The organism is Faecalibacterium prausnitzii (assembly GCF_003287405.1).
Lineage (GTDB): Bacteria > Bacillota > Clostridia > Oscillospirales > Ruminococcaceae > Faecalibacterium > Faecalibacterium intestinale.
The window spans coordinates 57,672-114,656 of sequence record NZ_PRLD01000010.1 but is presented as its reverse complement, the minus strand read 5'-3'; the positions used below and the strand labels follow the sequence as shown (position 1 = coordinate 114,656).

The following is a 56,985-nucleotide window of genomic DNA, read 5'->3' as shown; positions in this document are numbered from 1 at the left end:
GCAGGTACAGCACAGCCAGCCAGATGTAGTGACCGGCCATAACGATGACGATGATCTGCAGGAAGGCGGGCAGCTGATGGGTGATGGTGCCCTCGTAGCTCAGGCCGCAGAAGGTGGCGGCAATGTAGAAGGGCAGCACGGGGATGATGACCTTGCTCACGATGTCCAGCACGATGTTCTGGAACTCGGCCAAAAAGTCGCAGGTCAGCTTGCTGTTGGTCCAGGTGGCAGCCAGACCCACCAGAACGCTCAGCACCAGAGCGCTCATGACGCTCATGATCTGGGGAATGTTCAGTTCAAAGACGACGCCCGGCAGCTCGCGCAGACCGGCAACGTTGTTGTCGATGGACAGGTGGGGGATCAAACCGTAGCCTGCGCCCATGCTCATGAAGGCTGCGCAGACAGAGGACACATACGCGATGACGATGGCCACTGCCAGCAGACGGGAGGCGTTTTTGCCCAGCTTTGTAATGGACGGAGCAATGAAGCCGATGATGATCAGCGGCACACAGAAGGTGATGAGCTGACCCATGATGTACTGCAGGGTCACCACAACGCCCATGGTGCTCTCATTGAATATCTGACCAAGGATGATACCAACAAGAATGCCCAGCAGAAGCCGGAAGGGCAGACTATTGAATAGCTTTTTCATAACTTTAGTACCTCTTTCTTTTTCCCCCGGAAAGGGCCGGGTGGGGAGACTTATTCCGTCTCCGGGAGGTGTTTGTTCAGCATCAGATCAAGGATCACGCTGTCGCTGGTGCCGTGGGTGCTCAGGGTGGCAAAGTTGTCCAGCGTATATTCCACATTGTGCTCCACGATGCCGTCGGTGCTCTGCACCCGCACGCCGCGCACGCCCATGGCAGCTGCCTGACAGGCGGCGTTGACGCAGGTAGAGATCTTCAGTGCGCAGTCGGCCTTTGCACCATCGCAGACCATGCCGGTGATGTTGCCCACCATGTTCTGGATGGTGCAGCATACCTCGTGGTAGCCGCCGCCCAGCAGATAGGCAATGCCGCAGGCTGCGCCGGTGGCGGCTACGGTTGCACCACAAAGGTTGCTCAGGCGGCCAAACTTGGCCTTGATGCGGATCGCGATCAGGTTGGAAAGGGTCACGGCGCGGAGCATCTTCTCCTCGTCGATGTCCAGCCAGCGGGCAGTTGCCACCACAGGCATAGTAGCCGTGATGCCCTGATTGCCGCTGCCGGAGTTTGCCACCACCGACACCGGCGCGCCTGCCATACGGGCGTCCGCACCGGCAGAAGCAGCGACCATGGCGTTGGTGGTCAGATCGCGGGTCATCAGCCCCTTGCGGCAGTTCAGCTCCAGATTGCGGCCAATGGCAAGGCCGTATTCCTTGGCAAGACCCTCGTCGCTGATGGTCGTGTTCACCTGTACGGCGCTGCGGATGATGTCGATGGGGTCATGCAGGGGATCCAGTTCCTCGGTGCAGTAATCCCAGATGAAGCGGACGGTCAGAAATTCTGCGATCTGCTCCGGGGTCACCACATCGCTGTCCCCGGCGGCGGCAGAGTCGGTGTGCTGCTTGTCCAGCGTAGCCACGCCGTCCTGCTCCACCAGCACCACGTTGGTGTGCAGGTCCCGCACCACTGCGCGGCCGGTGTGGCCGTCAGAAGTGACAAGCACCTCAATGTAGAGCTTCTGCGGCACCTGTGCCACCTCTACCTTGACCTTGCCTGCCTTGACAAGGGCGGCGGCTTCTTCCATCTGCTCCCGGGGCACATAGTTCATGACCTCCAGCAGGTGGACGGGGTCGCCGCCTACGGCACCAATGGCGGCGGCGTAATCCATGCCCTGATACGAGGTGCCCGGAATGCCCGCCGACATGGCGTTTTTGATAATGTTGATGCTGGCGCGGACGGTCACGGCTTCTACCCGTGTGCCGCCTGCCTTGCGGAGTGCTGCGCCCGCCTCTGCGGCGGTGAGAGCGACTGCGCCGGGCTCCGTACAGCCGGTGGCCAGCTCCATCTCACTGTTCAGGATGCGAACGAACATCTGTTTATCCATTTGGTTCACCGTTTCTTTTCTTCCCGTGCGGGGGAACTCACTTTACAGCAATGCACTCGATCTCCAGCGGAGCGTCCTTGGGCAGCTTGCCCACCTGCACCGCGCTGCGCGCGGGGTAGGGCTGCGCAAAGTACTCGCCGTACACCTTGTTCATCTCTGCAAAATCGTTGATATCCGCCAGAAACACCGTGGTCTTGACCACATTGGCCAGCGTCATCTCCTGCTGTGCCAGAATGGCCTGGATGTTCTTGAGGGACTGTGCAGTCAGCGAGGTTGCCGCCCAGCTAGGCTCCTCGGAAGCCACCATTTACCGCTACCTGAGCAAACTGAAGTGACATTCCTCAACAGCGCAAGCCCGGAAGGTCTGCAACCTTCCGGGCTTGCGTTTATTTTTAGCAGCCTTCTTTTTCAGCCAGCTTGCGGCCCATGAGCACGCCCATGACCGAAGCCATCATCAGTCCGCGCGTCCAGCCGGAGGAGTCGCCCAGACAGTGCAGACCCTGAATGTTGGTGTCAAGGTTCTCGTCCATCTTCACCTTGTTGGAGTAGAACTTCAGCTCCGGGCTGTACAGCAGCGTCTCGTTGGCGGCAAAGCCGGGCACCACCATATCCAGCATCTTGATGAACTCGATGATGTTGGTCATGGCGCGGTAGGGCATGGCGGCGGTGATATCACCGGCTACGGCGTCCTTCAGCGTGGGCTTCACGTTGGACTGTGCCAGTTCCTTCTGCCAAGTGCGCTTGCCGTCCAGAATATCGCCGTAGCGCTGCACCATGATGTGGCCTGCGCCCAGCATATTGGTCAGCTCGCCCACCTTCTGTGCGTAGGCGATGGGCTGGTTGAAGGGCTCGGTAAAGTTGTGGGACACCAGAATGGCAAGGTTGGTGTTCGGGCTCTTCTTTTCCTTGAAGCTGTGGCCGTTGACCACCGCAAGGTCGTTGTCGTAGTTCTCCTGCGCCACAAAGCCGCCGGGGTTCTGGCAGAAGGTGCGCACCTTGTTCTTCCACGGCTTCGGGTAGCCGATGAGCTTGGACTCATACAGCACCTTGTTCACCTTTTCCATCACCTCGTTGCGGCACTCCACGCGTACGCCGATGTCCACGGTGCCGGGCTTGTGGGCGATGTGGTGCTCTGCGCAGAGCTTTTCCAACCAGTCTGCGCCGCGGCGTCCGGTGCCGATGACCACCTCGTCCGCGTACACGGGCAGCAGGCTGTCGCCGTCCTTCAGCAGAACGCCCTTGCAGCCTTCCTCTTCCAGAATGATGTTCTCGCACTCGGTATTGAAGCGCATCTCCACGCCGTTGTCTGCCAGATAGTTCTGGATGGCAAGATACAGCTCCTGCGCCTTCTCAGTGCCCAGATGACGGATGGGGCAATCCACCAGCTTCAGACCCGCGTGGATGGCGTTTTTGCGGATCTCCTTGATGTCCTCGCCGGTGTAGATGCCCTCCACATGGGGGTCTGCGCCGAACTCCAGATAGATCTTATCGGTGTAGTCGATGAGCTCCTGCGCAAATTCCTCTCCAATGAGGGTGGGCAGGTCGCCGCCCACCTCATAAGACAGGCTCAGCTTGCCGTCCGAGAACGCGCCCGCACCGGAAAAGCCGGTGGTGATGGCGCAGGTGGGGCGGCAGTTGACGCAGTGGCCTACCTCTGCCTTGGGGCAGTGGCGCTTTTCCACCGGCTTGCCCTTTTCCACCAGCAGCATCTTCTTTTTGCTGCCGTGGCGCAGCAGCTCCACAGCGGTAAAGATGCCGGCAGGGCCCGCACCCACGATAATCAGATCGTACTTTTCCATGATTTTGTTCCTTTTTCCTTTTCTTGATAATTGGTGTAGAACCCTCTCAGGCAACGCCGTCAGGCGTTGCCTGAGAGGGGTTATTCTTTACTCCCGCTCCTCCTGTTCCACGGTGGCGCTCTCGTCCACATGGTCCAGCTCCACGGCGGTGGCTTCTGCATCGGTGCGGGTCACATCCGGGGCGACAACGCCGTCGCCGTTCAGATCCTCGCCGGTGATGCTTTCCAGCACGGACTGGGTCTCCGGGTGCAGCTTGGCAAAGCGGCGCACTGCCAGCACGGTATACAGAGCGCTGAGCAGGTTGATGGCACCTTCCACGATCAGGATGACGCCGATGGCCATCACCAGCGTTTCCATGGCACCGAAGGGGTTTGCGATCAGGATGACGCCCAGCACCACGCTGAGCACCGGCAGCAGCAGAAAGCCCTTCCAGCTGTCGTAGCCGCAGCGGCGCAGGTCCAAAGCGTTCTGCACCCGGCCAATGGCGTCAAAGATGACGAACAGGCCGAACACGATGGGCAAAATGCTTACCACGATATCGCTGCGCAGCAGCAGAAAAACGCCCAGTGCAAGGCAGACAAGGCCGGAGATCAGGGTAAGCTGGCTCTGGAACACCCCGCGCTCCACCACAAAGTAGCGGATCAGCTGCACCGCTGCGCAGGCCAGCACCACGCCGCCCAGCGCGTAGCAGACGATGTTCAGCGCCGTGCCGGGCTTCATGACCAGAAAAATGCCCAGCCCGACATACAGCAGGCTCATGAGGATCAGATTCCACTTCAGCTTTTTTACCATAGAGATCACGTTCCTTTCGTTTGCAGAGCCATTGCCCGCACCCGGGTCAGTGGTACAAGGGTGCGATGGTGGTTTTGTTGATACGGGCATAGAAGGCCATACTCATCAGGATGCTGACGACTTCCGCAATGAGGAAGGCCCACCAGACATTGTTGACGCTGCCGGTCTGTGCCAGCAGCCACGCTGCCGGCAGCAGCACGAACAGCTGGCGGCAGACCGAAACGATGAGGCTGAAAACGCCGTTGCCCAGCGCCTGAAACACCGAGCTGAGCACGATGCTGACGCCCGCCAGCAAAAAGTGCAGGCAGATGATGCGCATGGCTGGGATGCCGATGGCCAGCATGGCGTCGCTGGCAGCAAAGATGCTCAGCACCAGCCCGGGCGCAAACTGGAAAATGCAGAAGCCTACCAGCATGATGCCTTCGGCGTAGCACACCGACAGCTTGATGGTCTTTTTCACGCGGTCCGGTCTGCGGGCACCGTAGTTGTAGCCGATGATGGGCACCATACCGTTATTCAGGCCGAAAATGGGCATAAACACGAAGCTTTGCAGCTTGAAGTAGACGCCGAACACCGCCACCGCCGTGGCAGAGAAGGCCATCAGGATCAGGTTCATGCCAAAGGTCATCAGGCTGCCCACGCACTGCATGGCGATGCTGGGCAGACCCACGGTATAGATGCGGCCGATGGCCTTGGCACTGGGGCGGAAGCCCTTGAAGCTGATCTGGATGTCCGGGTTTTTGCGGGTGTTGAAGTACAAGGTCATGCCTGCGCCGCAGAACTGGCCGATGACCGTAGCCACCGCCGCGCCGGTGGTGCCGGACAGCGCCTGCCCGCAGTAGCCGAAGATGAAGATGGGGTCCAGAATAATGTTGACCACTGCACCCACCAGCTGGCTGATCATGCTCAGCTGGGTGCGGCCGGTGGCAGCCAGCAGCTTTTCGCCCATGGTCTGGGTGAAAATGCCCAGACTGAAGATGCAGCACACCGAAAGATACTGGATGCCCTGCTGCGCGATCACAGCGTCACTGGTCTGGGCGTAGAAGTAGGGCTTCATGCAGGTAAGGCCGATGACAAAAAATACCGCAAAGCTGCACAGGGAAAGGAAGATGCCGTTTTCTGCGGTGGCGTTGGCACGGCTCTGGTTCTTTTCGCCAAGGCTCTTGCTCAGCAGGGCGTTCACGCCCACGCCGGTGCCCACGCCCACGGCGATCATGACGTTCTGCAATGAAAATGCCAGCGATACGGCGGTAAGGGCGCTCTCGCTGACATGGGACACGAACACCGAGTCCACCACGTTGTACAGCGCCTGCACCAGCATGGAGATCATCATCGGGATGCTGAGCTTGAGCAAAAGCGGGTTGATCTCCATGGTGCCCATGATGTTTTCCCGCACCTCGGCGGGTGCGGTCTGCGATTGATTTGTTTTCACGATTTCTCCTTGCCGGAAACATGGGCAGGGCGCAGAAGCGCCCTGCCCACGTTCTGTCGTTGTTTATTGGGTCTTGCCGGGGGTCACAGCGTCTTTTCCTTTGCGGCGGCTGCGTCCAGGATCATCTTCACGCAGGTCTCGCGGCCAAGGGCGGCGTTAATGGCCAGATCGTAGTTGTGGGCATCGCCCCAGCGGTTCTGGGTGTAGTAGTTGTAGTAGGCCGAGCGGTTGCGGTCGGTCTTTTCCACCTCGTCCTTGATGCCCTTCTCGTCCTTGGCCTTTACCAAGGGGTTGGTCTTGGCGTACTGCAGACGCCACTCCTTGGGTGCATACACGAACACCCGCAGCACATCCTTGCGCTCCCGCAGGACGTAGTCACCGCAGCGGCCAAGGATCACGCAGGGGCCTTCCTCAGCCAGCTGCTTGATGATACGGCTCTGCAGAATGAACACCTGATCGCCCAGCGGCAGCTCGTTGCCCATGGTGTACAGGCTGTACAGCAGGCTGTGGGTATGCCGTTTCTCGCTGGCGGCAACAGCCTCCTCCGACAAGCCGGAGTTCTTTGCTGCCATGGTGATCAGCTCCTTGTCGTAAAGCTTGATGCCCAGTGCATTTGCCACATCCTCTGCGATGAAGCGTCCGCCGGTGCAGTACTCACGGCCCAAAGTGATGATCGTCTTTGCCATAATGTGTTCCTCCTGTTTCATATATCGCCCTGAAAAAGCTTACGGCTGTGCCGGGGCGTCCCCGGTCTGGCCGCTGGCTTGGGGTTCTGTGCTCGCGGGCGCGGGCTTCGGCTTCGGCAGCCGTACCTCTGCTACCCGCATGGTGCCGGTCTGGTCCACTGCATACACGCTGCAGCGCCCGCCTGCGGCCAGCAGCTCCGGCGGGAACTGTACCCCGCCGTCCTCGGTGCGGGTACAGCGCAAAAAGGTGCGGTGGGCGGTGGTGGCGTGCGCTACGCCGTCGTGGGGCGCGCAGGCGATCCAACCGGAAAAATCCTCCGGCAGGTCTGCGGGCTCTCCCCGCCGCTCAAAGTAGTAAGTGCCCGGCTGGGTGCCGGCGCGCAGGTCGCAGCGCAGCCGCCGGGGACGGTCGGCCTCAGCCTCCCGCTGCTTTGGCCGCAGGGCAATGGCTTTGCCGGTAAAGTAACGCATAAAATCCACCAGCGCCATGGTGCAGTTCACTGCGCCGTCAGTATCGGCGGTGGGGTCGTTCAGCAGCACAAAATCTGCCATTACGGCGTCATCGTGGCCAAAGCCGCGCAGCCCCATCCACAGCCGCATCGGGTCTCGCTGACCGCGTACCCGCCGCTCCACCTGTACTGCCACCGAGCAGCCGTCGTGGATCTGCTCCCGCAGGTCGGCAAGATCCATCCATGCCTGCCAGCAGGGATAGCCGCAGCAGCCTGCGGCGGCCGCCGCAAAGGCGGTGTTGCCGGTGCTGCGGGTGCTGCCGTCCTCCATGGCGTAGGCCACTTCCTCCGGCAGGATATCCTCGCCCCAGCGGTTCATCAGCGCCGCCATGACCAGCGGCAGATCCATCTCCCGCCCAAAGCTGGGGTCGTGGGCAGAAAGGCAGTATTCCGGCAGATAGAGCCGCCGGTTCAGCGGGTGGCCGTTACGCTTTTCCCACGCAAGGGGGCGCACCGCCGCCGCCAGCAGACGCACCGCCGGGCTAACTTTATCGTTGTTGGTGGAAAGGTTCACCTGCAATTGCACGCCGGTGCCGCCGCCCGGGGCAGCTACCGTGACGGTATCGCCCATCAAAAAGATCATGCCGTCCTCGCTGTGGCTGGACACGCTGCATCGGGGATAATCCGGTGCCCACTTGCCAAAGCTCATCCAGCCCGTCCACGCCCCTGCCGCATATACCCGGCAGCGCACCTCCACCATGGTGTCCCGGGGTGCGTGGGCGTTCCAGCTGACGTTCAGGTTGCAGAAGGCCGGCATGGCAAACTCCGGGGTGGTGTAGCTGCCGTACAAAAGGCTGCGCCCTGCCACGCTGTCCAGCACCAGTGCGCCGTTTTCCAGCGCAACGTTGTCCAGCTGCCCGCGGGAAAAAGTCTCTGTCCCCTGCAGCACAAGATTATTCCGTTGTTCCATGGGACATCGCTCCTTTCCGCAGTGTCAGCGCTTATTCCTCCGGGGTGTCGTCGTCGGCGTAGTCCTCCTTGAGGGCGGCTTCCAGCTCGGCGTCCTTCATTTTGCGGATGTTCTCCTCGATGTGGAACACCCGGTCGATATCACCGTACACGATCTGGCAGGACACCTCGGTGACGAACCAGAAACCAAAGATCAGCATCAGGAAAAGCCCCAGCGGCATACACAGGATCACCACGCCCCAGAACAGCACCTGCACGATGGCGGCAGCCAGTGCGTGGGGCAGAAAGGCGATCATGCAGTTGATGCTGTTTTTCAAAGTCAGGCTCAAAGGCTGGTCCAGCAGCACCACCTGCGGCCACATATAGGCAAACAGCATCTGGAACAGCACCAGATTGAGCACCGTAGCCACCCACAGCGGGATGCCCACGTTGGTACCGTGGTACAGCATATTGAAGCAGAAATAGACGAGGAAGATCTGCAGCGTGACCACTACGGTGTACAGCACGCCCGGCGCAAGGCTGGCTTTAAAGTTGCGCTTGAAGGCCTTGCGGTAGGTCACCCACCAATAGCCCGCCTCGTCGCGCAGTGCGCGCAGGACGGTATCGTACATTCCAGCCAGTGCGGGCCCGGCCAGCAGACCGCCCACGGCGGCGCTGCCCAGCATCACCGGCAGGCTGTTCTGCAAAAAGCCGATGTACACCAGACAGATGACCGGTGCAAACCCGATGCAGGTCAGCAGGTTTGCAAGGAACATCCCGTTCATATCACGGCCTACAAGCTCAAAAAAGCGGCCGATGCCGGTCTTGCGGGGGGCGTCCTTTTCGACACCCTTACCGGCCTTGAAATCATTGGCAGAAGGAAAAAGACCCATAGTAACTGCGGTACCTCTCTTACGTTTTTAACCGGCACCGCAGGCGTTTTGTCTGGAAAGTGCCATTGTGCTGGCTTTACAGATATAAATATACCTGTATTTTGTCAACTTTGCAAGATACAACCGGGGCTAATTGTAAAAAAATATTTATCTCTCCCTTTTTTGTGCAAAGTGTGCTACAATGACAATGGCATTTTTTGCAATAGGAGGAAACTATTATGAGCATTCTTCGCACCATTGCGATGTTTATTTATCTGTTCGGTTACATGATCCTGCACTACGGCATCCTGCGCCGCGCCGAGCGCGCCGCAGCCGCCGGAGATACCGCCACCGTGGAGCAGATCGTGAACCAGCATATTCCCCGCTGGAGCCGGGGCATCTTAAAGGTGACCGGTGTTTCCCTGTCGGTGGAAGGGCTGGAGAATATTCCCAAGGACCGCCCCTGCGTGTTTGTGGCGAACCACCGCAGCTACTACGACATCCCTTTGCTGCTGGCCGGGCTGGAAAAGCCCCACGGCATCCTTGCCAAGGAAGAGCTGGAAAAGATTCCCCTGCTCAACCGCTGGATGAAGCTGCTGGGCTGCGTGTTCGTGCAGCGTGACGATGTGCGTGCCTCGGTGCGGGCGCTGAACGATGCCACCGCCATCGTGGAGGGCGGCCGCAGCTTTGTCATCTTCCCCGAAGGCACCCGCTACAAGGGCGAAGAGGGCGGCGCGGGCGAGTTCAAGGCCGGTGCTTTCCGCATTGCGGTCAAGACAAGTGCCCCGGTGGTGCCGGTAGCTGTGACCGGTGCACGCGCCCTGTTTGAGAGCAATGGCAACCGCTGCCGCCCGGGCAGTGTGCGCATCAAGATCATGCCCCCCATCCAGACCGCCGGCATGAGCAAGGCCGAGCAGAAGCAGCTGCCCGATGCCGTGCGCCAGAGCATTCTGGCTGCACTGAAGTAACAGCCTTTCCCGCCCGTTTCATCACACAGGAGAACTATTTTATGGCAAGCTACCGTTACGAACGCGACATCGACCCCAAGGACCTCAAGCCCCGCAAGGAGCGGCAGTACAGCCGCAAGGAGCGCTGGGCAAACTGGTGGGACTATAACCTGAAATGGGTGCTCATCTTCGGCATTGCCGGTGCGTTCGTGGCGTACTGCTTTATCGGGCAGTATTTCCTTACCACCCACCCGGATTACAACGTGGCGGTGGTCAGCCCCTACTACCTGCCCGAAGCCACCGTCACCGCCCTACAACAGCAGCTTGCCGCCTACGGCGAGGACTGCAACGACGATGGCAAGGTGGTGGTGAAGCTGAACCAATACACTATGGCTTTCAACAGCGAGGACTCGGACGCCTATCTGGATATGGCGGGCACCACCAAGCTTTCCACCGATATCCAAAGCTCCCTCAGCTCCATCTTTATCCTCTACGACCCCGCTGGCTTCCAGCAGACCACCGGCACGCTGCGGTATCTGGACGGTCATCTGCCCAAGTCCGATGCCGACAGCGACTGGTGGAACATGGTCTACCGCTGGACGGACTGCCCGGTGCTGACCGGGATGGAGCTGGGCAGCTACACCTCGGACGCGGTGCAGAGCGCCAGCGGCGACAGCCAGCAGCTGCTGGCAGATTACTATATCGGCATCCGGGGCGCATGGCTGAAGGAATCCGCTTCCCTGCTGGAAAACAGCGAGCCCCTTTGGGCAAGCCTGACCGCCGGGGCGGTCTCCACTGCCGGGGAGGGGCACTAAAGATGCGCTTCCGCATCAAAGCCGGCGGCCCCGCTGCCCGGTTCACCTTTGACCGTACTCCCAAGCCCCAGCCGCCCGCGCCGCCTGTCCCCCGCGCCGCAGACCTTGATAACCCCTACGGGCGCTATTACGGCAAAGCCCGCAGCTGGGAGGATATTTTGAAGAATAAATAGTTGAACTCCCCCAGTCATCGCTGCGCGATGCCAGCCCCCTCGGAGATGGGGCCTTTGGCAAAGAGGTAAAGTTTGCTTTCTCGCCAGAGGCTCCCTCCCAGAGGGAGCTGTCAAAACCGTCAGGTTTTGACTGAGGGAGTTCTGTTTCAACGCACCCACCGTTCGTTTTCCCTGCTTTTCAGGGCGCAAAAACGGACTGTGGGTGCGTTTCTGTTTTCTATTTTCGTCTTTTTACCCATGGCTGATTTGAAATTTTCTCCACCCTCAAATGGAGGGCGGTTTGTTGTTTCTCTGTCCCGGTTATGGTATACTTACTAGGTATCCCCGCAAAAACCGACCAAAAAGGATGTGACCCCCATGGACGCACTGGAACAAGCCCGTGCCGAGATCGACACGGTGGATGCGCAGCTGGCTGCGCTGTTCGAGCGCCGGATGGCTGCTGTTTTACAGGTGGCCGAATATAAGCGGGCGCACGGTCTGCCCATCTACGATGCCGCCCGGGAGGCCGCCGTGCTGGAAAAGGCCGCAGCCCGCATTCAGCAGCCCGCGCTGCGCCCTTACTATAAAGACCATGTCCAGCACATGATGGATGTCGCCAAGCAATACGAAGCCGCTGTGCTGGGACGTAATCGCGCCGCCTATCAGGGAGTGGAAGGTGCATTTGCCCACATCGCCCTCAAGGCGCTGTTCCCCCACGCCGAAGCCGTGAGCTATTCCACGTGGGACGAGGTATTCGAGGCCGTTGCCGCGGGCGAAGCCGCTCACGGCGTAGTGCCCTTTGAAAACAGCCACGCCGGGGACGTTTCCGCCGTGCTGGACCTGTGTTATAACCACCCGGAGCTGTGGGTGGTGGATGTGTACGACCTGCCCATCTCCCAGAACCTGCTGGTGCTGCCGGGCACCCAGCTTTCCCAGCTGCGCACCGTGTACAGCCACCAGCAGGCCATTGCCCAGAGCGAGACCTTTTTAAAGCAGTTCCGTCTGCCCGCCACCGCCATGGCCAACACCGCTATGGCTGCAAAGTTCGTGGCTGAAAGCGGCGATGCGACAAAGGCCGCCATTGCCAGCGCCGAGACTGCCGCGCTGTACGGGCTGGAAATTCTGGTGCCCAACATCAACACCGACGGCGACAACACCACCCGGTTCATCGTGCTCAGCCGCGAAAAGCCCACGGCGGGCAACCGGTTCTCGCTGCTGTTCACGGTGGACAACAAGCCCGGCAAACTGGCCGAGGTGATCCAGGTCATCGGTGCAAGCGGCTTCAATATGGAGTCCATCAAGAGCCGCCCCATGCCGCACGTCCCCTTTGAATATTATTTTTACGTAGAGCTGGTGGGCGATGCCGCCGCCGGCGAGACCGCCGCGCTGCTGCGCGAGCTTGACCGCACCTGCCGGACGGTGCGGCTGTTAGGAGTGTATACAAAATGAGTGATTTTATCGGAACCAAGCTGACCATGAATCTGGGCGAGCGCAGCTACGACATCATCGTTAAGCGCGGCTCGCTGGAAAACCTGTACCAGTTCGCCCGGCTGGACCGCCGGGTGGCGGTGGTCACCGACAGCGGTGTGCCCGCACAGTACGCACAGATGGTAGCCGACCAGTGCAAGGACGCCACCATCATCACCGTGCCGCAGGGCGAAGCCAGCAAGAGCTTTAAAATTCTGGAAACTGTGCTGCGGCAGATGCTGGACTTCGGCATGGGCCGGGGCGACCTTGTGGTAGCCGTGGGCGGCGGCGTGGTGGGCGACCTTGCCGGTTTTGCCGCTTCCATCTATATGCGCGGCATCGACTTTATCAACTGCCCCACCACCACCCTTTCCATGATCGATTCCTCCATCGGCGGCAAGACCGCCGTGGATCTGGGCGACACCAAGAACATCGTGGGTGCCTTCTGGCAGCCTAAGCTGGTCATCGTGGACCCGGACACCCTGTCCACCCTGCCCCGCCGCCACTTCATCAACGGTCTGGCCGAGGCCGTCAAGGCCGGTCTTTTGGCCGACCCGGAGCTGTTCTCCATCTTTGAAAAAGAGGATGTGGACGACCGCATCGGCGAGATCATCTGCCGCAGCCTGCGTTTTAAAAAGAGCATCGTGGAGCAGGACGAGACCGAGCAGGGGATGCGCAAGGCGCTGAACTTCGGCCACACCATCGGCCACGGCATCGAAGCCGTAAAGGGCATCAAGGGACGCCGCACCACCGGCCTGTTCCACGGCGAGTGCGTGGCGCTGGGAATGCTGCCCATGATCGAATCCAAGGCTCTGCAAAAGCGGGTGCGCGGCGTGTACCGCCGCTTAGGGTTACCCACCCGCACCGCCTACGATAAGGAAAAGGTACTGGCTGAGATGCTGCACGACAAAAAAGCGCAGGGCGGGCAGATCACCATCATCAAGGTGCCCGGCCTTGGCTGCTGGCGCGCCGAGACCATCCCTGTGGAGGGGCTGCGCCCGCTGCTGGGCATGGAGGACTGACCCATGAAAAACACCTTTGGCAGCGACCTTTCGCTGACCATCTTCGGCGAGAGCCACGGCCGCGCCGTGGGCGCGGTGCTGGACGGCATGGCCGCCGGTGTGCCGGTGGACGAGAGCTTTCTCGCCGCCTGCATGGATAAGCGCCGTGCCCGGGGCGACGGCCTTTCCACCCCCCGGGTGGAGGTGGATGCGGTGCAGCTGCTGTCCGGTGTGGTGAACGGCCACACCACCGGCACCGCCATCGCCCTGATGATCGAAAACCAGAATACCCGCAGCGGCGACTACGCCAAGACCGCCGACCTTCTGCGCCCCGGCCACGCGGACTTTACCGCCTACGCCAAGTACCACGGCTTTCAGGATGCCCGGGGCGGCGGGCACTTTTCCGGCCGGGTGACCGCCGCCCTTGTGGCAGGCGGCAGCATCGTGCTTGCCGCATTGCAGCGGGCGGGCATTGATATCACCACCCACATTGCCCGGTGCGCAGATATTGCCGATACGCCCTTTGCGCTGGACGACCCCGCCGCCCTTGCGGCACAGGTGGGGACGCTTGCCAGTAAGACCGAGGGCTTTGCGGTGCTGGATGCCGCCGTGGAAGAGCCCATGAAAACCGCCATCCGCGCCGCCGGTGCCGAGGGCGACAGCGTGGGCGGTGTGCTGGAAACCGCCATCCTCGGCCTGCCCGCCGGCATCGGCGAACCCTACTTTGACAGCGTGGAGAGCGAAATTGCCCACTTGGCGTTTTCCATCCCGGCGGTCAAGGGCATCGAGTTCGGCACCGGCTTCGGCTTTGCTGGGCTGCGCGGCTCGGAAGCAAACGACGCCTTCCGCATGACGGCAGAGGGCGCGGTGGTCACCGCCACCAACCACAACGCGGGCATCAACGGCGGCATCGCCAACGGTATGCCGGTGGTGTTCCGCACCGCCGTCAAGCCCACCCCCAGCATCTACAAGCAGCAGGATACGGTGGACTATATCGCCAAAAAGGACGCACAACTGTCCATTCAGGGACGGCACGACCCCTGCATCGTGCCCCGGGCCGCCATTGTGCAGACCTGCGCCGCCGCCCTTGCGGTGGGCGATCTGCTCACCGCCCGGTACGGTGCCCGGTGGATGACCGACCCCACCGGCTACCGGAAGGAGGGCTGAGATGGAATACGGACTCATCGGCGGCAAGCTGGGACACTCCTACTCCAAGACCATCCATGAGCTGCTCTGCGGGTACAGCTACGAGCTGTGCCCCCTGCCCACCGAAGCAGACGCCCGCGCCTTTTTGCAGCGGCGGCAGTTCAAGGCCATCAATGTGACCATCCCCTATAAAAAGCTGGTGATGGAGTACTGCTCCTTCATCGACCCCCGCGCCCGCGCCATCGGCGCGGTGAACACGGTGGTCAATAAAAACGGCCTGCTCTACGGCTACAACACCGATTATCTGGGCTTTGCCCACCTGTGCGAAGCCCACGGCGTGGAGCTTGCGGGCAAGACCGTGCTCATCTTGGGCACCGGCGGCACCCACAACACCACCCGCGCGGTGGCGCTGGACAAGGGCGCTGCCAAGGTGCTGACGGTCAGCCGCACCCCCGACCCGGAAAAGGGCGAGCTGAGCTACGCCGAAGCCGTGCACAGCGGCGCACAGGTAGTGTTCAACACCACCCCCGCCGGGATGTACCCCAACGTGGGCGTGTGCAGTCTGGACGTGGCCGCCATGCCCGGGCTGGAAGCCGTGGTAGACGTGGTCTATAACCCCAACAAGACGGAGCTCATCCTCCGCGCCGAGGAAGCCGGTGTGCCGGTGGCCGTAGGCGGGCTGGAGATGCTGGTGGCACAGGCGGTGTACGCCGCCGAATACTTCCTTGGCCGCAAGTTCGAGGACGCCCCGGGCGAGGTGCGGCGCATCACCGCCGCGCTGCGCCGCGAGACGCTGAACATCGCCCTTGTGGGGATGCCCTCCTGCGGCAAATCCACCCTTGGCCGCCTGCTGGCAAAGCAGCTGGGCAGACCGCTTGTGGATCTGGACGAGGAGATTGTCAAGGCAGACGGGCGCAGCATCCCGGATATCTTTGCCGCCGAGGGCGAAGAGGGCTTCCGCGCAAAGGAAGCCGCGCAGATCGCCCGTTTCGGCAAGGAAAAGGGGCTTGTGCTCTCCTGCGGCGGCGGCGCGGTGAAGCGGGCAGAGAATGTCCGCGCCCTGCGCCAGAACGGCGTGGTGCTGTTCATCGACCGGCCGGTGGAAGCGCTGGCTGTGGGCGGCGACCGTCCGCTTTCTTCCAGCGCCGAGGCGCTGCGCACCATGGAAGCCCAGCGCCGCCCGCTGTACCTTGCCGCCGCAGATGCGGTGATTTCTAACACCGGCACGCTGGCCGAGGCGCTGGCAGCTGCACAGGAGGCACTGGATGAAATTTTTGATTCTTAACGGGCCAAACATCAATCTGGCGCGCTGGTCTGAGCCCGGCGTGCCCGGCGAAGTGGACTACACCGGCCTGATGGACTATGTGCAGGCGGGCTGCGACCAGCTTGGCATCGAGACGGACATCTGCCAGTCCAACCACGAGGGCGATCTCATCGACGAGATCCAGTCCGCCCCGGGGCGGGTGGACGGCATCGTGCTGAACCCCGGCGGCTACGCCCATTACAGCGTAGCCATTCTGGACGCGCTGCGGCTGTGCAGCGTGCCCGCCGTAGAGGTGATGCTGGACGCCCCGGACGAGCGCGAGCCCTTCCGCAAAACAGACGTGGTGTCCTTTGGCTGTCAGGGACATTTTATCGGCGAAGGCCCGCAGGGCTACCTGCACGCCTGCATCTGGCTGGCGCAGCTGCTGCGCACCGACGGCTCCTCTAAGGCGCATATCGTGATGTAAAACGCCCAAGGGTAGCCTCCTCGCCCTCTCCGTCACGGCTTACGCCGTGCCACCTCTCCCAAAGGGAGAGGCCTTGGCAGTACGGTAAAGTTTCCGGTTTTGCCAAGGGCTCCCCCTTTGGGGGAGCTGGCGCGCAAGCGCCTGAGAGGGCGAGCCCGCTGCCACAAAGGAAGTCGTTCATGAAACATATCACCGTTAATAAGAACTATAAAATGCTTGGCACTGCGCGTACATTACGACGTAATCTGACGCCACAGGAGCATAGACTCTGGTATGTATTTCTGCGCGATTATCCTGTAAAGATCTATAAACAGCGGATCATTGAATCCTTTGTCGTTGACTTTTACTGTGCGCAGGCACGGCTTGTGATCGAGTTGGACGGCTCTCAGCATTATACCGAGCAGGGCAAGGCTTACGATGCAGAACGAAGTGCGGTTCTTGAACAGTATGGGCTACTGGTTCTCCGTTTTGCAAATAACGATGTGGACAACCATTTTAATGCCGTCTGTACACAGATAGACAATACCATTCAAAGCAGACTTCAATCTTAAAAACAGGAAAGGAAACTTTTTATGATCATCTCCACCAAAAAAGGCACTCCCAAAGAGGAGCTGGAAAAGATCGTTGACAAATTCGAAAAGCAGGGTCTGGATGTGACCCTGATCACCGGCAAGGACTACAACGTGTTCGGTCTGGTGGGCGACACCACCAAGATCGACGAGCGGGACGTGCTGGCAAACCCGTGGATCGACAACGTTACCCGCGTGTCTGCACCCTATAAGCGCGCCAACCGCCTGTTTCACCCCGCAGACTCGGTCATCGACTGCGGCGGCGTGAAGATCGGCAGCAAGGAAAAGATCGCCGTCATGGCAGGCCCCTGCAGCATCGAGAACGCCGAGCAGGCACTGCGCATCGCGCAGGGGGTCAAGGCGGGCGGCGCAGCGCTGTTCCGCGGCGGCGCCTACAAACCCCGCACCTCTCCCTACGCCTTTCAGGGTCTGGAGACCGAGGGCATCTTAGACATGGTAAAGGCCCGCGAAGCCACCGGCCTGCCCATCGTTTCCGAGCTGATGAGCGAGGACCGCATCCCGGAGTTTGAGGAGTATGTGGACGTGGTGCAGATCGGCGCACGCAATATGCAGAACTTCCAGCTGCTCAAGGCGGTGGGCAAGATGCACAAGCCTGTGCTGCTCAAGCGCGGCCTGTGCAACACCATCGAGGAGTGGATCATGAGCGCCGAGTACATCATGGCAGGCGGCAACGAGCAGGTCATCTTCTGCGAGCGCGGCATCCGCACCTTTGAAAAATACACCCGCAACACGCTGGATCTTTCCGCCGTGCCCATCATCCACGAAAAGACCCATCTGCCCATCGTGGTAGATCCCAGCCACGCCACCGGCAAGGCCAATCTGGTGGAGCCGATGATGATCGCCGCCGTGGCTGCCGGTGCGGACGGTCTGGAGGTAGAGGTGCACTACGACCCCCAGCACGCATGGAGCGACGGTGCACAGTGCCTGACCCCGGACGCCTTTGCACAGGCCATGGCAAAGTGCCGTCAGGTGGCTTGGGCTATCGGCCGGGAGATGTAAACCGTTTACCCCCTCAGGCGCTGGCGCGCCAGCGCCCTCAAGGGGGCGCCTGAAGCGCTGCCCGGGGGAAATTGCAAAAGGATAACACCGCTATGCAAGTAACCATCAGACCTGCCCCCGGCGGCATCGGGGGCGTGATCGCCGCGCCGCCCAGCAAAAGCATGGCGCACCGCGCCGTGCTGTGCGCCGCGCTGGCTGTGGGGCGCTCCCACATCACCCATCTGGAATTCAGCAAGGATATCTCTGCCACCCTGTCCGCCGCCGCGCAGCTGTGCGCCGCCGTGGACACCGGCGCGGACGATGCCACTGTGCAGGGGCTTGGGCATTTTCTGCCCCTGACCGCCCCGGTGGACTGCTGCGAAAGCGGCAGCACCCTGCGGTTTTTGATCCCCATTGCCAGCTTGACCGGCCAGCCGGTCACCTTTACCGGACGCGGGCGGCTGATGGAGCGCCCGCAGTCCGTATACGAAACGTTATATCGCGAGCAGAATCTACGGTTCGAACAATCCTCCGCCGGGCTGACCGTGGAGGGCGCACTGACCCCCGGGGACTACCGGCTGGCGGGCAACGTGTCCAGCCAGTTCATCAGCGGGCTGCTGTTCGCCCTGCCGCTGCTGCCCGGGGACAGCCAGCTGCACCTTATTCCCCCCGTGGAGAGCCGCAGCTACATCGACATGACCCGCGCCGTACAGGCCGCCTTTGGGGTGCACAGCCACTGGCTGGACGAAACCACCCTGCTGCTGCCCGGCGGGCAGCAGTACCGCCCCTGCGACTACAACGTGGAGGGCGATTACAGTCAGGCCGCGTTTCCGGCGGTGCTGGGCGCGGTGTGCGGCGGGGTGACCATCACCGGCCTTGCGCCGGACACCCTGCAGGGCGATGCTGCCATTCTGGACATCCTGCGCCGGTGCGGCGCGGTGTTCACCCGCAAAGGTGACAGCGTCACCTTTGCAAAAGCTCCCTTGCATGGGGTGGACATCGACCTTGCGGACTGCCCCGACCTTGGCCCCGTGCTGATGGTGCTGGGACTGCTGTGCAAGGGCACCACCGTCATCCGCAACGCCCAGCGGCTGCGCCTGAAGGAGAGCGACCGCATCGCGGCTATGGAGGCCGAGCTGCGCGCCTGCGGCGGCGTGCTGGAAAGCGACGGCGGCACCATCACGGTGCAGGGCTGTGCTGAGCGTCTGCACGCTCCTGCCGCGCCCCTGCACGGCCACAACGACCATCGGGTTGTCATGAGCCTTGCGGTGCTGGCTGCCGCCGCCGGGCTATCCCTGACCGTGGACGATGCCGAAGCCATCCAGAAGAGCTGGCCCGGCTTTTTTGCAGATGCAGCGCCGCTTGGCGTGGAGGTAGAAGATGCTTGATAAAACAAAACGTTATCTCGTAGTGGGTCTGGGTCTGCTGGGCGGCAAGTACGCGCTGGAGCTGACCCGCGCCGGCTTCCATGTGGACGGCATCAACCGCAGCGAGGGACACTTGCAGTACGCGCTGGAGCACGGCTATATCGCCAGCGGCAAGACCCATGATTTTGAGGACCTTGTCCGGCAGGCCGACCATATCATCTTTGGCCTGTACCCCACCGCGCTGCTGGACTGGTTCCGAACCTACGGTTCCCTGCTCAAGCCCGGGTGCATCTTTACGGATGTTTCCGGCGTCAAGACCGGCCTTGTGGAGCCGGTGCAGGCGCTGTGCCCGGCGGGGGTGGAGTTCATCGCCAGCCACCCCATGGCCGGCCGCGAGACTTCCAGCGTGGAGCACGCCGCCGAGGTGAATTTTGCCCCGGCCAACTTCATCATCACCCCCACCGAAAAGAACACCCCTGCGGGCATCCAGTGGGCAAAGGAGCTGGCCGAGGTGCTGGGCTTCAAGCACATCTGCACCCTGACCGTGCAGGAGCACGACCGGATGATCGGCTATGTCAGCCAGCTGTGCCACGCCATCGCCGTAAGCCTGATGTGCGCCAACGACAACTCCTCGCTGTGCGAGTACACCGGCGACTCCTTCCGGGATCTGACCCGCATTGCACGTATCAACGACAAAATGTGGGCAGAGCTGTTTTTGTGGAACAAGCAGAACCTGATCAGCGAGATCGACCAGTTCGATTCTGCCCTGCAGGAGATGCGCGCCGCCCTTGTGGCAGACGACCGGGACAAGCTGGAAGAAATGTTCCGCCTTTCCACCCAGCGCCGCGCCGCCTTTGACAAAAAGCTGCCGGAATAAACCGTGACGGAGGTATTGCCCCATGCCCAAGCAGGAAGGACAGAAATCCAAGCTGGTAACGCTGCTGCGCATCCTTGAGCAGCGCACCGACGAGAACCACCGCCTGAACGTGCCCCAGCTGGTGCAGCTGCTGGAAAATCAGGGCATTCTGGCCGAGCGCAAGAGCATTTACAGCGATATCGACACCCTGCGCAGTCTGGGCTACGACATCCAGCTACAGCGCGGGCGCGGCGGCGGGTACTGGATGGCAAGCCGTGCATTCGAGCTTTCGGAGCTGAAGCTGCTGGTGGATGCGGTACAGTCCAGCAGCGTCATCTCGGCGCGCACCAGCAAGCGCATCATCCACAAGCTGGAAGCCCTCTGCTCTGACTACGAGGGCATCCAGCTGCAGCGTCAGGTGTATGTGGACGGACGTCCCAAGACCGACAGCCAGACCCTTTTGTACAGCATCGACGCCCTGCACACCGCCATCAACCGGGGGTGTCTGGTGCAGTTCCGCTACAAGGGCAGCAGCGCCGTGCGCACCGTAAGCCCGTGGCAGCTTGCGTGGGAAAACGGCTGCTATTACCTCATTGCCTATCAGGACGAAAAAGCACCCCCGGTGCGCCATTACCGGGTGGACCGGATGGCCGGGGTGCTGGTGCTGGACGAGCCGCGCCGGGGCAAGGAGTTCTTCCGCACCTTCGATCTGCCCGCCTACCTGCGCAAGCACTTCAATATGTTCGGCGGCACCGAGTACCGGGTCACCCTGCGGTGCACTGCCGACCTTGAGCCGGTCATGCGGGAGCGCTTTGGCCGCGAGCCGGTGTTCTGCCCGGAGGACGCGGAGCACTTCCACTTTGACGTGCCCATCTGCGTCAGCCAGCAGTTTTTCGGCTGGGTGTGCGGCTTTGGCGGCAAGGTAGAGGTCACCGCCCCCACCGCCGTCCGCGCCCAGCTGCACGAGATGGTGCAGAGCTTAGCAGAGCAGCACGGGTAAAGCGCTTTGCCGTTAATTTTCACTTTACAAACGCCGCAAGAACTATTACAATCAAAGCAGTGCCGAAGGGCCGTTCGTTTTCATCCACCGCGCGCAACCGTTCCGACAGCGCCGGGGCTGCGCAGAGCTTTCTTGATCAGGAGGTTTTTTGCATGAAAAAGATCACGCGTCGTACCGTTCTCCGTGTCTCGGGGCTGGCAGCCGCCTCGCTGGCTCTGTCCGGCTGCGCGCCCACCGGCAGCGCCTGTGTGGGCAACGGCTTTTCCGGCTGGCTGCAGCAGACCTTCGGGAAGGGCAGCTCTGCATCCTCTGAAAGCACCGAAGCCGCAGCCCCGGACGCAGGAGCGGCATCCGAAGCCCCGGCAGAGAGCGCCGACAGCAGCCTGCCCGCCTATAACGCCGACCCCCTTACCGGCGAGCCGCGCCGCAGCAACGGCCGTATTGTCGGCGTGATGGTGAACAACATCAGCAACACCCAGCGGCAGAACGCCCGCCCGCAGCGCGGCATCGGCTCGGCTGACCTGCTCATTGAGAGCAAGGTGGAGGGCGGCATCTCCCGCTTCTGCGCGGTGTACCACGACGCCAACGCCATCCCGGAGGTGGGGCCGCTGCGCTCCGGCCGCGACCAGTTTTTGCAGCTGCTCATGCCGTGGCAGGCGCTGTACTACCACGACGGCGAAAGCGCCCCCTGCACCAAGTTCATCAACGTGTATCACTACTCCGGCCTGAACATCGGCGGCAAGAGCTATTTTAATACCACTACTCACCCCCATGTGGCGCACCGCGACAGCCGCGGCCGCAACGTGGCGTATGAGCACACCGAGTTCACCTCCGGCGCTGAGATCCGGCAGGCCGCCGCCAACGCAGGCATCGGGCTGGAATATCCCTACGAGAGCACCTTCTTCCGCTTTGCAGACTACCGCACCGGCGCAGAGAACAAGATGTCCGGTGCTGCCGCCGCCAAGACCATCAACATCGTGCACTCGGACAGCTACAAGACCACCTTCAGCTACAACCGCTGGGAACGCCTTTATAAAATGTCCATGTACAGCCGCGCCGACGGTGCTTTTGAAAACACCGTGGACGAGCTGACCGGAAAGCAGCTTGGTTTTACCAACCTGCTGGTCTGTTTTGCAGGCATCGCGGACTACCCCGGCGACTCCGGCGGCGTGCAGCAGGTGGACTATGTGTCCGGCGGCGAAGCCTATTTCTTCACCCGGGGCGCGGTGCAGCACGGCACATGGCAGAAGGCATCCCCGGAGCACCCGCTCAAGGTCTATGCCGCCGACGGCAGCGAGATCTGCTTCAACCGCGGCAAGACCTATCTGGCCATCGTGGACGACGACGAGTGGCAAAACTTTAACTATCAGTAAGGGGAGAGACCCATGAAACGCAAATGGAGCCTGCGCCTTGGTGCAGCCGTGCTGTGCGCGGTGCTGCTGGGCAGCTGCGGGGGCACCGCCGCTGCGCCGGCAGAAAGCACCGCCCCGGCAGACCCGCTTACCGGGCAGCAGCTGCTGTACCCGGAGCAGCGGGCGGCGGCGGTGGTCATCGAGAACACCACCGGCAGCACTACCCAGTGGGGCATCGGCAGCGCCTCGGTGGTGCTGGAAGCCCTGACCGAGAGCGGCAGCTCTACTGAGCTGTGTCTGGTATACCCCGCCCTCAGCGCCATGCCCGTGGTAGGGCCGGTGACGCGCGGGCAGGACTTATACTGGCGGCTGCTCAGCGGGCAGCAGGTGCTGCCCATCCAGTGCGGCAGCAGCGCATACGCCAAACGGTATCTGGAATACTACAATCTCCGCGCGGTGGACGCGCAGGAGGTGGGGTGCAACGCCTTTGTCAGCACCGGTTACAGCTGGAACAGCACGCCCCTGTGGCGCACCAGCGGCAAAGCCGTTTCCTCGGTGCTGGACAGCCTGAGCATCTCCGCCGCCGTGAACCAGAACGCCGCCGGCAGCGAGAGCGAAACGGCAGGCGTTCTGCCCGCTCTGCTGCCCCAGCGGGACACCGGCCATCTGCCGGATGCAAACGCCGCCGATGCGGTAAACGTGACCGTGAATTTCCAGTCCGGCGGAGCCACCGGCTTTGTCTATGACGACGCCCTTGCCGCCTACGGGATGCTGCACGCCGACGGCACCCCGCAGCTGGATGCCAACACCGGCACACAGGCAGCCTTTGACAATCTGCTCATCCTGTACAGCGGCTCCTCCCTGCGGGACGACGGCCGCACGCTGGACTACGACCTTTCCATGGGCGGCGGCATCTGGCTGAACGGCGGACACCTGTGGCAGATCACATGGACGCAGGGCACCCAGAGCACCCTTGCCCTCTACGATTCCAACGGCAAGCCGCTGGAACTCCCGGCAGGGCGCAGCTACATCGCCCTGCTTTCCAGCCTTACCGGGCAGGAGCTGCTGGTGCAAAGCAGCACCGGCGAAGCGCTGGTGGGTGCCGGGTGACCACGGCAGAAGAGCCTGAGAAGGCGCACGCCGGGAGAAACTCCCCCAGTCTCGCTGCGCTCGACAGCCCCCTCTAGGATGGGGCCTTTGGCATAGCGGTACAGTTTTCGGCTAAAGTGTAAAGCTTGCGGGCGCGCCAGAGGCTCCCTCCCCGAGGGAGCTGGCAAAACCGTCAGGTTTTGACTGAGGGAGTTAAGCTGAGAGGGTTTTAACAAAAAAGAGCCATTGCACGCATTTTGTGCAATGGCTCTTTTGGTATGCTGTTACAGATCCACCACGCTGCCGACCTCGGCGGGGGTGGTGGGCACGGGGCCCAGAGCGGCTTCATCGGTATTACGGCGCACCGTAAAGATGGCGCTGCGCCCGGCGGCAAAGTCCGGATGCCATGTCAGCTCAAGGGTCTGCCAGTCCTCCGGCACGGCGCAGAAACAGTGCAGCAGCGCACCGCGCCCGGCGGCAAGGTTCAGGGTGAACACCGAAGCATCTGCCGCGTTCTCGCTGTACAGCGGGGCGGCAAAGCTGCCGCAGGGCACGCTCTGGCCGTTGCAGGCAGCGGTCACGCCGGTGCCCATGCTGTACAGCTGCTCCCGGGTGCGCAGACCACGGCTTTGCAGATAGCTGGTATCCACCGGCAGGCTGGCTGCCGAAAGGTTTTCCACCGAGAGGTACACCAGTACGCCGCCCAGCTCCGGTGCCGGGGCATAGCCCAGCAGCTCCACGGCAGCTTTGCCGTCCAGCAGGGCAGGCTCGCCCGTAAGACACGGCTGCTGCGCCGCAGCACAGACCCCGGTAAGCAGTGCAGCCGCAAGGCTGACCGCACCGGAACCGGCACATTTCAGGAATGACCGGCGGGAGAGGGATTGGGACATGACAGCGTTCCTCCTGTGTACGATACAATACTACCCTTTAACAATAAAGGATTCTGCGCGTTCTGTCAAGGGGCAGTGGGAAACTGTAACCCTTTCTTATTCGTAGGCCTCGTTCTCCTCGGCTTCGGCCTGCCCCTGCAGGGTGTCGGCGTAGCCAAAAGGTACGATGTCGATGGCCTCCACCAGCTTGTCCCGCATCCACAGCTGCACATCGGTCTGCACAGTGTAGCCGCAGCCCGGGTCTGCCATCCACTGCTCGGGACGGCGGGTGGGTACGGCGCGCTGGCTGAGCATACTCATGATCACGCCGCCGTGGGTCACGCAGGCGGCCTCGGTAACGTCCATGCGGATCATGTACTCAAACAGCTTCATAAGGCTGTCGGCGCAGCGGGCGTGGAACTGCTCGGTGGGCTCTGCGCCCTCCGGCAGATAGCCGGAACCCGGGGTGATCCACTTTTTGAAGTCCTCGTCCTGCACAAGTTCCTTCACCGGTCTGCCCTCAAACTTGCCAAAGCCGGCTTCCCGCAGATCGTGCACCGTAAACTGGTGGGCAGCCCCGGGGAACAGGATGTTGGCGGTCTCCACCGCACGCAGCAGCGGGGAGGAAAACACGGTGTCTACCTGCGGGTAGGCGAACCGCTCCTTCAGGTCAGCCAGCTGAGCGCGGCCCTCGTCGCACAGGGGCAGGTCGGTGCCGCTGCCGATGTACAGGCCCTGCAGGTTGCCCGCGGTTATGCCGTGGCGGATGAGATGAAGCTTGAAGGTTTTCATGGATCACACCTCTTTTGGTTCGAAATTACGGAATAGGCTCAGCCCTCGGCGTAGTTGACCTCCACGGTAGCGGGGAACACGTTCATGTCCAGACGGCAGTTGTCGCGGATGGTCACGCTGGTCAGAGCGTTGCAGTCCTTGAAGGCGCCGGTCTTGATGTAGCCCACGCTCAGAGGGATGTTGACCTCGGTCAGGGCGGTGCAGCCGTTGAAAGCACCGGCCTCGATGTACTCCACGCCGTCAGCGATGTTCACGGTGGTCAGGGCAGTGCAGTCCTTGAAGGCGGTAGCACCCACGCTGGTAACGGTGCCCTCCACCTCAACGGTGGTGATCTGGTCGGCCTGATCAGCCCAGGGAGCCGGAGCGTCCTTGGTGAAGTTGGTCATACGGCCGGTGCCGCTGATGGTCAGGGTGCCGTCAGCCAGTGCCCAGGTCACGCCCTCGCCGCAGCTGTTGTTGGTAGCAGCAGCGGTGGAAGCAGCCACAGAAGAAGCGGCTGCGGAAGAAGCAGTGGACTTGGAGCCGCCGCAGCCGGTCAGGGCGATGGCGGCGATCAGGACAGCAGCGGCAGCGCTGCACAGACGGACTTTGCGCTCGAGTTTCATACTAAAGTTTCCTCTTTCTTATTCTTGGTATATTACCTTTTATAGCGTCTGCCTTGCCCTTCGCCAATTTGTGCGCCGGTCAAGAACAGTCGCCAAAAAGAGATTATAGCACAAACTGCAGAAAGATGGAACCACCTGTTTGAAAAAATTTTGTTTCAGAAAAGACGGGCTTTCACCACGGCTGTCGTTTTTCTGCCGTGTCGGAAACACAAAATCTATGTGTTAATACCCATAGTTTAGCATAGATGTGGGGCCCCGGCAAGACTTTTGACAATAATGACGAAAAAAGACGAAAAATATCGGCATTTTTCTTGCTTTACAAGTCGTTTTCCAATGTGTATAATCAACCTGTTGTAAACCAAAAACAAGGATATCACCAAAAAATCCCTTCGGATATTGAGGAGAGCACACCATGGAGTTCAATCGTATCATCAAGCTGCTGCGCAAGGAGCGCGGCATTACCCAAAAGCAGGCGGCAGAGGATCTGGGGGTCTCTCAGGCGCTGCTGTCCCACTACGAAAAAGGCATCCGCGAGTGCGGCTTGGACTTTGTGGTGCGGGTGGCAGATTATTATAATGTTTCCTGCGACTACCTGCTGGGCCGCAGCGCCGAGCGCAACGGCATGATGCTCTCTGCCGAGGATCTGCCCAACCCCGAAAAGATGAAGGACAACGTCTACCACGGCAGCGTTTTGCCCACCATGAACAAAAAACTCATCTCCAACAGCCTGAATGTGCTCTACGCCAAGATCGGCCAGTGCCACAGCAAGGCGCTGACCACCGAGGTGAGCGCTTACCTGATGATGGCGGTGGCCAAGATGTTCCGGCTGCTCTACTCTGCAGAGCCGCACAACGCCTCCAGTATGTTCAGCATCGAGCCCCGCCGCTGGCACGGCTATTCCGACGCTGTGATGCGGATGGCAGAGTCCAATGTGGAAGCGCTGCTGGACGGGCAGGACGTAAACGGCGGCGAGGGCGTCAAGGATCCCGCCTGCCTTGCCATGACCACCGAGAGCCTGACCCGGGAATTTCCGCTGTACACGCCCAGCCTGTTAAATCTGGTCAAAACCAGCGAGACCCACGTCAAGGGGCTTTCGCCGCAGGAGTGACCCCGCTTGTGAAATTGTTGTAAATAATCGACACGGGCTCTTGCATCTGTGTGCCGGAAACGGTATAACCAGAGGAAGAAGAATTAGAAACTGACCCTTCAAGGAGGATATAAACCTATGTCTACTGTTATTTCCCGCCGCAGCTTCCTCAAGTGCACCGGCGTATCCGCTGCTGCACTGGGTGCAGCCAGCCTGCTGGGCGGCTGCCAGTCCAACGGCGACGACACCGTGGTAGAGGTCAAGGTCGGCGATACCGTCCGCAGCTGGAACGGTCTGGGCGTGCAGCTGACCAGCGTGTTCCACCTGACGCAGGACCCCGTGCAGCCGGCGGGCTACGAGTATCTGGGCGTGCGGGTGACCACCGTCAACCGCAGCAAGACCGAGAGCTACGCCATCGGTGCACAGGGCATTGACGCCATCAACGAGGCCTACCCCGTGCCCCCGCTGGAGAACGTGGACGCAAACTTTCAGGCCATGGCCGCTGCCACCCCGGATTTTACCGCCGTCTGCGATGGCCAGCCCGCAGCCTGCTGCGCCAATATCTCGCTGTACAACGCCAATTCCCAGAGCTTTTCCGATACAGAGAGCCTGCCCCCGCAGGGCAGCGCCTACATCGTGCTGATGATCATGGTGCCCAAGGACTGGAAGCAGCTGAAGGTCACCTACGTGCCCACCTTCCTGGAGGGCAAGAGCCTGACCTTTGTCATGAACGCTTCCGATGTGATCCGCAGCTGACACAATTGCCAAAAAATCCGCTTAAGCTTCGTCTAAAATGCACGATGCTGCCACAAAATCTTCACATTTGTTTTGCGGAAAATCATTGACATTTTTCTCCGTTTCGCCTATTGTATAGGTAGTGCCTTATGGCAGAATCTGTATTGATGTGTTCTGAAGGAGGAACGAATATGACTGGGGAATTTTCCCGCCGCTCTTTCCTGAAATATACCGCACTTACCGCTGTAGTTGTGGCTGGCAGCAGTCTGCTGACCGGCTGCGGCGGCGATGCCCCGGTGCAGCGCGCCGTCGGCACCAGCAACAGGGTGCTGAAAGTTGTATCCAAGCTGGAGCAGGTGGAGTGCGATGCCGCTTCCGATACCACCACCTTTAAGCTGGTGGTGACCAACGGCCGCAATAACGCACTGGAAGTGACCAAGGCAAACTTTGCCGTAAAGGCAGACAGGTATCTGGCCTACCAGAACGATAAGCTGCAGGTGACTTCTCCTGATGCGCTGAGCCATCAGGTCAAGAAGAACGAGACTGTTACTTATTTTGTGTCCGCAAAGGGTCTGAACGCGCTGACGGACGGCCCGGTGACCTTTACCTTCTATCCCGATCTGGAATACAGCGAGTTCAGCGCCAACTGGGAGCTGACCGCAGACGCCTTGAAGTCTGCGACCTGAGCCCCAACATACTGGTAAAAAACGGAGGAACAAGCTATGTCTTATACATTTTCCCGCCGCGCATTCCTGAAGTATTCGGCAGCCACCGCAGTGGCTGTGGCCGGTGCCAGTCTGCTGGGCGGCTGTGAGTATCAGGATCCCAACAACCCGGTAAGCAAAGCGCTGCCCAGTGCGATCACCAGCGAGCTGCAGGTGATCGGCGGTCTGCGGGGTTTGAAGATCGAAAACGGCACCTGCACGATGGAAGTCGACATCGAGTCTGGCCGCGCAAACCCCATCCCGCTGGATCCCTACCGCTTCTCTCTTGCCATCAAGGACGCCGAGAGCAAGCAGGTCTACTTCAGCGGAAACAACGGCGGCGTGAAGATCACGGACGCCGAGAACAGCCTGATCGTGAAAAAGACGCCCATCACGCTCCATCTTGAAGCCGCCAAGGTGCCCGACCTGCAGGACGGCTACACTGTGGTGTTCAAGTATATGCCCATCCGCGAGAACTCTGAGTACTCCATGACTTGGGAGATCACCAAGGAAGTGTACGACAAGGCTCTGGCCGAGGCCGCCAAGAAGAGCAACGGCTGAGCAGATCCATAATCGCTGTGCTTTTACCAAAGACCGCTGCGCATTTTGCGCGGCGGTCTTTTTGCATCCAAGTTTTCGGCGATATGTCTGTAAAAAAGCAAGGTTTTTCGTCAGGTTTGTGTCTTGTGCACAGCGGCATTTTTCAGTACAATAAAGAAGCAGAGAAGAAAAATAAGCGCTGCGATCAACATGGGTCGCCGCGCTGTTTTGTATTTTGCGGCGCAGCTGCGCCCGGTGAAAAAAGGAGTGCTGTACAATGATCAACATGGTCAAGCTTCCCACCAGCAAAAGCGAACTGTTCCTGCGGGTGGCCAAGGGACATTTTGCCACCAGCCACAGCCACATCAACTATTACATCGACGTGACCACCCAAAAGACCCGCCTTTCCGAGGCAAAGGCCGTGGCAAAGGAGCTGGTCAGCGCTTACCAGCACAGCACCATCGTGGATACCGTGCTCTGTCTGGACGGCACACAGGTCATCGGCACCTGCCTTGCCAACGAGCTGACCAAGGACGGCTTTACCAATATGAACGCCCACAAGACCATCTATATCGTCACGCCGGAGTACACTTCCGGCAGCCAGATCATTCTGCGGGACAATCTTGCCCCCATGGTCAAGGGCAAGCACGTGCTCATCCTTGCGGCATCCATCACCACCGGCTACACCATTCAGGCAGCCGTGGAAGCCGTGAACTACTACGGCGGCATCGTGGCAGGGCTTTCGGCTATTTTTGCCACTACCCACGAGTGCTTGGGCTACCCGGTCACCTCCATCTTTGACCCCACCTGTCTGCCGGATTACGCCAGCTTCGACTCCCGCGACTGCCCCCTGTGCAAAGCCGGGCAGCACATTGACGCGCTGGTGAACAGCTTTGGCTACTCGGCGCTGTAACGCAAATGCCAAATGATTGAAAATGCGCTCCGCGTTGCTCTGCGCATCATCAGCGGAAGTATTATTTTAATTTCGGGATAGCGGAACGACCGCGTTTGTGGAGCGCAGCGTAGCAATGAAAGCCCCAGTGGGGCTTTTAAGCGGCAGAGCGGTCTGCGTTAGCAGATGGAGGGGCTTTGCCCCGACAAGTTCTGCGGACGCTCCGCTATCCCATTTTCACGGAGAAAGGATATTAAATGCAGTTTTCGGTTACGACCCCTCCTGTGAAAATGCGTTTGGAGCGCTCCGCAGAGCGCGACAAACGCGAATCTTTAAATCATATTTCCGCTAAACATGGCTAGAGCACAGCGGAAGCCATTTTCAATCGTCCTACGCAAAAGGAACGGCGGTGCTGCCGTTCCTTTTTGTTGTCCCACGGGCGGGATTGTGCTATACTGATACCAGATGAAACTAGAAGAACGAGGTATCAAGTCCATGAAAATTCCCGCAAACGGTTTTACCCACGCCGGCAAGTTCCATGCCGATGACGTGTTTGCTACGGCGCTGCTGCAGATCCTGCGCCCGGATATCAAGATCACCCGGGGCTTTACCGTGCCTGATGATTTTGACGGCATCGTGTATGATATCGGCTTTGGGATGTTCGACCACCATCAGGAGCCCCGGGAGTACCGCGCCAACGGCGTGCCCTATGCGGCCTTTGGCCTGCTGTGGCGGGTGCTGGGCCCCGGCCTTGTGGGCGAGCGGCAGGCGCGGCTCATTGACGAAAACTTTATCCAGCCGCTGGACCTGAATGACAACACCGGCGAGCAGAACAGCCTGTGCGATGCCATCGGCTTTTTTAACCCGGTGTGGGACTCCAAAGAAGATCAGGACAGCTGCTTTTTCAAGGCGGTGGCCGTGGCAAAGCAGATACTGGAAAACCAGATCGACAGCGCCAACGCCGTGAACCGTGCGGACGAAAAAGTGCAGCAGGCGTACCGCAACTCCCGCGACGGCATCGTGGTGCTGCCCTGCTATCTGCCGTGGAAAAATGGCTTGTACAAGACCGACGCCCTGTTTGTGGTGTACCCCAGCCAGCGCGGCGGGTGGAGCGCCCAGTGCGTCACCGACCACAAGACCAAAAAGTCCAAGCTGCCGTTCCCGCAGTCGTGGGCGGGGCAGCCGCAGGAGGTCATCGAGCAGAAGAGCGGCATCCCGGGCATCAGCTTCTGCCACGCCAGCCGCTTCCTGATCACCGCCAAGGACAAGGAGACCGCCCTTGCCGCCTGCCGTCAGGTGCTAAAGAACAATGGCCGCCTTGCCTGACGCCGCCTACGTCTACATGGTGCGCTGCACCGGCGGGCAGCTGTACACCGGTTGGACGAACCACCCCGCCGCCCGGCTGAAAGCGCACCAGAGCGGCAAAGGGGCACGCTACACCCGCGCCCACGGCGCGGTAGGGTTTGCCTATCTGGAGCACTGCGCGGACAGGAGCGCCGCTTTGCGGCGGGAAGCCGCCCTGAAAAAGCTTTCCAAGGCGGAAAAAGAGGTGCTGTGCGCCGCATGGCGCGCCGCCGGGTGTCCCGGGGTGGAGAACGATTGAAAATGCCCTCCGCGCTGCTTTGGGCATATTCAGCGGAAGAATTATTTTTGATTTTGGGATAGCGGAGCGTCTGCGGACGCTCCGCTATCCCATTTTCACGGGTGGGGTCGTAATGGCAAGCGGCATTTGCAGCGCCTGCTTCCTGCGGAAGCGGCGGCGCTGCGGAGAAGCAACCTCGCCCTCTCCGTCTGCTCACTACGTTCGCATCCACCTCTCCCAAAGGGAGAGGCCTTGGCATGGCGGTAAAGCTTCCGGCTCAAGTGCCAAGTGACCGGTTTCGCCAGAGGCTCTCCCTTTGGGAGAGCTGGCGCGTTAGCGCCTGAGAGGGCGAGGACGCTTGCGGGGAGAGCTGGCAAAGCCGTCAGGCTTTGACTGAGGGAGTTCCCCTATAACGCAGCAGAGCCGTCCGGTAGTTGCCGGGCGGCTCTGCTGTGCTTATTGGAAAGGATCGATCGGGAGATGGCAATTGTTATGTTTTGCCGGGCGCGGCTTTTTCAGCCGGGCACGGACGCGGATGACCGATGCTCCGGTCACACGCTTGACGGGGCGTAATGATGCCTTTAGCCCCTATCAGGAAGGGAGGTTCTGTGTCATGCTTAGTGTACCACGATTTGCCCGTTTTGGACGATTTTCGGCACGAATCGACCCGCAAATGCGTTGAAACGACCCGGCGGCGCAAAAGCAGCCGGACGCACCCGCAAAAGGCAGAAAACCGCCCGGCTTGCGGTTACCGGACGGTTTTCTGTCTCTATAGGAAAATATGGGAATGACGTGCTTTCAGAGTACATCTCTGTCCCTGCATTATACCACCGACGGCAGAAAAAGTGGAGTGCTTTTGCACGAAATCCCCAATAATGGCTCGAAATGCCTTTTACCGGGCGGCATCGCGGCGCAAAACGCCAGCCAACGCAAAAAGGGACTGCTGCACAGCGCTGTGCAGCAGTCCCTGCGGGGTTATAAGGGGTTACGGGTCAGCGGGCTCAGCCGCGCTGCTGATAGGTCTTCCAAGTGCGGATGACCTCCAAGCGGCTTACGCGGCTGCCGGGCTTGAAGCTGCCGTCCTGTGCAGACATCAGGCCGGTATCCACTGCCCAGCGGATGGCCTGCAGCTCTGCGGCATCGGCTGCCACATCGTTGAACAGTGCCGTGCTCTGGGTAGCGGGCTTGCCTGCGGCAGTCCACAGTGCAACAGCCAGCTGCTGACGGTTAGCGGGGATCGCCACACCCTCGGGCAGAACGCTCTTCAGGTAGGCGGCGGTGCCTGCAATGTAAACGCCTACGCCAACGGCTGCGCCGCCCACAGCGGCTACCATCACGATAGCGCCGCCGCCGTCATCGCTGGGTGCGGGTGCGGGAGTGGGAGTGGGAGTCGGCTCAGGATCGGGAGTCGGGGTCGGAGTAGGAGTCGGATCCGGGTCGGGAGTGGGAGTAGGATTGGGATCCGGGTCGGGAGTGGGAGTAGGATTCGGATCCGGGTCGGGATCGGGAGTCGGATTCGGATCCGGGTCGGGAGTAGGATTCGGATTCGGATCCGGGTCGGGAGTAGGATTCGGATTCGGATCCGGGTCGGGAGTAGGATTCGGATCCGGGTCGGGATCGGGGGTCGGATTGGACACAACGTAAGTGCCCACCTTTTCGGTAATGGTCGCGTTATAGTTCTCGTCCGCCGTCACCTGAACGTACACATTGTAGCTGCCGGGGGTGGTGGGGACAGTCGCGGTGGCATCGCTGCGGTTGGTGCCGTACAGCAGGGTCATATCCGGGTCGGCATCGTTGTACTTTTTGCCATTGTAGGTCACCGTGTTCTGCGCAGCATCGTAGGTAAAGTTTGCGGCTACGGGCGTGTAGCGGACGGTGTAATCCTCCAACGTGTAATCGCTATGCTCATAGTAGTTGCTGTCGTAGTTACGGTTCACCATAAGGTGGACCTCGTAGGTACCCACCTCGGTAGGCACAAAATAGTAATAGTGGTTTCCGACGATGTACACAAGTTCAGCCGGCGGGAGTTCCTCGCCGAAATAGTGCTCGCCGTTATAGTCCACCGTGCCGGTCTTAACATCCCATTCGAAGTCAGTGAGAGCCGGGGTATACTTGATCACGGTTTCGCCGATATCGACCCAACCGCTCGTGTACTTTTCGCCCTCTTCGGCTACAACGCGCTTTTTATAGATGCCGGGCTCGTTAGCGGGGATGCTGGTAAACTCCTTATCATCGTAGGTGCGCACATAGACAAGTCTCAGCTTGCCCACGCCCTCCTGATAGCAGGTAACCTTTGTACCCTCCGGCGTTTCATCAGTGGTAAAGTCTCCCGCGCCCAGGGCAGAGAAGGGCAGCTTTCCTTCGGCCTTGTTCACCACAATGGGATTGCCGTCATTCAAGGCGGTCAGGGTCAGGGTCTTGCCGTCTGCGGAAAGCTGTGCGCCGGTATAATCGCTGACCGCAGCACCGTTGATGTTCTCGACCGGCTTGCTGAAGGTGATATTCATCTCGACATCGCCGATACGGTAAAGCTCCGTGGTCTTCTTCGTCACGCCGTTTACGCTTTCCACCGTGCCGTCTGCAACGATCAGCTTGCTCAGCTGCTGACCATAAGCACGGTGCTGACTTTCGATGGGGCTAAAGCTCACCGTATTGGAAACAGCAGCCTTGCTGTAAGTATTCGCCATCAGGCTGCCGGTGATCACGGCATTCTGGATGACCGTTCCATCCGATGTATAATAGTCGGGCAGCTTGATATTGTTGAACACGCCGCCGAGGATCTGGGCGCTACTACTATCCAACTGGACAGCTGCGTTGAACTGACCGCCGGTGATGGTGCCACTAGCCTTAACATTCTTCTGGAAGGTACCGCCGGTGATGGTGCCGTTATAGCCCAAAGTGACCTCCGCGTCGAACTGACCATCGGTGATCTCGCCACTAGCCCTAACATTCTGCTGGAAGGTACCGCCGGTGATGCTGCCGTTAGCGCTGACCTCCTGCTGGAAGCTGCCGCCTGCGATAATGCTGTTTTCATCCATGTTAACAGTCTTCTGGAAAGTGCCGCCCTTAATAATGGCGTTCTGGGCGGTAACAGGCGCGCCAGCCTGAATACCAGCAACCGTCACATCCTCCAGCACGATCTGATCGGATGCAACGGCCTTATGATAGGGGTTGATGGTATCCGAGGTCAGATCCACCGGGCTGCCATCGGGGCTGGTAAGGACAAGCACCGACATCGTTTCATAACCATCCTCGACCACACCGGAGGCCACAAGGTATTGCCAGCCAAGGCCCTCATAGACATTGCCGGTCACACCATCCTGGCTCACGTAATGCGGGGTCACCTCGGTCAGGTCGGGCTTACCTTCTTCGGTAATGCGCAGGGGCTTGAGGTTGCTGGCATCGCCAGCCTGATTTACCAGAATCTCCTTGCCATCGTTGTTGCCGGTGATATGCAGTACACTGCCCTCGGCATAGGTCTGTTCATTGTAACTGTTGGCCGCTGCATCGTTGATGCTGTATACATCGGTGTTCAGGGTAAGCTCTGCGCTGGCATTGCCCACCAGATAGAGGGTATTGACAGAACTGGGCAGGTCTCTGCCGTTGATCGCAGTCACACCGCCGTTGCGCACGGTCAGCTTGCTGAGCTTCTGGCCAACGGCAAGCGCATTCTCTATGCCGTTGTCAGACAGCTTGCACAGAACGGTGTCGGAAATGGCAAGGTCGCCAAACCTGTCAAAGCTGAAGCTCTGGGCCACTACATTGGAAATGGTGCACTTGCCCGCGCAGTAGAGGTAATCAAAGGTGCTGCCCTCGATCGTGACATTTTTGAAGTTAGCCTGACGGATGATGCCGCCGGTCACGGTAGCATTCGAAAGCTCGATATAGCAGTTGATGGGCACTGCGCTCAGATGGCTGAAATTGATCACATTACCGCCCTGATCCCCAAGCTTCAGTTGTCCGGTCGCACTGGCGACATTGGGGTAGCAGGTATAAGTCCAGCCCTTGCCATAGTATTTGCAGAACTGATCCATGCCCTCGTCCAGACTGTACACACAGGGCACACCGTTCACATCGGGCGTACCCTTATCGGTAAAACTCAGTTCCTTGTCCATAGACGGGATCGGGGTCAGTGCTATGGGTGCGTTGCTCTCTGAAAGCGGCGGGAACATACTGACCTCGGCAGAGATCGTTGTAGCACTGATGGAAACCGTGCCATAGCCGTTCAATGGGTAGTTGCTGATACCTACAGGCAGGGAGGTGATGTCGGACATACCACCGATTGCTGCCGCCCATGCAACGCAGCCGGGGGCGTACTGCACCTCCAGCTTCAGGCTGTGATCGCTGTACCGCTTGAGCATATACACATCCCCGGTCACCGGCTGGCCGTTCAGGGTGCAGCCCTCCGGCAGGATCAGCTTGTGTGCCTGCTGCTGCGTAGCGGACTGCAGGCCGGAAATATCCTTGAAGTAGCCGCCCTTGACGCTGCCGCCGTTCTCGGTCAGCTTACCGTAGGTGCCGCCGTCAATGGTGCCGTTTTCCAGCACTGCTTCGGCGTATCTGCCGCCCAGAACACAGGCATTCCGGTTGCCGACCCAAAGCTGGCCCTTGACCACGCCGTCCAGCAGATATACTTCATTGCCGGAATTTGTGATGGCCACATTCCAGTTGTACTCGCCGTCCAGAATGTACTCTGTCTTTGCATTTTCAACGCCGGTGATGGCCAGCCAGTTGTTGGAGCTGTCGTAGCTCCAGCCGGTGCCGGACTGCTCTTCGGGCAGACCGTCCGCGCCGATCTCGATCGTAACGACGGGATTTGTTGTTTCCTCGTTCGTACCGGCAGCTGTCGTCTCTGCTGCCGCAGCAGACGTCCCTGCATCTGCAAATGCAGATACCGGGAGGATGGAGAGCACCATACTGAGCGCCAGTATCATGCTCACGATGCGTTTTTTCATGATATCCTCTCCTTTGTTGATCGATTTGCCCGGCTGTCCTCCCAAACAGAACAACCGGAACGGACAAAAGGCCAAGTTGAGTATAACACTAAAGTTTATGGAAATAAAGCATTTTCGCCCGCCGCATCTGCCAAAATTTGGTACAAAAATATGGGCAAAATCACCATACGGGGGCTTAACTCCCTCAGTCAAAACCTGACGGTTTTGCCAGCTCCCTCGGGGAGGGAGCCTCTGGCGCAGCCGGAAACTTTGCACTTGAGCCGGAAACTGTGCCACCATGCCAAAGGCCCCATCCCAGAGGGGGCTGTCGCCGTAGGCGACTGGGGGAGTTCAAGCAAACCACCTCTTCCGTAAAAAAGCAGTTCCGAAACGCCCGCAGGCGTTTCGGAACTGCAATAATAAAGTATAATTTCCGCTTATTTGCCCGCCAGCAGCACCGCCAGCACGGCTTTCTGGACGTGCAGACGGTTCTCCGCTTCGTCAAAGATCTCGTCCGCGTGCTGCTCGAACAGGGCGGTGGAGATCTCCTCGCCCCGGTGGGCGGGCAGACAGTGCAGCACCAGCGCGCCCGGCTTTGCGTTTTCCAGCAGACGGCCGGTGAGCTGGAAGCCCACAAAATCCCGCAGACGCTGCTCGCTTTCAGCCGTGCCGGGGGCGGTGGTGTTCCACGCGGCGGTGGCTACAATGTCCGCATCCCGCAAGCCTTCGGCGGGGTCGGTGGTCAGGTGGAAGGCATTGCCGTATTTTTGGGCAAACATCAGCACATCCGCTGCCGGGCGGTAGCCCGGGGGACAGACGCAGGATACCTGCATCCCCGCCAGCAGGCCGCCCACGATCAGGCTGTTTGCCATGTTGCTGCCATCGCCCACAAAGCAGAGTTTCAGCCCTGCCAGCGTGCCCCGGCGCTCCCGGATGGTCATCAGGTCAGCCAGCACCTGACAGGGGTGGGCGTAGTCGGTAAGGCCGTTGATCACCGGAATGCCGGAAAGCTCCGCCAGCTCTTCCAAATCCCGCTGGCGGTAGGTGCGCCAGACGGCGCAGTCGTAGTAGCGCCCCAGCACCCGGGCGGTGTCCCGCAAAGGCTCGCCGCGCCCGGCCTGCAGCTCGGCGGTGTTCATGTAGTTGCCAAGGCCACCCATCTGGTACACGCCCACCTCAAAGCTGGTGCGGGTGCGGGTGGATGCCTTGGAGAACAGCAGCGCCACGCTTTTGCCCGCCAGCAGCGGCTCGGTGCGGCCTGCCTTGCAGTCCGCTTTCAGCCGGTCTGCCACATCCAGAATGTGGGTCAGCTCGGCAGGGGAAAGGTCGCTCATTTTCAGCAGATTTTTCATGCCTGCTCCTTCGGAGCGGTCGGCTCCATCGTGCCCAACACCTCGGCCAACACCTCCAGCGCCATGTCTACCTCGTGCTCGGAGACGGTCAGCGGCGGCAGCAGACGCAGCCGGGTCTTGGCGGTAAGCACCAGCAAGCCTTTTTCGCGGCAGGCAGCCAGCACATCCGCAGCCTGCACGTCAAAGAACTCGATGCCCACCATCAGGCCGATGCCGGAAATGTTCTTGACGTGGGGCAGCTTTGCCAAGCCGGTGCGCAGCTGTACGGCGCGCTCGCTGACCTGTGCAAGGAAGCTCTGGTCCAGACGATCCACCACCACGTTGGCTCCGGCGCATACCACCGGATTGCCGCCGAAGGTAGAGCCGTGGGTACCGGGGCCCATGCCCTCGGCTACCTTTTCATTCATCAGCACCGCGCCGATGGGCAAGCCGCCGCCCAGCCCCTTGGCAAGGGTGACGATGTCCGGCTTGAGGTTATAGTGCTCACAGCACAGGAAGGTGCCAGTGCGGCCTACGCCGGTCTGCACTTCGTCCACGATGAGCACAAGGTCTTTTTCGTCGCACAAAGCGCGCACGGCCTGCACATACTCCGGGTCCAGCGCCATCACGCCGCCCTCGCCCTGAATGAGTTCCATCATCACGGCGCAGGTGTGGCGGTCCACCAGTTCCCGCAGCGCTTCGATATCCCCCGCCGGGACGTACTGGAAGCCCTCGTTGAAGGGGCCGAAGTAGTTGTGGAACACCTCCTGCCCGGTGGCGGTCAGGGTGGCAAGGGTGCGGCCATGGAAGCTGTTGACCAGCGTGATGACATTGTAGCGGTCCTTGCCGTAATGATCCACGCTGTACTTGCGGGCGGCCTTGATAGCGCCCTCGTTGGCTTCGGCACCGGAGTTGCCGAAGAACACCTTACTCATGCCGGTGCGCTTGCACAGCTTTTTGGCCAGCTTGCCGCAGGGTGCGGTATAGTAGAGGTTGGAGGTGTGCTGCAGCTTGTGTGCCTGCTGGGACACGGCTTCTGCCCAAGCAAGGTCGCAGTAGCCAAGGCTGTTTACCCCGATGCCGCTGGTGAAGTCCAGATACTTCTGTCCCTCAGGGCCCTCGGCGTACAGCCCGTGCCCTTTTTCCAGCACGACGGGGCTGCGGTTATAGGTGTGCAGGACGTACTCGTTGTCCCGCTTGATGACTTTTTCAGAATCCATAGGTGTACCTCCTGTAACATGGAGTTCTTGCGCAAAGCCTTGCGGCTGACGCTCGGAACATTGCTGCACACGGGCAACGTCCTCGCCCTCTCAGTCATCGCTGCGCGATGCCAGCTCCCCCAAAGTGGGAGCCCTTGGCAGTCCATGCAAACTTCATCTCTTTGCCAAGGCCTCTCCCTTTGGGAGAGGTGGATTTGCGTAGCAAAGACGGAGAGGGCGAGCCCGCTAAAATAAAAGCATCAGCATTATGCCAACCGCCGCGCAGCAGCGGAGCGGGCTCATTGCCTTTATTATAACTTTCCGCCGGCGATTGCGCAATCTTTTTATTCGCGGTGGCTGCGGCGGTAGAAGCGGGTACCGGAGCCGCGGTCGGAGAACAGTTCCAGCAGGATGGAGTGCGGCACGCGGCCATCAATGATGACTGCTTCGTGCACGCCCTGATAGATGGCATCCGCCATGCCGCCGATCTTGGGGATCATGCCGCCCGCAATGATGCCGGCGGACTTGTAGCCCTCGATCTCGGTCACTTCCACCTCGGGGATGAGGGTAGTCTCGTCCTCCTTATCCCGCAGCAGACCCGCGATATCGGTCATGGACACCAGCTTTTCGGCCTTGAGGGCAATGGCGATCTGCGCCGCGGCGGTGTCCGCGTTGACGTTGTACGCCTGCCCAAGGTCATCCATGCCCACGGTGGCGATGACCGGGATAAAGCCGCCGTCCAGCAGGCTTTCGATCAGGGTGGCGTCCACATGGACGATCTCGCCCACATGACCCAGCTGGGGGTCCAGCTCGGTGCAGCGGAGCATCTGTCCGTCCATGCCGCACAGACCCACGCCGCGCCCGCGCAGCTTTGCCACAAGGTCCTTGTTCACCTTACCGGCCAGCACCTGCTGCACGATCTCCATGGTGGCATCGTCCGTCACCCGCAGACCGTTTGCAAAGTGGCTCTCCACGCCCACCTTTTTCAGCATCTCGTTGATGGCGGGGCCGCCGCCGTGCACCAGCACCACCCGCACGCCCAGCAGCGTCAGGGTGACAAGGTCGTTCATCACGGCGTTTTTCAAGCTCTCGTTGATCATGGCGTTGCCGCCGTATTTGATGACCATGGTTCTGCCATGGTATTTCTGGATATAAGGGGTGGCTTCCGAAAAAAGCCGCGCCATTTCTTCGTTTTTCATCTGTTTCGCGCTCCTGTCAGGTTCTGTAATCGCCGTTGATCTTCACATAGTCGTAGGTCAGGTCACAGCCCCATGCCTTGGCGCTTGCATCGCCGGTGCCCATATCCACCTTGACCAGAATATCGTGCTCAGCCAGCACCTTGGCGGCTTCGTCCTCGCTGTAAGGGTGGTAGGCGGCGTTCTCGCACACATACACCTCGCCCGCCTTGCTGGAAAGCCAGACGCAGACTTTATCAATGGAGAAGTCCCCGGGGGTGTAGCCGATGGCGCACAGGATGCGTCCCCAGTTGGCATCGCGGCCAAAGACCGCCGCCTTGAACAGGTTGGAGCAGACCACGCTGCGGCTGACGGCGCGGGCGGTTTTCAGGTCGGGCGCGTGGGTCACCTCGCAGGTGATCAGGTGGGTGGCACCCTCGCCGTCTCCGGCGTGCTCGGCGCACATATGCTCTGCAATGGCGGTCAGCGCTGCCACAAAGGCGGCGTAGTCCGCGTTCTCCTCGCAGATCTCCGGGTTGCCCGCAAGACCGGACGCCATAATGATCAGGGTATCGTTGGTGGAGGTGTCCAGATCCACGCTCATCTGGTTATAGGTGCCGGGCACAACGGTCTTGAGCGCCTTTTCCAGCAGCGCGGGCGAGACGGCGGCATCGGTGGTGTAGAACGCCAGCATGGTAGCCATGTTGGGGGCGATCATGCCACTGCCCTTGCCGATGGCACCCACGGTGCACACCTTGCCGCCCAGCTCGAACTGGATGGCGTACTCCTTTTTATGGGTGTCGGTGGTCATGATGGCAGTGGCGGCGTCCGTGCTGCCCTGCGCGGTGGCAGCCAGCTTTTCTGCCGCCGCCGGGATTCCCCGGGCAAAGGGGTCGATGACCATGGGCTGACCGATGACGCCGGTGGAGGCGGGCAGAACGTCCTTTTCGTCAATGTTCAGCGCCTTGCCCACCAGTGCACAGCACTCCTCGGCCAGTGCCACGCCGTTGGCGGCGCAGGTGTTGGCGTTGCCGCTGTTTACCACAATGGCCTGTGCATAGCCATCGGCCAGATGGGCACGGTCCACCTTGATGGGCGCACCGCAGACCTTGTTGGTGGTGTACACGCCCGCAGCAGCGCAGCGCACCTCGGCCTTGATCAGCGCCAGATCGTATTTTTCGCTGTGATTTGCCCGGATGCCGCAATGGACACCGGCGGCGGCAAAACCCTTGGGCGCGCAGATGCCGCCCGCAACTTCCTTATACTGCATAACGATTTTCCTTTCCCACAAAGAAAAACAAGTTTATTCCAACCCTTTTGTCTCTTCCAGACCCAGCATCAGGTTCATGCACTGGACGGCGGCACCGGAGGAGCCTTTGCCCAGATTATCAAACAGCGAGACCAGCATCATCTGATCTCCGGCGGCGTTCACGGTCAGGTACAGCTCCATGCGGTCGGTGCCCGCCATGGCATTGGAGTACAGGCCGTTTTCCGGCAGCGGCTCGTTCAGGCCGTGCACCTTGACGGTGGCAGCGTCCTTGTAGTAGTCCGCAAGGGCGGCAGCTACGGCTTCGGCAGTGGTGCCCGCAAGGCCAAGATCCAACGGCACCAGCACCTGCATCCCGCAGTAGTAGTCGCACACCACCGGCACGAACATCGGCGTGTGCGCAAGGCCGCTGATCTTCTGCATCTCCGGCAGGTGCTTGTGGCCAAGGCTCAGGCCGTAGCTCTTGGGCGCATCCAGCTTGCTGTGCGCCGGGCGGTCGGGGCTTTCGTAGTCCGCGATCATCTTTTTGCCACCGCCGGAGTAGCCGGAGATGCCGGTGCAGCTGAAGGGGTAGTCCTTTGCCACCAGCCCCAGCTCCACCAGCGGGCGGGCAATGCTGATAAAGCCGCTGGCATAGCAGCCGGGCACCGCCACGCGGTAAGAGTTCTGAATTTTTTCCTTCTGTCCCTTCAGCTCCGGGAAGCCGTAGTCCCATGCGGCATCGGTGCGGAAGGCGGTGGAGGTGTCCAGCACCTTCACGTCCGGGCGCAGCAGGGGCATGACTTCTTTAGAAGCTGCATCCGGCAGGCAGAGGAAGGCAAGGTCGGCAGAATTGATGACCTTTGCCCGCTCGTGCACGTCCTTGCGCCCTTCGGCGGAGATGGACAGCAGCTCGATCTCCGGGCGGGTTGCCAGACGGTCGGCAATGCGCAGGCCGGTGGTGCCGGAAGAGCCATCAATAAACACCTTTACCTTCATGCGTTTTCCTCCTCCCATGCGTCCAGCCGCGCCGTTGCCAGCGCGATCTGGCGCTGGACGCTGGCGGCGCTGGGCCCGCCGTAGCTGGTGCGTCCCTCGCAGCAGTGCACAAGGTCGATGGCATCATAGATATCGGCCCCGAACAGCGGGCTGTAGCTCTGGAACTGGGTCAGGGTCAGCTCTTCCAGCGTTTTGTCGGCGGCAATGCAATCCGACACCATGCAGCCGGTCAGTTTGTAGGCATCCCGGAAGGGCATCCCCTTCTTGGTCAGGTAGTCGGCGCAGTCGGTGGCGTTGATAAAGCCCTTTGCGGCGGCACGGCGCATATTGGCGGGCAGGGTCTTCATGGTATCCAGCATGGGGGTGATGGTCTTGAGACAGAGTTCCAAGGTATCCACTGCATCAAAGATGGCTTCCTTGTCCTCCTGCATATCCTTGTTGTAGGCCAGCGGCAGGCCCTTCATCATCACCAGCAGGGTGTTCAGGTCGCCGTACACGCGGCCGGTCTTGCCGCGGATCAGCTCCGTGACATCCGGGTTCTTCTTCTGGGGCATGATGGACGAACCGGTGGTAAAGGCATCGTCCAGCTCAATGAACTTGAACTCCCAGCTGCACCACAGGATGATCTCCTCCGAAAGGCGGGACAGGTGCATCATGCAGATGGAGATGGCGCTTGCCAGCTCGATGCAGAAATCACGGTCGGACACGCCGTCCAGACTGTTGGCGCAGGGGGCGGCAAAGCCCAGCTTTTCGGCGGTGAAATCCCGATCCAGCGGGTAGGTGGTGCCTGCCAGCGCACCCGAGCCCAGCGGACACTGGCTGTCCATGCGGGCGGTGGCGTCCGCAAAGCGGTCAAGGTCGCGCAGCAGCATGGAAGCGTAGGCCATCAGCGCATGACCGAAGGTGATGGGCTGGGCGCGCTGCAGGTGGGTATAGCCGGGCATGACGGCGGCGGTATTCTCCGCTGCCTTTTTGCACAGCACCCGCACCAGCTCCACGATGTACGCCTGCAGGGTCTTGCTGTAATCCCGCAAAGTCAGGCGGATATCCAGCGCCACCTGATCGTTGCGGCTGCGGCCGGTGTGCAGCCGCTTGCCCGCATCCCCGATGCGGGCGGTCAGGGTCTGCTCCACAAAGGTGTGCACATCCTCGGCGGCGGGGTCGATGGTCAGCGCACCGCTGGACAGGTCGTCCGCGATGGAAGCCAGACCGCTGAGGATGTCTGCACAGTCCTGCTCCGAGATGATGCCCTGCCGTGCCAGCATGGCGGCATGGACGCCGCTGCCGCGCATATCCTGCGCGATCATCCGCTGATCGAAGCGGATGGAGGAGTTGAAGTCGTTGACGCGGCTGTCCACTGCCTTGGAAAACCGACCCTTCCAGAGTTGTTCTGCCATAATTTTCTTCCTTTTCTGATAGGCGGCTCGCCCTCTCCGTCATTGCTTGCGCAATGCCACCTCTCCCAAAGTGAGAGGCCTTGGCAGTCCACGCAAAGTTTCCGGTTTCGCCAGAGGCTCTCCCTTTGAGGAAAGACTTCCCCCGCTCCGGGGGAAGATGTCGCGCAGCGACAAAAGGGGGAATCTGGACGCGAAGCGGCCTGAGAGGGCGAGGATGTTTATCTTATAAATAAAAACGGCTAAAAACGGCAAAGCCGCCGCAGGGGAAAACGCTCCTGCGGCGGTGCCGCCGGCAACGATGCCGGTGTGAGAACCCGCGTGTGAAAGTGTGAAAACACACACGGTCGAAAATGTTGCGATTACTTGACCTCCGGCCAGTTCTTGGACAACTTTGCGCGCTCCTTGATGGACAGGCCGAACAGGTTGATGAAGCCGGTGGCATCGGACTGGTCGTAATCCTTATCGACGCCGAAAGAAGCGGTCTGCTCGTCGTACAGGGTGTACGGAGAGGTGACGCCGGCGTTGATCATGTTGCCCTTGTAGAGCTTCAGCTTGACATCGCCGGTCACAGTCTTCTCAAGGCTGTCGGCAAAGGCATCCAGTGCCTCGCGCAGCGGGGTGAACCACTGGCCGTTGTACACGATATCGGCGTACTTCTGTGCCAGCTGTGCCTTGAAGTGAGCGCTCTCCTTATCCAGCGTGATGGTCTCCAGCACGTCGATGGCCTTGTACAGGATGGCGCCGCCGGGGGTCTCGTACACGCCGCGGCTCTTCATGCCCACCAGACGGTTCTCCACGATGTCCAGCAGACCGATGCCGTTTGCACCGCCCAGCTGGTTCAGGTACTCCACCAGCTCCACAGCGCCCATCTCCTTGCCGTCCACGGCAGTGGGGATGCCCTTTTCAAAGTGAATGGTCACATAGGTTGGAACATCGGGTGCCTGCTCGGGGCTGACACCCAGCTCCAGAAAGCCGGGCTTATTGTACTGGGGCTCGTTGGCGGGGTTCTCCAGATCCAGACCCTCGTGGCTCAGATGCCACAGGTTCTTGTCCTTGGAGTAGTTGGTCTCACGGTTGATCTTCAGGGGGATGTTGTGCGCCTCGGCGTAGTCGATCTCCTCGTCACGGCTCTCGATGTCCCACTCACGCCACGGAGCGATGATGGCCATATCCGGGCACAGTGCCTTGAGGGTCAGCTCAAAACGCACCTGATCGTTGCCCTTACCGGTGCAGCCATGGCAGATGGCATCTGCGCCCTCCTTGATGGCGATGTCTGCCAGTGCTTTGGCGATGCACGGACGTGCAAAGCTGGTGCCCAGCAGGTAGTCCTCGTACTTCGCGCCGAACTTCAGGGTGGGGAAGATGTAGTTCTCCACAAAGTCCTTCTTCAGGTCCAGCACATACAGCTTGGATGCGCCGGTAGCCTTGGCCTTTTCTTCCAGACCGTCCAGCTCGGTGCCCTGACCCACGTCACCGGAAACAGCAACGACCTCGCAGTTGTTGTAGTTTTCCTTCAGCCAGGGAATGATGATGGAGGTATCCAGACCGCCGGAGTAAGCCAGCACGACTTTTTTGATGTTTTCCTTTTTCATGATAAACGCGCTCCTTTTAATAAAAATACACTTTTGTTCTCTGATGCGCATTTCCCTTCGCATCCTCTGTCTTTCGTTTGCGGTTGATGCTTTTATTATACGCAGCGCGGGTTTTCCGTCAATGCTAAAAACTGCCAAACATAGCGCCCGTTTCGCTTTTCTTTTGGTTTAATCTGTATCTTTATGCAAATATTTTTAAATATATGCGCATTTTATGCAATCTGAGTGTATTTTTTCATGGGGTTAGAGAGAGAAATAAACCACCGGAGCATCCGCAGATGCTCCGGTGGTTTTCCTATCAATATTTAGTTCAGCTTCAAATCGCCTTCCTTGATCCAGCCCAGCTTGCGCTCCACCGCGCAGAACACCACGCTGAGCACGGCGGGCAGCACAAAGCACAGCAGCACCATGGCAACCCAGTCCATGGGGGTGATGGCGGCCTTGGTACCGGCGGCAATGTCGCTGACCCAACCGGTGTAAACGCCGATCTGACCCACCAGACCGCAGGTGCCCATGCCGGAGGACACCGCCGCGCCGTTCATCTCAAAGTGGAACAGGCAGGTAGCCAGCGGGCCGGTGATGGCACTGGCCAGCGTGGGGGCGATCCAAATGCGGGGGTTCTTGATGATGTTGCCCATCTGCAGCATACTGGTGCCCAGACCCTGACTGACAAGGCCGCCCACGCCGTTCTCCTTGTAGCTCATCACGGCAAAGCCCACCATCTGGGCGCAGCAGCCTGCCACGGCAGCGCCGCCTGCAAGGCCGGTCAGACCCAGTGCGGCGCAGATGGCAGCGGAGGAGATGGGCAGGGTCAGCGCCACGCCCACGATGACCGACACCAGAATGCCCATGACCAGCGGAGCCTGCTCGGTGGCCCACATGATCAGGGTGCCCACCTGACTTGCGGCTGCACCGATGGGGGCGGCGATGAGCATGGAAAGCCCAACACCTGCAAAGATGGTCACCAGCGGGGTGACAAGGATGTCCACCTTGGTCTCCTTGCTTACCGCCTTGCCCAGCTCTGCTGCCACAATGGCAATGATGAGCACGGCCAGCGGGCCGCCTGCGCCGCCCAGCGCATTGGCCGAGTAGCCCACGGTGATCAGGCTGAACAGCACCAGCGGCGGGCAATGCAGTGCCCAGCCGATGGCGCAGGCCATGGCGGGGCCGCTCATGGCCGTAGCATAGCCGCCCAGATCCACCAGCAGGGCAAGACCGGTCTGCTGACCCACCGTCTTGATGATGGTGCCGATCAGCAGGCTGGCGAACAGGCCCTGTGCCATTGCGCCCAGCGCGTCAATGAGGTAACGCTGCGGAGAGATGACGATATCCTTCCGCGCCAAAAATTCTTTCAGCTTCGACATAAAACTTGCCTTTCTATCCAAAACAGATCGTTAAAGTTACGAACGTATGCCCTGTATCATACCATACACCTGTCAAGACAGCAAGGGGTTGCTGGAAAAAATGTGAAATTTCGGCTTTGTGCAATGTTCTGCCCCGCCGGAACGTATTCCATTTGGAACATTTTCCGACACACTGCCCCGGTGGAGAATTTGTGTAGAAGCCCGCTGTGCCGTTGACTGCTCCCCGCGTGCGGGTGTATACTAAAGGAAGCGTAAAGTTATCATCCGCCGTCCTTTTTATCCTGAATCCATGGGCGGCGTGGAATAAAAGCAGGCCCGCCCCGGGCAAGGGGGCAAAGACCCGGGCAGCGCTACGCTGCACCACCGGGAGATTCGGAGGCAGAGACAACAGATGAAAAAACGATTTGACCGATCCGGCACAGCCCGCCGCAAAGCGGCGGCAGCCGTTGCAGCGCTGACCATGGCGCTGGTTCTGGCTGTGGGCGGCGCAGGGGCAGCGACCCTGCTGTCTGCACAGCCGGAGACTTTGACCGTGGGCGCAGTCGTGCCCCACATCACCGCCGAGGTACCGCAGGCAAGCAGCCCGGCAGCGGCTGACCCTGCCCCGGAAGCGGAGAGCACAGTGACCGCCGCCCCGGAGCCGGCAGCAGAAAGCGCCGCACAGCCGCAGCAGACTGCGCCCGCCCCGGAACAGACGGAAAAGCCGGAAACCACTGAAACCGCCCCGTCTGAACCGGAAGAAACCGCAGAAGCACCGGAAGCCCCGGCACAGCCCGCTGAGGATACCGCACTGGAAGAGGAGAACGCCCCCGCCATGCTGCTGGAGGAGACCCCGGAGCTGGCCGCACAGGACCCGCAGGCTCCCGCAGCGGACGGCACCACCCAGAACGATACCGCCAGCCAGCACACCCCGGAGGGCAGCGTGCTGCTGACCCCGGAGCAGATCCAGCAGGCACTGGATTCCGGCGCGCTGGAGGATGCCGAAGCACAGTGCATCGACCTGACCGATGAAAACGGCTTTTTCCGGTGGCTGTTCAACTGGCTGTTCGGCACCAAAGACAAGGAAGAAGAACCCGCCTACTCCGGCTGGCGCACCGAGAACGGCAAAACCTACTACTACGCGCAGGACACCAACAAAAAGGTCACCGGTCTGCGCTCCATTGACGGCAAGCTATATTATTTTGACGCCAACGGCGTAAAGCAGGACAACGTGACCTTTGGCATCGACGTGTCCAAGTATCAGTCCGGGCTGGACTGGAACAAGATCAAAAAATCCGGCGTGAGCTTCGTCATCATCCGCATCGGCTACCGGGGCTACGGCGCTGCGGGAAACCTGGTCAAGGACCCCATGTTCGAAGAGCACTTCACCAATGCCCGCAACGCGGGACTGAAGGTGGGCGTGTATTTCTTTACGCAGGCCGTAAACGAGGCCGAAGCGCAGGAGGAGGCCGAGGGCTGCAACTGGGCGCTGAACGGCCGGATGCTGGACTACCCCATTTTCTACGACACCGAGGCTTCCACCGCTCCGGGCGGCACCGGCCGCGCTGACGGTCTGGGCGTTGAGGACCGCACCAAGTGCGCCATCGCCTTCTGCGAGCGGGTAAAGGAACTGGGCTACAAGCCCGGCGTGTACGCTTCCACCACATGGTACCGCAAGCGGGTGGACTACAACACCCTGCGCAGCCGCTACACCATCTGGAACGCCCACTACGGCGTCTCCTCCAGCCCCATCAGCTGCGATCTGTGGCAGGGCACCGAGAAAGCCCGCATCAACGGTTACAGCGGCGAGCTGGACGCCAATATCAGCTATATCGGGTAACAACCCAAAAGCTGCTGCACACGCCCTGTGCAGCGGCTTTTTTCTTGCCGTGGGACAATTTTAAATGGCCGCCGCGTGCGCTTTGGCCATATTCAGCGGAAAGAATATTTTTTATTTTGGGTTTCAGGAAAGTCTGCGGACTTTCCTGAAACCCTTTTTCACAGGGAGGGACAAATCGGTAAACATCTGCCGCTTGTCTTTACGACCCCACTCGTGAAAATGCGTTTGGAGCGCTCCGCAGAGCGCGACAAACGCGAAATTTAAAATAATTATTCCGCTGATGATGTGCAGAGCTCAGCGGAGCACATTCTAAATCGTCCCCCTGCCGCAAAAACAGGGCATACTCCTCTGTTTTTCCGCATAAGCTGGTGACAGAGTTATGCAAGCGCAAATGGCGGGGAGGCATGGGGATATGTTTGTGGTAACACTGAGCAAGACGAGCCTGAAAAAACTGGGAGCAGGGGCAGCGTGCTGCGCACTGGTGGTGTTCAGCGCCATGCTGGGGCGGTTCATCAGTACCCGGACGGTGGCAGTAGCCGCCCCGGTGAACCGTATCGAGAGTGCGCAGGACATCCAGACATGGTTCACCGGCTACGGGCTGGAGGTGGACGGCGCGTCCATCACGGCGGATAAGGTCAAAATTCCCCGCAGGTGGGACGACAGCTTTTCCGCTTTCAACGGGGTGGTGCAGCAAAGCGGCATGGACCTTGCCCGCTACAAGGGCAAAACGGTGGAAAAATGGTCGGCGCTGCTCCCGGCGGCAAGCAGCGGCGAGACCAGCCGCTACGGGGTGCTGCTGGTGTACAAAAAGAAAGCCGTGGGCGCGTATCTGCTGGAAAAGCCCTCCGGCACGGTGCTGGGGCTGCAGGACGCCCAGAACGAGCTGGCAAAGCAGACCTCCGGCGAGGATTACAGCGGCGACTGGGGCGAGCGGCACGATGAGCAGCTGACCGACAGCACCGCACAGCAGACCTCCGGCGAGCCGGAGACAGCGCCCGAAGCCGCCCCGCAGGCAGCGCCCTACACCGAGCTGCCGCTGGACGCAGAAGGGTACCCCGTGGAATAGGGACGGTATTCGGGGGAAAAACGACCTTTTTTAAGCTCTTGTCCAGCAGTTGCACAAACTGCCTAGTTTTTACAAACGATTCGACAAAAATTAGACAAAACACGGATTTTTGTAGCATCCGTATGTTCAAATGTAACAAAATTTTCTTGTAAAAATCGGCAATATGAAACGGTGCAAAAATACCGGGACGGGTTTATAATAGTAGTATACCAATCCCCATTGGCAAAGCCATGCTCCGGGGCTGAATGTGCAGTCCGGGCAGAGGGATCAAGTAAGGAGAAAATGATTATGAAGGAATTTCAGTACACTGTTAAGGATGCCTGCGGCATCCATGCCCGTCCCGCCGGTCTGCTGGTCAAGACCGTGAAGGGCTTTGCAAGCACCGCTACCCTCGAGAAGGACGGCAAGAGCTGCGATATGCGCAAGCTGATGGCTCTGATGGGCATGGGCGTCAAGCAGGGCGAGACCGTGACCATCAAGGTCGAAGGCGATGATGAAGAAGCAGCCGCAGAGGCCATCCAGAAGTTCCTGAGCGAGAACGTCTGAGCCGCGACGTAAAAGCCGAGCCCTCGCGGGAAAACTGCGGGGGCTTTTTTTGACAAAACGCCGGGCGCTGTATGCCCCGGCTGTAAGTGGAAGGAGAACGTGCTATGCAGGTAGGCACCGGCAAAAGCGTACTCAATGGCATCGCCATTGGCAAGCTGAAGATCTACAAGAAAAAAGATACCGCGATTTCCACCGCTCCTGTGGCAGATACCGCCGCAGAACTGGAGCGTTTTGAAGCTGCCCGCCAGAAGGCCATTGAGCAGCAGACCGCCCTGTACGAAAAGGCACTGGCAGAAGCCGGCGAGGACATCGCCGAGGTGTTCAACATCCACGCCATGATGCTGGATGACGACGACTTTGTGGATGCCATCAAGGAGATCATCAACGGGCAGAAGATGTGCGCCGAGTACGCCGTCAAGACCGCCGGCAACAATCAGGCTGCGGTGTTTGCCGCCATGGACGACCCGTATCTGCAGGCCCGCAGCGCCGATGTGCTGGACATTGCGCAGGCCATGCTGGACATTCTGCAGGGGGTGGACAACGCTTCCCTGCAGGGCACCGAGCCCAGCATTCTGGTAGCCGAGGATCTGGCTCCCTCCGAGACCGTGCGCATGGACAAGAGCCTGCTGCTGGGCTTTATCACCCGCGAGGGCAGCTCCAACAGCCACACCGCCATTCTGGCACGCAGCATGAACATCCCCGCCCTGATCCAGTGCAAGGACATTCAGGAGGACTGGGACGGCAAGATGGCTGTGGTGGACGGCTACAATGCCTGTGTGTATGTGGACCCCACCCCCGACCTGCTCAAGAGCCTGAAAAAGCGCCAGCAGGAGGACCAGAAAAAGCAGGCTCTGCTGCAGGAGCTGAAGGGCAAGCCCAACACCACGCTGGACGGCAAGACCATCAACGTGTTCGCCAACATCGGCGGCATGGGCGACGTGGGTGCAGTGCAGCAGAACGACGCCGGCGGCGTGGGTCTGTTCCGCACCGAGTTCGTTTACCTGAACTGCAAGGACTTCCCCACCGAGGACTACCAGTTCGAGGCTTACAAGCAGGTGGTGGAAAGCCTTGCACCCCGCAAGGTGGTGGTGCGCACCTGTGATATCGGCGCAGACAAGACCGTGGATTACATGAAGCTGGACCACGAGGATAACCCCGCACTGGGCTACCGCGCCATCCGCATCTGCCTGACCCGCAAGGACTTCTTCAAGACCCAGCTGCGCGCGCTGCTGCGGGCTTCCGCCTACGGCAACATGAGCATCATGTTCCCCATGATCACCAGCCTGCGGGAACTGCAGGACGCCAAGGCTGTTCTGGAAGAGTGCCGCGCCGAGCTGACCGCCGAGGGCGTCAAGATGGGACAGAACATTGAAGTGGGCACCATGATCGAGACCCCCGCCGCCGTGCTCATCGCGGACGAGCTGGCCGCCGAGTGCGACTTCTTCTCCATCGGCACCAACGACCTGACCCAGTACACCTGTGCACTGGACCGCCAGAACGCAAAGCTGGAGCCTTTCTTCAACCCCCATCACCCCGCCGTGCTGCGCGCCATCAAGATGACCATTGAAGCCGGTCACCGCCACGGCATCTGGGTGGGCATCTGCGGCGAACTGGGCGCTGACACCGCCCTGACCGAGACTTTCCTGCGCATGGGCGTGGACGAACTGTCCATGAACGCCAAGAGCATCCTGCCGGTGCGCAAGATCATCCGCAGCGTAGACCTGAGCAAGCCCTCTGAGAAGGCCTGATAAGCACCGTACTACAAAACGATTTTAAATGGCTTCCGCTTGCGCTCTAGCCATTTTCAGCGGAAAAATTATTATTAATTTCGGAATACCGGAGCGTCTGCGGACGCTCCGGTATTCCATTTTCACGAGTGGGGTCGTAGAGATAAATGGCAGGTCAGCGCTTGTTTCCTGCGGAAACAGTCGCGCTGCCAGCATGACTTTCTACTTTCCGCACCGCGCTTCCGCAGGAAGCGGTGCGGCAGATGCAGCTTGTCTTTACGACCCCTTCTGTGAAAAAGTGGCTCAGAAACGCCCGCAGGCGTTTCTGAGCCACAAATTATAACACTATTCTTTCCGCTGATGATGCGCAGAGCGAAGCGGAGCGCATTCCAAATCGTCCCCGCACAAGGAAGAGAACGTTATTTTCCTCTTGCCAGCGCCTGCAGCTTCTGCTTATCCAGCACCTGCACGCCGCCGCGGTACAGCCGCACCCAGCCCTCCTGCGCAAAGTATTTGAGCATCCGGCTCACCACCTCGCGGGCAGAGCCCATGTACCTTGCCATCTGGTCGTGGGTCATGCGGACATCCTCGCCGCCGGTCTTGGCAAGCTCATCGGTCAAAAAGATCGCCAGCCGCCGGTCGGCGCTCATGAACAAGATCTGCTGCATCGTCCACATGGTGTCGGAAAAGCGCTCTGCCGTCATCTGGTAGGCGTAGCAGCGCACATAGACGTTCTCCTGCATCAGCTGCCGGAAGATGCCCGCACTGATGCACAGCGCTTCGGTGTCCTCCTCGGCGTCGATGTAAAGGTCGATGTTCACCGCATCCATCACGCAGGAGGCGGACAGGATGCACACCTCCCCGCCGAACAGGCGGTACAGCGTCACATCTCTGCCGTCCTCGGACAGCAGATAGGAGCGCAGCTGCCCGCTGCGCAGCAGCAGAATGCCCACGCAGCTTTCCAGCGGGCTGTGCACCCGGGCACCCTTGGCGTAGTGCACCGGGCGGGTAAAGCGGCACAGCCGCTCCTGCTCTTCCGGGGTCAGCTGCTCCCAGAACGGAAACGCACAGGCCAGACACCGGGCGTGCGGAGATGTTTCTGCCATACGGCTCACCCCTTTCGCAGCGCCTTGGCGGCTTCCGTACCCGCCAGCGCGCCCTCATAGACCGCTTTTGCCACCTGTAACAGCCCGCCGGTGCAGTCCCCGGCGGCGTACAGGCCGGGCACGGTGGTCTGCATTTTGTCATCCACCACGATGCGGCTGCCCTCTACGGCAGCGCCCAGCTTCCGGGCAAGCGCGGTGCTGCCCGCCACGCCCAGCGCCACGAACACACCGGACACCTCCCGCACCGTGCCGCCCGCCAGCTGCACGCCGGTGACAGTCTGTTCGCCCAGAATGGCTTCCACCTTCTGGGTGCAGACGGTCACCTCGGGCGGGAAATCTGCGGTCAGGGCTGCGCCGTCCGTCAGCAGGGTAACGCTTTTCACCACCGGCAAAAGCGCCTGCACCTCGTGCAGGGCGTACTCGCCGCTGCCCAGCACCGCCACGTCCTTTCCACGGTAGAAAAAGGCATCGCAGGCGGCGCACCAGCTTACGCCGTGGCCTTCCAGCCCGGTCAGCCCCGGGATGCGGGGCACAGCGCGGGAAGCACCCGTTGCCAGAATGACCGCGTCTGCCGGGTACGCGCCCGCCAGCGTTTCCACAGTCAGGCGGTCGGTCCATGTCAGCCCCACGGCCTCGGTCTGCACGAACTGCACCCCCAGCCGCCGGGCGTTCTCGATGCTGCGGCGTTCCAGCTCTGGCCCGGAGACCGGCTGGGCAAAGCCGTAATAATTTTCGATTGTTTCGGCGCGCGCCAGCGCCCCGGAGCCTTTGGTCAGCACGGTGGTCTGCACCCCGGCGCGCACGGCGTACAAAGCGGCGGACACCCCCGCTGGGCCGGAACCTACAATAACAATGTTGGACATGGTGTTGCTCCTTTGCCTGATTACCCCCTCAGTCAAACCCTGCGGGTTTGCCAGCTCCCCCAAGGGGACGCCTTTCGTTGCAGCGGTCAACTTTCCGGTTTCTCCAGAAGGCTCCCCCATGGGGGAGCTGCTGAGCGCAGCGAAGCTGAAGGGGTATTCTAATTCTTTTTCCCTTATTATATACAAAAACCGTGCTGATTTCTGTGACCGGGTCGCAAAAACTTTTTGGGCGGCGGGCACTGTTCAAGCCCCGGGGCGTGTGCTATACTGTTGTCATGTTGAAATTACTGCCACAGGGGGCTTTTGCTTTATGTCCAAACAACGTCTGCTTTTCATCACCACCGGCGGCACCATTGCCAGCGTGCGCACCCAGCAGGGGCTGAAGCCTGTGCTTTCCAGCGAGGAACTGCTTGCCCATCTGCCGGAATTGAAGGAACTGTGCTGCCCGGAAACGCTGGCGCTGTGCAGCATCGACAGCACCGACCTCGGGCAGGAGCACTGGCTCATGATGGCACGCGCCATTCAGGAAAACTATGCCTTATACGATGGCTTTATCATCTGCCACGGCACGGATACGCTGGCGTATTCTGCGGCGGCGCTCTCCTATTTAATTCAGAACGCGGATAAGCCCATCATCCTTACCGGCGCACAGCAGCCCATCTCCAACGAAATCACGGATGCCAAGAAAAACCTGCGGGACAGCGTAGTCTGCGCCATCGACCCGGGCAGCCGGGGCGTGATGGTGGTGTTCGGCGGGCACGTCATCGCGGGCACCCGCGCCAAAAAGAACAAGACCATCAGCTACGACGCCTTTGCGTCGGTCAACTTCCCGGAGCTGGCGCTGGTGCAGGGCGACCGGCTGGTGCGGTACATCCCCTCGCCGTGGCCCACCGGCCCGGTGGAGTTCAGCCGCACGCTGGACAGCCGGGTGTTCCTGCTCAAGCTGACCCCGGGGATGTCCCCGGCGCTTATCCCGGAGATCTTCCGCCTATACGACTGCGTCATCGTAGAAAGCTTCGGCGTGGGCGGCATCCCGCAGCAGCTGATGGACGCCTTTGCCGCCGGGCTGGGCGATTACGAAACCACCCACAAGGTACTCATCATGACCACGCAGGTCACCTACGAGGGCAGCGATGTGGGCGTGTACGAGGTGGGCAAGCGGGTGCGCAACCGCTTCCGCTTCTTGGAAGCCCACGATATGACCATCGAGGCCGTGGTGACCAAAAGTATGTGGCTGCTGGCGCAGAACTGCGAAAGCTTTGACCAGCTGCAGCAGCGGTTCTACCGTCAGGTGAACTTTGACACCTTCTACCACTGAGCCGTTTTTTTAGAACACCAGCTGCACCAGCAGTACATAGCAAAAAGTGCCCCCCGCCACGCTGAGCAGGGTCTGGTGCTTCCACTTGTGCAGCGCGATGGTAGCCAGCAGCGCAAGCGCTTCCGGGATGCCGTGGCTGCCGGAGAACGGGGTAACGCCCTTCAGGCAATAAACGATGAGCATCCCGAAGATGGCGGCGGGCAGCACCCGCCCCAGATACCGCACCACCTCCGGCGGCTGCTGCTCCTTGCTGGAAAAGACCAGAAACGGCAAAAAACGGGTAAGCATGGTGGCGGCGGTGCACACCGCAATGGTAAGCCCCATCTGAACTGCTGTCATTCTTCTACCTCCCCGGCTGCTTTTTCCATCGGACGGCGCAAAGCCAGCAGCAGCACCAGAATGCCAGCCATGGACGGCAGCAGAAAGCTGCCGGAACCAAATACAATCAGACACACCAGCGGCACGGCAAGCCCGATCAGGGCACTGCCGTGCTGCTGATCTTTTTCCCACTGGTTCAGGAAGATGACCGTGAACATTGCGGTCATGACAAAATCCACGCCCTCGGTGCTGAAGGGCAGTACGGTGCCCAGCGCAGCCCCAAGCCCGGCGCTGCCCACCCAGTAAAGCTGATCCAGCAGGGTGATGAAAAACATGAACCAGCCCTTGTTCACCCCTTCCGGCGGCGTTGCCGAGCAGGTGATGGAAAAGGTCTCGTCGCTCATGGCAAAGATCATGTAAAAGCTGCGCCAGCCGCAGCCCTTATAGCGCTCCAGCATGGCAAGGCCGTAGAACAGGTGCCGCGCCTGGATCATCAGCGCCATTAAAAAGGCCGACAGCGGCGAGAACGCGCCCAGCAGCAAACTTGCCAGCACGAACTCCAGCGAGCCGCCGTACACGACAGTGCCCATGAGCATGGGCATCCACACCGGCAGCCCCAAGGACTGCACATAGATGCCGTAGCCCAGCCCCAGCACAAAATAACCCGCCAGCACCGGGATGGTCTGCGGAAAAGCCGCCCGCAGCGCCCGCAGGCAGGGGTGCGGCAGGGCGGGAGAAACGGTTCGGGACAGATGCTGCATAGAAAAGCTCCTTGCTTTGCGGGAACAGCGGGCGGTGCGCCCATATACCCACATATATTGTATGAAATAAGTGATTTCTATTATAGCACATCCCGGCGCTTTTGCAAGACGGCGACTTCTTGCTGCCGGGACGATTTAAAATGACCTCCGCTGCGCTCTGGCCATAATCAGCGGAATAATTATTTTATATTTCGCGTTTGTCGCGGCCTGCTGACCGCTCCAAACGCATTTTCACGGGTGGGGTCGTGAAGGGAAACGGCAGCTACCGCGCTTGTTTCCTGCGGAAACAGCCGCGCGGCGGGCACCCCCTCAGTCTGCTCACTGCGTTCGCATCCAGCTCCCCCAAGGGGACGCCTTTGCGCTATGCCGGAAACCTTGCCGCCGCCACCAAAAGCCGTCCCCTTGAGGGACGACTTCCCCCGCTCCGGGGGAAGATGTCGCATAGCGACAAAAGGGGGCGTGTGGCTTGACGCGAAGCGGCAAGACGGAAGGGGTAATTCCCGGGCGCTCCTGCGAGCGTCAAACGCAAAAGCAGCCAGACCGGGCGGTCTGGCTGCTTTTATAGCATACAAGAATATTTTACTCTACATCTTCATCCGCGAAGATCCACAGCACCTCGTTGATATGGGAGCCGCTGCGGGAGTAGGGGGTCACACGGATGCAGAAGCTGCGTCCGTCCGTCTTGCGGTAGCGGTGCTCCAGCAGGTTGCTGCTGAACACGGTGCTGCGCACAAGGCCGAAATCGAACAACTTTGCAAAGTTTTCTCTGTCCTCGGGCGCTACCAACGTGTCGCGGTAGTTGGTCAACGCAGCGCGGAAAGAGCCGCCGCAGGTGTCCAGAACGGACTGGAAGTCGTCCGGCACAATAACGGGGCGCACGGTGTCCTCCTGCAAGTCCACCACGATTACGGTCTTGTATTTG

Annotated in this window: 53 protein-coding genes (2 of these 53 running past the window's edge); 27 read left to right on the top strand and 26 right to left on the bottom strand. The window is 60.3% G+C overall.

All coding sequences use genetic code 11. The features are described 5' to 3' along the window. The 9 genes from C4N24_RS10805 to C4N24_RS10765 all read right to left on the bottom strand — a co-directional run. Positions 1-652: the 5' portion of a dicarboxylate/amino acid:cation symporter gene (locus C4N24_RS10805; RefSeq protein WP_112091417.1), read on the bottom strand. 545 nt of this gene lie to the left of the window's left edge; only the first 652 of its 1,197 coding nucleotides appear in the window; its start codon is at positions 650-652; the stop codon falls past the left edge of the window. A 50-nt stretch (positions 653-702) separates the two neighbouring features. Next, complete coding sequence (locus C4N24_RS10800; protein ID WP_112091416.1) at positions 703-2,028, bottom strand: serine dehydratase subunit alpha family protein; 1,326 nt, start codon at positions 2,026-2,028, stop codon at positions 703-705. A gap of 37 nt (positions 2,029-2,065) precedes the next feature. Then, on the bottom strand, positions 2,066-2,335 hold the full coding sequence (locus C4N24_RS10795) for a Rid family hydrolase (protein ID WP_278320369.1): 270 nt from the start codon (positions 2,333-2,335) through the stop codon (positions 2,066-2,068). Positions 2,336-2,420: 85 nt separating this feature from the next. Next, the gene (locus tag C4N24_RS10790; RefSeq protein ID WP_005921675.1) at positions 2,421-3,827 is read right to left on the bottom strand and encodes an NAD(P)/FAD-dependent oxidoreductase; all 1,407 of its coding nucleotides are present in this window, start codon (positions 3,825-3,827) and stop codon (positions 2,421-2,423) included. 87 nt (positions 3,828-3,914) lie between these two features. Continuing rightward, on the bottom strand, positions 3,915-4,619 hold the full coding sequence (locus tag C4N24_RS10785; protein WP_112091415.1) for an HdeD family acid-resistance protein: 705 nt from the start codon (positions 4,617-4,619) through the stop codon (positions 3,915-3,917). Positions 4,620-4,665: 46 nt separating this feature from the next. Then, entirely contained in the window at positions 4,666-6,051 is a 1,386-nt protein-coding gene (locus C4N24_RS10780; RefSeq protein WP_112091414.1) for an MATE family efflux transporter, read from the bottom strand. Positions 6,052-6,134: 83 nt separating this feature from the next. Beyond that, the gene (locus C4N24_RS10775) at positions 6,135-6,737 is read right to left on the bottom strand and encodes an AAA family ATPase (protein WP_097779069.1); all 603 of its coding nucleotides are present in this window, start codon (positions 6,735-6,737) and stop codon (positions 6,135-6,137) included. Between the two features lie 39 nt (positions 6,738-6,776). Continuing rightward, the gene (locus C4N24_RS10770) at positions 6,777-8,156 is read right to left on the bottom strand and encodes a hypothetical protein (protein ID WP_112091413.1); all 1,380 of its coding nucleotides are present in this window, start codon (positions 8,154-8,156) and stop codon (positions 6,777-6,779) included. A gap of 31 nt (positions 8,157-8,187) precedes the next feature. Further along, complete coding sequence (locus tag C4N24_RS10765) at positions 8,188-9,027, bottom strand: DUF624 domain-containing protein (protein ID WP_112091412.1); 840 nt, start codon at positions 9,025-9,027, stop codon at positions 8,188-8,190. A gap of 218 nt (positions 9,028-9,245) precedes the next feature. On the opposite strand from C4N24_RS10765, the gene C4N24_RS10760 reads away from it, so the two are divergent. The 15 genes from C4N24_RS10760 (at position 9,246) to C4N24_RS10695 (ending at position 23,517) form a co-directional block, all read left to right on the top strand. Continuing rightward, the gene (locus C4N24_RS10760) at positions 9,246-9,974 is read left to right on the top strand and encodes a lysophospholipid acyltransferase family protein (RefSeq protein WP_112091411.1); all 729 of its coding nucleotides are present in this window, start codon (positions 9,246-9,248) and stop codon (positions 9,972-9,974) included. 41 nt (positions 9,975-10,015) lie between these two features. Then, the gene (locus tag C4N24_RS10755) at positions 10,016-10,768 is read left to right on the top strand and encodes a hypothetical protein (RefSeq protein WP_112091410.1); all 753 of its coding nucleotides are present in this window, start codon (positions 10,016-10,018) and stop codon (positions 10,766-10,768) included. A 2-nt stretch (positions 10,769-10,770) separates the two neighbouring features. After that, complete coding sequence (locus C4N24_RS15375; RefSeq protein WP_181573081.1) at positions 10,771-10,941, top strand: hypothetical protein; 171 nt, start codon at positions 10,771-10,773, stop codon at positions 10,939-10,941. 357 nt (positions 10,942-11,298) lie between these two features. Further along, on the top strand, positions 11,299-12,369 hold the full coding sequence (locus C4N24_RS10750; protein ID WP_112091409.1) for a bifunctional chorismate mutase/prephenate dehydratase: 1,071 nt from the start codon (positions 11,299-11,301) through the stop codon (positions 12,367-12,369). Next, a complete protein-coding gene (gene aroB, locus C4N24_RS10745) occupies positions 12,366-13,409 on the top strand; it encodes a 3-dehydroquinate synthase (RefSeq protein ID WP_112091408.1) in 1,044 nt (347 codons plus the stop codon). The genes C4N24_RS10750 and aroB overlap by 4 nt, the downstream gene beginning before the upstream one ends. A 3-nt stretch (positions 13,410-13,412) precedes the next feature. Continuing rightward, positions 13,413-14,555 carry a chorismate synthase gene (aroC, locus tag C4N24_RS10740; protein WP_112091407.1) on the top strand — a complete coding sequence of 381 codons (1,143 nt, stop codon included), beginning with the start codon at positions 13,413-13,415 and terminating at the stop codon, positions 14,553-14,555. Between the two features lies 1 nt (position 14,556). Continuing rightward, on the top strand, positions 14,557-15,819 hold the full coding sequence (locus C4N24_RS10735) for a shikimate kinase (RefSeq protein ID WP_112091406.1): 1,263 nt from the start codon (positions 14,557-14,559) through the stop codon (positions 15,817-15,819). Next, entirely contained in the window at positions 15,800-16,264 is a 465-nt protein-coding gene (locus tag C4N24_RS10730) for a type II 3-dehydroquinate dehydratase (protein WP_015537199.1), read from the top strand. Before C4N24_RS10735 ends, C4N24_RS10730 begins: the two co-directional genes overlap by 20 nt. 179 nt (positions 16,265-16,443) lie before the next feature. Further along, positions 16,444-16,815, top strand: a complete 372-nt coding sequence (locus tag C4N24_RS10725; RefSeq protein ID WP_112091405.1) for an endonuclease domain-containing protein — start codon at positions 16,444-16,446, stop codon at positions 16,813-16,815. A 21-nt stretch (positions 16,816-16,836) separates the two neighbouring features. Continuing rightward, positions 16,837-17,853 (top strand): 3-deoxy-7-phosphoheptulonate synthase, encoded by a 1,017-nt coding sequence (gene aroF / locus C4N24_RS10720; RefSeq protein WP_015537198.1) that lies wholly within the window; start codon positions 16,837-16,839, stop codon positions 17,851-17,853. Positions 17,854-17,945: 92 nt separating this feature from the next. Next, a complete protein-coding gene (gene aroA, locus C4N24_RS10715; protein WP_112091404.1) occupies positions 17,946-19,220 on the top strand; it encodes a 3-phosphoshikimate 1-carboxyvinyltransferase in 1,275 nt (424 codons plus the stop codon). Then, the gene (locus C4N24_RS10710) at positions 19,213-20,076 is read left to right on the top strand and encodes a prephenate dehydrogenase (RefSeq protein ID WP_112091403.1); all 864 of its coding nucleotides are present in this window, start codon (positions 19,213-19,215) and stop codon (positions 20,074-20,076) included. The genes aroA and C4N24_RS10710 overlap by 8 nt, the downstream gene beginning before the upstream one ends. A gap of 22 nt (positions 20,077-20,098) precedes the next feature. Further along, positions 20,099-21,055, top strand: a complete 957-nt coding sequence (locus tag C4N24_RS10705; RefSeq protein WP_112091402.1) for a helix-turn-helix transcriptional regulator — start codon at positions 20,099-20,101, stop codon at positions 21,053-21,055. 152 nt (positions 21,056-21,207) lie between these two features. After that, the gene (locus tag C4N24_RS10700) at positions 21,208-22,428 is read left to right on the top strand and encodes a DUF3048 domain-containing protein (protein WP_112091401.1); all 1,221 of its coding nucleotides are present in this window, start codon (positions 21,208-21,210) and stop codon (positions 22,426-22,428) included. Between the two features lie 12 nt (positions 22,429-22,440). Continuing rightward, the gene (locus C4N24_RS10695) at positions 22,441-23,517 is read left to right on the top strand and encodes a DUF3048 C-terminal domain-containing protein (RefSeq protein ID WP_112091400.1); all 1,077 of its coding nucleotides are present in this window, start codon (positions 22,441-22,443) and stop codon (positions 23,515-23,517) included. A 263-nt stretch (positions 23,518-23,780) separates the two neighbouring features. Here C4N24_RS10695 and C4N24_RS10690 read toward each other — a convergent pair whose 3' ends face one another. From C4N24_RS10690 to C4N24_RS10680, 3 genes are all read right to left on the bottom strand, one after another. After that, entirely contained in the window at positions 23,781-24,386 is a 606-nt protein-coding gene (locus C4N24_RS10690) for a Tat pathway signal sequence (RefSeq protein ID WP_112091399.1), read from the bottom strand. Between the two features lie 96 nt (positions 24,387-24,482). Then, positions 24,483-25,157 (bottom strand): histidine phosphatase family protein, encoded by a 675-nt coding sequence (locus tag C4N24_RS10685; protein WP_112091398.1) that lies wholly within the window; start codon positions 25,155-25,157, stop codon positions 24,483-24,485. Positions 25,158-25,195: 38 nt separating this feature from the next. Next, the gene (locus tag C4N24_RS10680; protein ID WP_112091397.1) at positions 25,196-25,762 is read right to left on the bottom strand and encodes a leucine-rich repeat domain-containing protein; all 567 of its coding nucleotides are present in this window, start codon (positions 25,760-25,762) and stop codon (positions 25,196-25,198) included. Between the two features lie 412 nt (positions 25,763-26,174). Between C4N24_RS10680 and C4N24_RS10675 the strand changes: the two genes are divergently transcribed. From C4N24_RS10675 to C4N24_RS10640, 7 genes are all read left to right on the top strand, one after another. Continuing rightward, on the top strand, positions 26,175-26,870 hold the full coding sequence (locus tag C4N24_RS10675; RefSeq protein ID WP_112091396.1) for a helix-turn-helix domain-containing protein: 696 nt from the start codon (positions 26,175-26,177) through the stop codon (positions 26,868-26,870). A gap of 117 nt (positions 26,871-26,987) precedes the next feature. Next, entirely contained in the window at positions 26,988-27,605 is a 618-nt protein-coding gene (locus C4N24_RS10670; RefSeq protein WP_112091395.1) for a twin-arginine translocation signal domain-containing protein, read from the top strand. A 170-nt stretch (positions 27,606-27,775) separates the two neighbouring features. Continuing rightward, complete coding sequence (locus tag C4N24_RS10665) at positions 27,776-28,270, top strand: twin-arginine translocation signal domain-containing protein (protein WP_112091394.1); 495 nt, start codon at positions 27,776-27,778, stop codon at positions 28,268-28,270. A gap of 36 nt (positions 28,271-28,306) precedes the next feature. Next, positions 28,307-28,849, top strand: coding sequence for a twin-arginine translocation signal domain-containing protein (locus tag C4N24_RS10660; protein ID WP_112091393.1), 543 nt, complete (start codon positions 28,307-28,309; stop codon positions 28,847-28,849). Between the two features lie 256 nt (positions 28,850-29,105). Beyond that, entirely contained in the window at positions 29,106-29,741 is a 636-nt protein-coding gene (locus C4N24_RS10655; protein WP_112091392.1) for a phosphoribosyltransferase, read from the top strand. Between the two features lie 474 nt (positions 29,742-30,215). Beyond that, positions 30,216-31,046 carry an MYG1 family protein gene (locus C4N24_RS10645; protein ID WP_005925370.1) on the top strand — a complete coding sequence of 277 codons (831 nt, stop codon included), beginning with the start codon at positions 30,216-30,218 and terminating at the stop codon, positions 31,044-31,046. After that, the gene (locus C4N24_RS10640; RefSeq protein ID WP_112091391.1) at positions 31,030-31,323 is read left to right on the top strand and encodes a GIY-YIG nuclease family protein; all 294 of its coding nucleotides are present in this window, start codon (positions 31,030-31,032) and stop codon (positions 31,321-31,323) included. The genes C4N24_RS10645 and C4N24_RS10640 overlap by 17 nt, the downstream gene beginning before the upstream one ends. Positions 31,324-32,303: 980 nt before the next feature. On the opposite strand, the gene C4N24_RS15370 is transcribed toward C4N24_RS10640, so the two are convergent. The 9 genes from C4N24_RS15370 to C4N24_RS10585 form a co-directional block, all read right to left on the bottom strand. Further along, on the bottom strand, positions 32,304-36,257 hold the full coding sequence (locus C4N24_RS15370) for an S-layer homology domain-containing protein (RefSeq protein WP_181573080.1): 3,954 nt from the start codon (positions 36,255-36,257) through the stop codon (positions 32,304-32,306). A 416-nt stretch (positions 36,258-36,673) separates the two neighbouring features. After that, positions 36,674-37,588: an ornithine carbamoyltransferase gene (argF, locus tag C4N24_RS10625; RefSeq protein WP_112091389.1), complete on the bottom strand. Its 915-nt coding sequence runs from the start codon at positions 37,586-37,588 to the stop codon at positions 36,674-36,676. Beyond that, entirely contained in the window at positions 37,585-38,787 is a 1,203-nt protein-coding gene (locus C4N24_RS10620; RefSeq protein WP_112091388.1) for an aspartate aminotransferase family protein, read from the bottom strand. Before C4N24_RS10620 ends, argF begins: the two co-directional genes overlap by 4 nt. Before the next feature lie 323 nt (positions 38,788-39,110). Next, on the bottom strand, positions 39,111-39,965 hold the full coding sequence (gene argB / locus C4N24_RS10610; protein ID WP_055186682.1) for an acetylglutamate kinase: 855 nt from the start codon (positions 39,963-39,965) through the stop codon (positions 39,111-39,113). A 16-nt stretch (positions 39,966-39,981) separates the two neighbouring features. Then, positions 39,982-41,211, bottom strand: coding sequence for a bifunctional glutamate N-acetyltransferase/amino-acid acetyltransferase ArgJ (gene argJ, locus C4N24_RS10605; protein ID WP_112091386.1), 1,230 nt, complete (start codon positions 41,209-41,211; stop codon positions 39,982-39,984). 33 nt (positions 41,212-41,244) lie between these two features. Then, positions 41,245-42,186: an N-acetyl-gamma-glutamyl-phosphate reductase gene (argC, locus tag C4N24_RS10600; protein WP_112091385.1), complete on the bottom strand. Its 942-nt coding sequence runs from the start codon at positions 42,184-42,186 to the stop codon at positions 41,245-41,247. Further along, positions 42,183-43,583, bottom strand: coding sequence for an argininosuccinate lyase (gene argH, locus C4N24_RS10595; RefSeq protein ID WP_112091384.1), 1,401 nt, complete (start codon positions 43,581-43,583; stop codon positions 42,183-42,185). The genes argC and argH overlap by 4 nt, the downstream gene beginning before the upstream one ends. 359 nt (positions 43,584-43,942) lie before the next feature. After that, positions 43,943-45,175 (bottom strand): argininosuccinate synthase, encoded by a 1,233-nt coding sequence (locus tag C4N24_RS10590; protein ID WP_112091383.1) that lies wholly within the window; start codon positions 45,173-45,175, stop codon positions 43,943-43,945. 305 nt (positions 45,176-45,480) lie between these two features. Next, positions 45,481-46,539 carry a PTS transporter subunit IIC gene (locus tag C4N24_RS10585; protein WP_112091382.1) on the bottom strand — a complete coding sequence of 353 codons (1,059 nt, stop codon included), beginning with the start codon at positions 46,537-46,539 and terminating at the stop codon, positions 45,481-45,483. A gap of 391 nt (positions 46,540-46,930) precedes the next feature. On the opposite strand from C4N24_RS10585, the gene C4N24_RS10580 reads away from it, so the two are divergent. From C4N24_RS10580 to ptsP, 4 genes are all read left to right on the top strand, one after another. Continuing rightward, positions 46,931-48,358: a GH25 family lysozyme gene (locus C4N24_RS10580; RefSeq protein ID WP_112091381.1), complete on the top strand. Its 1,428-nt coding sequence runs from the start codon at positions 46,931-46,933 to the stop codon at positions 48,356-48,358. A gap of 412 nt (positions 48,359-48,770) precedes the next feature. Continuing rightward, positions 48,771-49,424 carry a DUF4830 domain-containing protein gene (locus C4N24_RS10575; RefSeq protein WP_112091380.1) on the top strand — a complete coding sequence of 218 codons (654 nt, stop codon included), beginning with the start codon at positions 48,771-48,773 and terminating at the stop codon, positions 49,422-49,424. 282 nt (positions 49,425-49,706) lie between these two features. Beyond that, positions 49,707-49,970 (top strand): HPr family phosphocarrier protein, encoded by a 264-nt coding sequence (locus C4N24_RS10570; protein WP_112091379.1) that lies wholly within the window; start codon positions 49,707-49,709, stop codon positions 49,968-49,970. Positions 49,971-50,074: 104 nt separating this feature from the next. After that, positions 50,075-51,718, top strand: coding sequence for a phosphoenolpyruvate--protein phosphotransferase (gene ptsP / locus C4N24_RS10565; RefSeq protein ID WP_112091378.1), 1,644 nt, complete (start codon positions 50,075-50,077; stop codon positions 51,716-51,718). 398 nt (positions 51,719-52,116) lie between these two features. On the opposite strand, the gene C4N24_RS10555 is transcribed toward ptsP, so the two are convergent. After that, positions 52,117-52,803: a Crp/Fnr family transcriptional regulator gene (locus tag C4N24_RS10555; protein WP_112091376.1), complete on the bottom strand. Its 687-nt coding sequence runs from the start codon at positions 52,801-52,803 to the stop codon at positions 52,117-52,119. A 5-nt stretch (positions 52,804-52,808) separates the two neighbouring features. Then, positions 52,809-53,666, bottom strand: a complete 858-nt coding sequence (locus C4N24_RS10550; protein ID WP_112091375.1) for an NAD(P)/FAD-dependent oxidoreductase — start codon at positions 53,664-53,666, stop codon at positions 52,809-52,811. Positions 53,667-53,976: 310 nt separating this feature from the next. On the opposite strand from C4N24_RS10550, the gene C4N24_RS10545 reads away from it, so the two are divergent. After that, positions 53,977-54,984 (top strand): asparaginase, encoded by a 1,008-nt coding sequence (locus tag C4N24_RS10545; RefSeq protein WP_055186189.1) that lies wholly within the window; start codon positions 53,977-53,979, stop codon positions 54,982-54,984. 9 nt (positions 54,985-54,993) lie between these two features. Here C4N24_RS10545 and C4N24_RS10540 read toward each other — a convergent pair whose 3' ends face one another. From C4N24_RS10540 to C4N24_RS10530, 3 genes are all read right to left on the bottom strand, one after another. Next, entirely contained in the window at positions 54,994-55,323 is a 330-nt protein-coding gene (locus C4N24_RS10540; protein ID WP_112091374.1) for a branched-chain amino acid transporter permease, read from the bottom strand. Further along, the gene (locus C4N24_RS10535) at positions 55,320-56,063 is read right to left on the bottom strand and encodes an AzlC family ABC transporter permease (protein ID WP_112091373.1); all 744 of its coding nucleotides are present in this window, start codon (positions 56,061-56,063) and stop codon (positions 55,320-55,322) included. Before C4N24_RS10535 ends, C4N24_RS10540 begins: the two co-directional genes overlap by 4 nt. Positions 56,064-56,642: 579 nt before the next feature. Beyond that, positions 56,643-56,985, bottom strand: the 3' portion of a protein-coding gene (locus tag C4N24_RS10530; RefSeq protein ID WP_112091372.1) for a bifunctional diguanylate cyclase/phosphodiesterase. It continues 2,324 nt past the right edge of the window; only the last 343 of its 2,667 coding nucleotides appear in the window; its start codon lies off the right edge, out of view; it ends in the stop codon at positions 56,643-56,645.

Bases quoted from the DNA above. Each gene is read 5' to 3' on its own strand.
- C4N24_RS10695 (WP_112091400.1), top strand. From the start codon at position 22,441: ATGAAACGCAAATGGAGCCTGCGCCTTGGTGCAGCCGTGCTGTGCGCG.
- C4N24_RS10675 (WP_112091396.1), top strand. From the start codon at position 26,175: ATGGAGTTCAATCGTATCATCAAGCTGCTGCGCAAGGAGCGCGGCATT.
- argC (WP_112091385.1), bottom strand. From the start codon at position 42,186: ATGAAGGTAAAGGTGTTTATTGATGGCTCTTCCGGCACCACCGGCCTG.
- C4N24_RS10680 (WP_112091397.1), bottom strand. From the start codon at position 25,762: ATGAAACTCGAGCGCAAAGTCCGTCTGTGCAGCGCTGCCGCTGCTGTC.
- C4N24_RS10550 (WP_112091375.1), bottom strand. From the start codon at position 53,666: ATGTCCAACATTGTTATTGTAGGTTCCGGCCCAGCGGGGGTGTCCGCC.
- C4N24_RS10660 (WP_112091393.1), top strand. From the start codon at position 28,307: ATGTCTTATACATTTTCCCGCCGCGCATTCCTGAAGTATTCGGCAGCC.
- C4N24_RS10735 (WP_112091406.1), top strand. From the start codon at position 14,557: ATGGAATACGGACTCATCGGCGGCAAGCTGGGACACTCCTACTCCAAG.
- argH (WP_112091384.1), bottom strand. From the start codon at position 43,583: ATGGCAGAACAACTCTGGAAGGGTCGGTTTTCCAAGGCAGTGGACAGC.
- C4N24_RS15370 (WP_181573080.1), bottom strand. From the start codon at position 36,257: ATGAAAAAACGCATCGTGAGCATGATACTGGCGCTCAGTATGGTGCTC.
- C4N24_RS10570 (WP_112091379.1), top strand. From the start codon at position 49,707: ATGATTATGAAGGAATTTCAGTACACTGTTAAGGATGCCTGCGGCATC.
- C4N24_RS10790 (WP_005921675.1), bottom strand. From the start codon at position 3,827: ATGGAAAAGTACGATCTGATTATCGTGGGTGCGGGCCCTGCCGGCATC.
- C4N24_RS10795 (WP_278320369.1), bottom strand. From the start codon at position 2,335: ATGGTGGCTTCCGAGGAGCCTAGCTGGGCGGCAACCTCGCTGACTGCA.
- C4N24_RS10585 (WP_112091382.1), bottom strand. From the start codon at position 46,539: ATGTCGAAGCTGAAAGAATTTTTGGCGCGGAAGGATATCGTCATCTCT.
- C4N24_RS10690 (WP_112091399.1), bottom strand. From the start codon at position 24,386: ATGTCCCAATCCCTCTCCCGCCGGTCATTCCTGAAATGTGCCGGTTCC.
- argF (WP_112091389.1), bottom strand. From the start codon at position 37,588: ATGAAAAATCTGCTGAAAATGAGCGACCTTTCCCCTGCCGAGCTGACC.
- C4N24_RS10580 (WP_112091381.1), top strand. From the start codon at position 46,931: ATGAAAAAACGATTTGACCGATCCGGCACAGCCCGCCGCAAAGCGGCG.
- C4N24_RS10655 (WP_112091392.1), top strand. From the start codon at position 29,106: ATGATCAACATGGTCAAGCTTCCCACCAGCAAAAGCGAACTGTTCCTG.
- C4N24_RS10590 (WP_112091383.1), bottom strand. From the start codon at position 45,175: ATGAAAAAGGAAAACATCAAAAAAGTCGTGCTGGCTTACTCCGGCGGT.
- C4N24_RS10800 (WP_112091416.1), bottom strand. From the start codon at position 2,028: ATGGATAAACAGATGTTCGTTCGCATCCTGAACAGTGAGATGGAGCTG.
- C4N24_RS10685 (WP_112091398.1), bottom strand. From the start codon at position 25,157: ATGAAAACCTTCAAGCTTCATCTCATCCGCCACGGCATAACCGCGGGC.
- C4N24_RS10545 (WP_055186189.1), top strand. From the start codon at position 53,977: ATGTCCAAACAACGTCTGCTTTTCATCACCACCGGCGGCACCATTGCC.
- C4N24_RS10770 (WP_112091413.1), bottom strand. From the start codon at position 8,156: ATGGAACAACGGAATAATCTTGTGCTGCAGGGGACAGAGACTTTTTCC.
- C4N24_RS10725 (WP_112091405.1), top strand. From the start codon at position 16,444: ATGAAACATATCACCGTTAATAAGAACTATAAAATGCTTGGCACTGCG.
- C4N24_RS10705 (WP_112091402.1), top strand. From the start codon at position 20,099: ATGCCCAAGCAGGAAGGACAGAAATCCAAGCTGGTAACGCTGCTGCGC.
- C4N24_RS10575 (WP_112091380.1), top strand. From the start codon at position 48,771: ATGTTTGTGGTAACACTGAGCAAGACGAGCCTGAAAAAACTGGGAGCA.
- C4N24_RS15375 (WP_181573081.1), top strand. From the start codon at position 10,771: ATGCGCTTCCGCATCAAAGCCGGCGGCCCCGCTGCCCGGTTCACCTTT.
- C4N24_RS10640 (WP_112091391.1), top strand. From the start codon at position 31,030: ATGGCCGCCTTGCCTGACGCCGCCTACGTCTACATGGTGCGCTGCACC.
- aroA (WP_112091404.1), top strand. From the start codon at position 17,946: ATGCAAGTAACCATCAGACCTGCCCCCGGCGGCATCGGGGGCGTGATC.
- aroC (WP_112091407.1), top strand. From the start codon at position 13,413: ATGAAAAACACCTTTGGCAGCGACCTTTCGCTGACCATCTTCGGCGAG.
- C4N24_RS10620 (WP_112091388.1), bottom strand. From the start codon at position 38,787: ATGGATTCTGAAAAAGTCATCAAGCGGGACAACGAGTACGTCCTGCAC.
- C4N24_RS10785 (WP_112091415.1), bottom strand. From the start codon at position 4,619: ATGGTAAAAAAGCTGAAGTGGAATCTGATCCTCATGAGCCTGCTGTAT.
- C4N24_RS10535 (WP_112091373.1), bottom strand. From the start codon at position 56,063: ATGCAGCATCTGTCCCGAACCGTTTCTCCCGCCCTGCCGCACCCCTGC.
- C4N24_RS10710 (WP_112091403.1), top strand. From the start codon at position 19,213: ATGCTTGATAAAACAAAACGTTATCTCGTAGTGGGTCTGGGTCTGCTG.
- C4N24_RS10755 (WP_112091410.1), top strand. From the start codon at position 10,016: ATGGCAAGCTACCGTTACGAACGCGACATCGACCCCAAGGACCTCAAG.
- ptsP (WP_112091378.1), top strand. From the start codon at position 50,075: ATGCAGGTAGGCACCGGCAAAAGCGTACTCAATGGCATCGCCATTGGC.
- argJ (WP_112091386.1), bottom strand. From the start codon at position 41,211: ATGCAGTATAAGGAAGTTGCGGGCGGCATCTGCGCGCCCAAGGGTTTT.
- C4N24_RS10765 (WP_112091412.1), bottom strand. From the start codon at position 9,027: ATGGGTCTTTTTCCTTCTGCCAATGATTTCAAGGCCGGTAAGGGTGTC.
- aroF (WP_015537198.1), top strand. From the start codon at position 16,837: ATGATCATCTCCACCAAAAAAGGCACTCCCAAAGAGGAGCTGGAAAAG.
- C4N24_RS10540 (WP_112091374.1), bottom strand. From the start codon at position 55,323: ATGACAGCAGTTCAGATGGGGCTTACCATTGCGGTGTGCACCGCCGCC.
- C4N24_RS10700 (WP_112091401.1), top strand. From the start codon at position 21,208: ATGAAAAAGATCACGCGTCGTACCGTTCTCCGTGTCTCGGGGCTGGCA.
- argB (WP_055186682.1), bottom strand. From the start codon at position 39,965: ATGAAAAACGAAGAAATGGCGCGGCTTTTTTCGGAAGCCACCCCTTAT.
- C4N24_RS10670 (WP_112091395.1), top strand. From the start codon at position 26,988: ATGTCTACTGTTATTTCCCGCCGCAGCTTCCTCAAGTGCACCGGCGTA.
- aroB (WP_112091408.1), top strand. From the start codon at position 12,366: ATGAGTGATTTTATCGGAACCAAGCTGACCATGAATCTGGGCGAGCGC.
- C4N24_RS10555 (WP_112091376.1), bottom strand. From the start codon at position 52,803: ATGGCAGAAACATCTCCGCACGCCCGGTGTCTGGCCTGTGCGTTTCCG.
- C4N24_RS10645 (WP_005925370.1), top strand. From the start codon at position 30,216: ATGAAAATTCCCGCAAACGGTTTTACCCACGCCGGCAAGTTCCATGCC.
- C4N24_RS10665 (WP_112091394.1), top strand. From the start codon at position 27,776: ATGACTGGGGAATTTTCCCGCCGCTCTTTCCTGAAATATACCGCACTT.
- C4N24_RS10730 (WP_015537199.1), top strand. From the start codon at position 15,800: ATGAAATTTTTGATTCTTAACGGGCCAAACATCAATCTGGCGCGCTGG.
- C4N24_RS10775 (WP_097779069.1), bottom strand. From the start codon at position 6,737: ATGGCAAAGACGATCATCACTTTGGGCCGTGAGTACTGCACCGGCGGA.
- C4N24_RS10750 (WP_112091409.1), top strand. From the start codon at position 11,299: ATGGACGCACTGGAACAAGCCCGTGCCGAGATCGACACGGTGGATGCG.
- C4N24_RS10760 (WP_112091411.1), top strand. From the start codon at position 9,246: ATGAGCATTCTTCGCACCATTGCGATGTTTATTTATCTGTTCGGTTAC.